Genomic DNA, 54213 nt, shown 5'->3' on the forward strand with positions numbered 1-54213 from the left:
AGCATATTGCCACCTTCCGCACGGGCGCTGCCGACTTTGTGCTGCATGAACCATTGGTGTTCAAACTGCATATCGTGTTGGGGCTTACCATCTTTGTATTGTTTCCATTCACGCGGCTGGTGCACGTCTTGTCGGCTCCGATCAAGTATCTGTTTCGGTCCGGCTACCAGATCGTACGCAGGAGGAGTTGATCATGCCAATCTATGTGAACAAAACGGAAATCAGCGACGATGCTGTATTTAAAGAAATGCAGTATCACCCGTCAGCCACCCGGGAAGCCGCTCGCGATGAAGCAGCCAAGGCACTATTGGTGAGGGAGCTGTTGCGTCAGGAAGCGGTCGAAAAAGGCTTGCTGAAGGATAATGCTGAGGCGGATCTGGTCGATGAGGCAGCGCTGGAGCTTATCGAGCAAGAGGTCTCAAGCCCAGAGGCGGACGAGGCTGCCTGCCGCCGCTATTATGACCACAATATAGAACGCTTCCGCGCGGCTGAAGGGGCAATGTTACCGCTGCCGTTCGAGCAGGTTGAGGGGCGTATCCGCGAATATCTGCATACAAGGAGTATCCGTCATGGAATTCAGTCTTACATTCTGGACCTCGCTCGAAAAGCAAAGATTGCGGGATTTGATCTTGCAGCTTCGCTATAGGCTGGTGCGATACGGCTTAGGGTCAGCAAGATGGACGCATATGAAAAACTGATCGACGGCTACCGCTCTTTTCGCGGCCAGTATCTCGACAAGCAGTATGAAGCTTATCGGGAATGGGCGGCTCAGGGCCAAAGCCCAAAAAGCTTGATCATTGGTTGCAGTGATAGCCGGGTGAACCCTGTTATCCTGACTCATGCTGGGCTAGGCGAGATTTTCGTCGTCAACAATGTTGCCAACATCGTACCACCCTATGAAAAAGGACGCTCGCACCATAAATCCTTGGGCGCCGCCATCCAGTTCGCCGTCAATCACCTTCGGGTAGAGCATATTATCGTTATGGGCCATAGCGGCTGTGGAGGTATCGCAGCGCTGATGGCTGACGATCCGATGGCACGTCATGATGCTGGCGAGGATGATTATATTGCCGACTGGGTTTCGATTCTCACGCCGGCGAAGGAGGCCGTGGTGGAGAACTGCGGCGGCTGCAAGGGCGAGGAGTGCTTTCGGCTTGCCGAAATGGAAGGCGTTCTTGTCTCGATCCGGCACTTAGCTGGGTATCCATGGGTGCGCAGTGCGGTGAGGGCCGGGCGTCTGACCTTGCATGCTTGGTATTTCCATATCGATAGCGGAGAATTGCTTTCTTATAGACCTGAGGAGGGGCGTTTTAGTCGGCTTGTTTCCTGAGAAAGGTGGAAAAATACATGTATTCTTCATATTTTTCATCGACTTGACTTGGATCAGTCCAGGGCTTGGGAGAAGGCCCTAAAACGAGGAAGTTCGGTGGTTTAAAGGAGACAAGCCATGAAAAAGACCTCCCTGTTAATGGCTGCGTTGGCCAGTTCCGCGCTGAATAGCAGCCTCCCCCTCCACGCTGAAGAACTTGAGGACCTTTTCACCAAAGGCGACGCGGGACTGGAGTTCCGTTACCGCCTTGAGCTGGTGGATCAGGATGGCCTCGCGAAAAACGCGACGGCATCCACGCTCCTGACCAAAATCTGGTACTCGACTGCCAATGTGCATGGCTTCAGCGGTTACCTTGAAGCCACCAATGTCACCTCGGTCGGCAAGCAGCACTATAACAGCGCGGTCAATGGCAACACCGCCTATCCCGTGGTGGCCGACCCTGAAGTGACCGAGCTCAACCAGGCATACGCGCAGTATAAAAACGACTTCGCGACGGTGAAAGTGGGCCGACAGGGTATGAACCTTGATGACCAGCGTTTCATTGGCACCGTTGGCTGGCGGCAGAATGACCAGACTTATGACGCAGCAACTGCGATCTTGACACCGGCCAAGGACCTCACGGCCATATACGGCTATGTTTGGAACGTGAACCGCATTTTCGGCAAGGGTCACCCCCTTGGTGACCTTGGTACCAATACGCATCTTTTTAATGTTACCTATTCCGGTTTTAGTTTCGGCAAACTGACGGCCTATTCCTACCTACTGAAGTTCAATGACATACCGGCGCTCGGGCTTTCAAGCGCTACCCATGGCGTGCGGTTTACCGGTCAGACGGACGTAGGTGGGGGCGTGAAGGTGGGGTACCAGGCCGAATATGCGCGTCAGACCGACCACAAGGACAACCCGGACGATTTCGCCGCCGACCTTTGGCATCTGGGTGCTGATGTTTCTATCTCCGGCGTGAAGTTTGGCCTTGATTATGAGGTTCTGGGATCGGATAGCGGCGTTGCATTCCAAACCCCACTTGCCACACTCCACAAGTTCAACGGCTGGGCAGATAAATTCCTCAGCACACCGCGGCAGGGCTTGCAGGATATCTATGCCTCGCTTGCCTATACCGTGCCGGGCGACGGTGCGCTCTCGGACCTCAAGCTACTGGCCGTCTACCATGACTTTCGGTCAGATGTTGGGCACGTGTCCTACGGCAACGAATGGAATTTTCAGGCCAGCAAGAAGTTGAACAAATACCTGAATCTGGTGGTTAAGGCCGCGCATTATAACGCCGACGCCTTTGCCACCGATACGACCAAGTTCTGGATCATGCTGGGCGCAAAATTCTAGCACAAGAGTTCCCTCAGGGGTCCGGGTGCGACCATGTTGCATCTGGGCTCCACCCTAGGGATTGTGATAGAACTTTATGAGTGTTTTTGAATGGCAGGGGATACGGTAGAAAGGCTTGAAAGTGGCAAGACAACAGTATCATGGTCCAGCGTTCCTGAGCCACGGCTTCAGGCTATTTTTCCTGATGGCAGGTCTAACCGGTTTCCTCTTGGTACCCGGCTGGCTCTATCTGTTTTTCCACGGCGGGACGTTGCCGTCCGGCATGGTTTCGCTCGATTGGCATATCCATGAGATGATTTTCGGTTATCTGGCCGCAGTCATCGCAGGTTTTCTGCTGACAGCCATTCCCAACTGGACCGGGCGGCTGCCGATCTCGGGTGCTCCGCTTGCATGCCTTGTGTTGCTCTGGTTTTTCGGTCGCGTACTCATGCTCGCCCCGGTGCCTGATCTCGTGCGTGCCGGTGGTGATAGCCTGTTTCTCATTATCATGACTTTTGTCGCTGCGCGGGAAGTGAAGGCGGGCAAGAACTGGCGTAATGCGCCTGTTTGCCTGCTTGTAGGCTTGTTTGCACTTGGGAACATTACCTTCCATGTTGAGCGTCTTGGCATGCTTGACAGTGACGTGGCGGTGCGGGCTGCGCTCTCGGTTATCTCCGTCCTGATCGCGCTTATAGGTGGGCGTATCGTGCCCAGTTTCACCACAAACTGGCTGATAAAGTCAGGAGCGGCAGCACGACCGGTCCCATTCAACAGTTTCGACAAGGCGGTGCTGGCGCTGACCGTGCTCGCGCTCGCCTTTTGGAGCATGGCGCCTGAAGGCACGCCCACAGGTGTGATGCTTATCCTCGCAGGTGCCTTGCAGTTTGTGCGCCTGGCACGCTGGCAAGGTTGGGTGCCTTGGCGCAACGCGCTCGTGCTTGTATTGCATGTGGCGTATCTGTGGCTACCTGTCGGGCTGGTGCTCCTGGGGTTTGCCGCAGCCTTACCAGAGGTCGTGCCGATGCCCTCTGCCGGTATCCATGCGTTGACAGCGGGGCTGATGGGCATGATGACCGTAGCGGTCATGAGTCGAGCCACTCTTGGGCATACCGGACGCGAGCTTGCCGCTGGTGCGGTCGGCTGCTGGCTGTATGTGATCTTGTTTACAGCCGCGTTGCTGCGTGTCGTGGCGTCCCTGATACCAGAATTTTATGCCAGTGGTGTCATGATGTCGGGTGTGCTGTGGTCGCTCGCCTTCCTCATTTTCGTGGTACATTATGGTGCTATGATGCTGACCCCGCGGTTGGTGATAAAAGGGACATGAAAATCACCATCAGTTGATCCAGATCAATCCTGCTTTTCCTTTGCCTCCTATGGTTTGCGACAATCATTCAGATACGCAGACGAGGGAGAAGGATGGAGGCTGTACCACAAGGAAGCAGCGTTGCAGTTACTGGCGCCGGGGGCTTTATCGGCAAACACGTGCTGCAGGCGCTTCTAGAGCGAGGCTACCGGCCGGTTGCCATCCTGCGTCCATCTGCAAGGCTGACACCAGAGCTTGACCGGGTCGTCGTGCGTCATGCCGACGTGACCAACCTGCGCGCGCTTGCTGAAGCGACTGAGGGCGCAGATGCTATTATTCATCTTGCGGGCCTTGTGTCCACGAGTGCCCGGGATAGGGGCGACCTTATTCGCGTGAATGTGGCGGGAGCGAAGAACGCGCTCCAAGTTACCCGGCGGGGCGGTGTGAAACGACTTGTTTTCATGTCTACTACCTCGGCGGTTGGGGCACTTCAGGAGAACACGCCCGAACTTGCGCTTAATGAAAATTCGCCCTTCAATATCCATGAGACGGGGGTGGATTATATCACCGCAAAACGGGTGGCGCACAAGTTAGCACTCAGCGACCGGGCTGCTGGGTTGCCGGTCACGGTCTTGAGCCCGTCCTTTGTGGTTGGCCCTGGCGATAGTTTGCGCAACAGCACACAGCTAATCGACCTTGTGGCGCGAGGACAACTGCCTGTTGTGCCCCATGGTGGCATCAACCCGATTGATGTGCGAGATGTGGCGAATGCGGTGGTTGCTACGCTCGGGCATCATGATCCGGCAGAGCATTATATCCTCGCAGGAAGGCAAAATATCAACCTTTCCAAGTTTGTGGAGCAAGTGGCCAGCGTGACAGGTGCCAGCGCCCCGCGCTGGCGTTTACCCTTTGCACTGACACTTGCTGCCGCTCGTGCTGCAGAAACCATCTTTCCTCACACTGGCGTGACGGCGTCGGCCGTTCGTCTCTCACGCTATTACTGGTATTTCGACAACTGCCGGGCTTGTCGTGATCTGGGACTAGCGCCCCGACCGTTTGGTCAAAGCATAGTCGACACGCTGAATTGGCTGGTTTCTGGCCGTCATGCCGGTTCATCTAGCCGCGCCGCGTAGGAGAGAGATGATGAAGATATTGCTCGTAAATCCGCCATGCGGCACTCGCACCATAGGGCTTAAGAATATTGCCAAAATCGAACCGCTGAACCTTGAGTTGCTCGGCGCTGTGGTCGGCACGCGGTACGAGGTGCGTCTTGTGGACATGGAGGTCGCGCCGAGTGATCTTATGCCCACCTTGCGGGAGTTTATCCCTGACGTTGTCGGCGTCACCTCGGAGGTGGTGCACGTAGACAGCGCTAAGCGGGTGTTGGCGCTTTGCCGTCTCGCGGCGCCACACTGTGTCACGGTAGTGGGTGGGCATCACCCCACCGTCTGGCCGCAGGATTTCCTTGATCCTGTTATTGACCTCGTGGTGCGTGGCGAGGGCACGGAAAGCTTTGCTGAGATATGTGATACGGTTGCAGAAGGTGGGCGCGATTTCAGGCATATTGCCGGTCTGATGATCCGTCAGGGTGAACAACTTGTGCCCACGCGCCCGCGTGGGCTGCCCCGCACGCTTGACCATCAGCCGATGCCGGACCGTAAGCTTACGAGCCGCTACAGGAATAAATATTATTACCTGTGGGAGCGCCGGGTGGCTGCCGTACGCAGTTCGGTGGGCTGCAGTTTCCCCTGTGTCTTCTGTTCGTGCCGGGTCTATTCCCACGGTGGTTTTATCCCGCGTTCGCCCGAACTACTGCTTGAAGAGATATTCGGGCTTGAAGAAGAATTTATCTATCTCTGCGACGATCATGCCTTCCATGACCCGGCGCGGATGTGGGAGCTTGGCGAAAAGCTGTTGAAGAGCGGCGTGAACAAACGCTATTTCACCTATGCGCGGGTCGACTCTATCGTCGAGAATCGTGATTTGTTTGAACTGTGGGCGAAGGTGGGCCTGCAACTTGTAATGTCAGGCCTTGAATCCCTTGACTATGAGGCGTTGAAGCGCACCGGTAAAAGGGTCGAAAAGGGACGGGATGAGGAAGCGCTTGCCATCCTTGCCGATCTTGGTATCGGCATGAGCGCAGGGTTCCTTGTTGAACCGCATTTCGAAGCCGCCGATTTCCAGGCCATTGATGACTATGTGCGCGACCACCCAGCCATAATACTGACCGAGTTCACGCCGCTGACGCCGCTCCCAGGCACTCCGCTATACCGCAAGGTGCAAAAGGACATCGTCTCGCCCGACAGGCAGCTCTATGACCTGCAACATTTCCTACTACCGACTGAAACGCCCCAAAAAAGACTCTATGCGCTTATGCGTAAAGCCTATTCAAGGGTAATTCGTCGCGCAGTTATGCGCATGGGACTGTGGAGGCCGAAAAACTGGTCGTGGCATTACATCCGCATGTTCCGGGGCCTGATACGCAACTACAAGGCGCTTGGAGAGGCGCATACCCATTGCCCGGCACCTGAGATCACGTCTGAACACAGGGATGCCGCATGACAAAGACGATTGGTAACCAAGAGCCTGACATCACCTATCTCGGCTGGTCCGGTTTCCGAATAACTGGGCCAGAGGACAGCGATATCTATATCGATCCACCGAAGGGGACCGTCTTCAAGGATGTGCCTGCGGTGATTTTCATCACCCATGGCCATCCAGAGCATTTGGGTGGCGTGTTGGACCTGCTGCGGCGCGAACGCGCGAGTAGCACGACCATTGTTGCTTCCAGCGTGATGTGCCGCTATCTACGGCGTCAGAATGTCGACCCCGGTGTCCGATTCGAACAGGTCACGGCCGGCAGTACTTTTGCCGACGAGACAGGCGTGTGGGCTGAGGTGTTCGCTTGGCGTCATATGCCACTGCTGCCACCGGGTATCATACCTGCCTGCCGCCATATCTGGCGTCTCCTGCGCGGTTGGCGCAAGACAACCAGTATCATTCGCATGATGCTAATGGGGCCGTGCCGTGCAGGCGAGATGTTGGGTTTTGTACTGACAGTCGGCGACGGTATGCCAGTGATTGCCTTTGGTGAGGGTCTGCACCGCCATACCAGGCCCGGCGAACTGGGCGGCGTTATTGGAGAGCGTATGGAAGCCGTTCTTCTAGTTGCAGTGGAGCCCGAAGATGTTGGCACACTACCGAGCCTTCTTGATGGAAGTGCGGTACGTTCTATCGCGCTCTATGAGCCGCACGGCCGCTGGCGTGACGACTTTGGCATGCCGCACGCCGACCTGCAGGCGCTTGCGAAGGAACTTAGGCAGGGGGGCAAGCAGGTTTGTTGCGTACCTTGATAGCTCGGTTATTCTATGGCACCACGCTGAGTGTGGCCGGGCTGACCGTGGAAAAAACCATTCGAGAACTGGACGTCGGGCAATAGTTCGTCGAGGAGAGCACAGGCTTTTTCCCCTGAAATCCATTCCGCTGCTCGGGCGCGAAAAATGTTGGCTACCTGAGCCATGTTGCCAGTGTGTGGGGACAAGCGGAAATCCCTGATACCCATTTGCATCAGCACCGGCAGTTCGTCCAGCAGGCTGATATATTTGTAGGACAGTGTCTGTAGCCCATTGATGGCGAGAAAGGCCTGACCGTCAAGTGTATCGAGTGTTAGCCCGTCCGGGTCGTTTTCGCAGACATATCGGCAGCCAGACTTCGTCAGGTGGTTCGCGCGTGCATGGAAGCAGCGCGCGGAGATGGCAAGTGGCGCGCGGCCAAAAACCTGCACTTCAAGATCGCCTTTGGCAGTGGTCGCCAGTGCCGCCAGCGTCGACTTTGGTAGCTCGGCATTGAGTGAGGTGCGGGTCGCTCCACCATGTTCGAAATGAGCCAGCGTTTCAGGGTTGTAGATGTTGATGGAGGGACCAAGTGCGTGAGGGCGGTCTTTGAGCAGGCTAATAGTCGACATGTCGTTGGCCTCGATCAGATATTCTTCGGCGAGCGTCAGGGTTTCCTCCACGCTCGCCATGTCTTTGCCGTCCATCACCAGTTGAAGGCCCGAGAGAATCACCTGTTTGCCCGCCGATCTCAGCCGGTGGATGATTTCTTCATAATGCACTAGGTGGAAAGGTCGGCGTTTTGCGCAGACAACTTCGCCGAGATAGACGATGTCGATATCAGCCTCATCGGCAATACGAAAATAAAAATCCCTGAATGTATCGACCGGCCAGTTGAAAAGCAGTGGCCCGAGGGACAGTCTGAAAGTTTCTACAGCCATTTTTTCCCGTAAGCTCCCGTAGTGGTGATGTTGCCCTCCGAGATGGTGGCAAGGTTGGCGCTCGGCGCACTTGTGCCGATGGTGTCGATGGCGCTGCGAAAGCCCGACACCACCTGCCGCACATAGGCCTTGCTACGTTGTCTTCCTTCGATCTTGAGGGCGCGGACACCCGCCTTCACAAGGCTTGGCAGGATAGAACGAATATCAAGGCTCGTGGGCTCTTCGAAGATGTAGCCGTGTGCACCCGATACCTGGAACCGTCCCTTGCAAAGAGTGGGGTAACCTGCCTGTTCGTTGTCATTGAAGCGGTTGATGGTAAAGCCGCCAAGTCGGCTGGTCAGACCGTCCTTTTCGCGTACATAGTCTACATGGCTCGCGGGCGAACAAACGCCATTCCGATTGGGAGACTGTCCGGTCGCGTAGGAAGAAAGTGTGCAACGTCCCTCAGCCATCGGGCACATGCCGCCAAAGGCGAAAACTTCCGTCTCGACATTGATCTGTTGATTGAGTTTGGCGATCTCTGGTACCGTCAGGACGCGCGGCAGCACCACCCGGCGCACGTCGAATGTTTCTGAGTAATAATTAATTGCCGCAGCGTTCGAGGCTGATGCCTGCACAGAAAGGTGTAGCCGTAGGTCCGGGTATTGCTCCCGTGCGTAGGCCAGAAGACCGATATCTGCGAGGATGATGGCGTCCACACCAAGTTCGCTGGCGTATGCTATGGCGCGATGCCAAGGGGTTGGGTCGATCGCGTCCGCATAGGTGTTTACCGCCAGTAGCACCTTCCGTCCCGCCTTGTGTGCATATGCTATAGCCCCTTCAAGCTCCGCGACCGAAAAGTTCAACCCTGGGAAGTTGCGGGCATTGGTCTCATCCCGGAAACCGAGGTAGACAGCATCTGCCCCGGCTTCGACTGCGGCGCGAAGCGCAGCCGGGGTGCCAGCGGGACACACAAGTTCAAGTGCTGTGGTCATAAAGGGGCTTTCTCTGTATGCGTAGCGTTGGTGACGGTCGATTTCTTATGGCGGGTCTGAGCTATTCTGACCTGCCTGCGCAGAGAGGCAAGGTCGTCGCTCAACTGGCGAACCTTCGTGTTCAATGCCGCCACTTGCATCATCGGGCGGGCCTGAAACCAGTTCTGTAGCTGTTGGCTATGACATAGCAAGGTACTATGTACCGAACTGCCGAGCTGTATCGTGCGCCGCACTATCGGTTCTGCGGGCCCTAGGAAAGAAAGTAGCTCGGCACGGAAGTCGATTTCCACGCTATCTATGGCGTTCCTGAGCATTAGCAGCGCTTCCGTATCCCCCGTAACCTGGATGTTGCGTGCAAAAAACAGCGCGTCGCCGTCGCTCTTTCCCTCAAGGAGCGCGATGAGCGCACTAATCGGTGCCTCAATCGATACGTGGGCACGTGCTAGGTGGGAGGCTGGCGCGGTTTTTACCCTGAAGCCTCCGGGATTGGCGATTACCATGAAGGCGATGCCGACATCCGTCGCGGCAATTCTGTATAGGGTACCTGGGGTGAGATGGAGGCGGGAAAAGGCGTCTGGATGGCTAGAGATGATGCGGTCAACCACAGCCTGTAGCGCAAGGTCTAGCGGTGTGGCAGGTAGGGCGGCCAGCACCCGCCCTGCAAACAGGCCGATATTTCTTGGCATCTCGCCTAGTATCGGGCTCTGAGATTTCCTCATAACATTTCCCCGTGTGGTTGCCTAACCGAGCTTACACAGGATCCATGACCGGCATTTGATACAAGTCAAATGGCTTTGGGATTAGAGGGAGAGGAGAGGTTATGAGTAGTAGTTGTGAGGATGCTTACACGTATATAGCAGGCTACGGGCAACTTAGTAGCTGCCTATCCAGAGCATCTATGTGTAACTGGAACTAGCTTCGTTTTCCACGTGCCTTAAGCCAGTCCTTCAAGGCTTCAGCGTCAGAAGTTTGGTGTGGTTCTTCACCATGCAAGCCGGGAGGGGCGACCCAGCCAGGGTGTACGCCTTCCATGTTCGGCAGTTCATGAGCGATGCCTTTGTGACAGTCGATGCAGGTCGCTTGCTTAGAGAGAAGGTAGCGGGTGTGAATTTCAGCAGCTCGCGCCGTTTGTCGCGATAGGTCCATTGCCACAGACGAGTGGCAGTTCCGGCACTCGAGGCTGTCATTCGCCTTTAAACGAGCCCACTCACGCTGGGCCAATTCAAGGCGCTTGTCTAAGAATTTTCGGCGGGTGCTGATGGTGCCAAAAATTTTGCCCCAAACCTCCTTTGAAGCCTGCATCTTGCGGGCAATTTTGTCGGTCCAGTTGTGGGGGACGTGGCAGTCCGGGCAGGATGCTCGTACACCGGACCGGTTGGAGAAATGCACGGTCCGGGTCAATTCTTCGTAGACGTTCGTTTCCATCTCGTGGCACGATATGCAGAACTCTTCGGTGTTAGTCACTTCAAGCGCAGTGTTGAATGCGCCCCAGAAAATAACCCCTCCAAGAAAGCCGCCGAGCGTGAGAAAGCCGAGGCTCAACGTTGCTGCCGGTGTGTTGACAAACCGCCAAGTCCGGCGAATGGCGGTTTTGATCGCGTCCAGCACCTAGTTTTCTCCCGAATGTTCGACGCCCATTTCACTCATGTCCTTGAATGTATTACCGATAAGTGGCGGGGTATCAGCCTGAGGGACATGGCAGGCGGTGCAAAAGTAGCGTCGCGGTGACACATCAGCCAGCATTTGGCCCTCTCGATTCATATAGTGAGTGACACTGATCATTGGTGCATTAGAGCCCTGTGTAAACTCCCGTTTGTGGCAGGACATGCAGCGATTGGCATTCACCGAAAGCTGATAGCCTTCGATTGAATGCGGAATAATTGGTGGCTGTTCTGGATAGGCGCGCATCTTGCGCACATCGTCGATCACCCAACGCGGGATGGGCTCGGCTGGCACATTCTCCATCAGGGACTTGGCGCCCGTCAGGTCTGGTACCGCTGTTATCTGGGCCATTGCGGCGGTGCCGAGGGCTACAAGTACGGCAAACACCGTGATGCCGCGTTTGCGCCAACGCATTAGATGACGGCTTCTATTCTGACTGCGCATTTCTTGAAATCCGTTTGTTTTGAGATGGGGTCGGTGGCGTCGAGGGTTACCTTATTGATAAGTTGGCTCGCGTCGAACCATGGAACAAAAATTACGCCGCGTGGCATGCGGTTGCGGCCCTTGGTTTCGATCCGACTCCGGATCTCGCCACGGCGGGAGATGACGCGGACCTCCATGCCTTGATTTAGGCCCCGTCGGCGGGCGTCGTCCGCATTCATGAAACACACTGCGCCGGGGAACGCCCGGTAGAGTTCGGGCACGCGCATGGTCATGGAGCCAGAGTGCCAATGTTCGAGCACGCGGCCTGTTACTAGCCACAAGTCGTATTCTTCATCCGGCGATTCGGCTGGGGGTTCGTATGGTACAGCCAGTATGACTGCCTTGCCGTCAGGGCGACCATAGAATTTCACACCTTCACCAGATTGTACGTAGGGATCATATCCCTCGCGGTAACGCCAGCGAGTTTCCTGTCCGTCTACTACTGGCCAACGAAGACCGCGCTCCTTATGGTAACGATCATAAGGAGCAAGGTCGTGTCCATGGCCGCGACCGAACTCGGCATATTCCTCAAAGAGGCCCTTCTGGATATAGAAGCCAAAATCCTGTGCCTCGTTATTTGCATAGTCTGGGTCGGTCTCGCTCAAAGGGAAACGATTAACCTTGCCATTCTGAAAAAGAACTTCAAACAGCGTACGTCCGCGATAGTCCGGATTAGACGTAAGGATTTCCTCGGGCCATACCTCGTCAGTCTTGAAGCGCTTTGAAAATTCGGCCAACTGCCACAAGTCGGAACGTGCTTCGCCTTTCGCCTGCACCAATTGGTGCCAGACATGGGTGCGACGTTCGGCATTGCCGTAAGCGCCTTCCTTCTCCACCCACATTGCAGCCGGTAAAATTACATCCGCCGCCATCGTTGTAACGGTGGGATAGGCGTCTGAAACGACGATGAAGTTATCGGGGTTGCGGTAGCCCGGGTAAGTCTCCTGGCTGTTATTGGGTGCAGCTTGTAGGTTATTGTTAACCTGAACCCAGTAGAAATTGAGCTTGCCATCCTTGAGCATGCGGTCCTGTTGCACGGCGTGATAGCCGGGCTTTTCAGGCAACAACCCTTCGGGCAGGCGCCATATTTCCTCAGCATGGTGACGATGCTTGGGGTTGGTCACTACCATATCAGCAGGCAGCCGGTGAGCGAAGGTGCCTACTTCACGCGCGGTTCCGCAGGCTGAGGGCTGGCCGGTCAAGGAAAAGGGGCTGTTGCCGGGCTCCGATATCTTACCGGTCAGTAGGTGGATATTATAAACCATATGATTGGCCCACACGCCACGTACATGCTGGTTGAACCCCATGGTCCAAAGCGACATCACTTTGGTATCAGGATTGGCGTAAAGCTCCGCCAGCTCTACGAGGAAATCAGGATCAGCCCCGGAAATTTCAGCTGCTTTTTCGAGTGTATAGTCCGCGACAAAAGTCTTGAACTCCTCGAAATCTATTGGCTCCATCCGTCCAGCATCTGCCGCGCCGCTAGCCTTCATTTGCAGTTCATGCTCGTCTCTCAAGCCATAGCCGATGTCGGTTATGCCGCGCATGAAGGTAGTGTGCGCGCTCACGAATTTCTCGTTCACCTTACCAGTTTGTATAATGTGGTTTGCGATATAGTTCAGGATGGCAAGGTCACTGCCGGGCTTGAAAATGATCGGGATATCAGCAAGGTCCATCGACCGATGGGTGTATGTAGATAGAACCGCGCAACGCACGTGTGGATGGCCAAGCCGGCGATCCGCAACCCTGGTCCAGAGAATAGGATGCATCTCCGCCATGTTTGAGCCCCACAGCACGAAAGCATCCGCGTGCTCGAAGTCATCGTAGCAACCCATCGGTTCGTCCATGCCGAAAGTGCGCATAAATGCGGTAGCAGCGGATGCCATACAATGGCGCGCGTTGGGGTCCAAGTTGTTGGAACGGAAACCAGCACGCATAAGTTTGGAGGCAGCGTAGCCCTCAAAAATAGTCCACTGACCGGAGCCGAACATACCGATGGCGGTCGGTCCCTTTTCACGCAGTGTCTGCTTGCATTTTTCGGCCATGACGTCGAAAGCCTCATCCCAAGTGACTGGCTCGAACTCGCCCTGTTTGTCGTAAACACCGCCGCGCTTCCGCATCAGCGGTGTGGTCAACCGGTCGCGGCCATACATGATCTTGGATAGGAAGTATCCCTTGATGCAATTCAGCCCCCGGTTCACCTCTGCTTGCATGTCACCGTGGGTGGCGACAACCTGCCCCTCTTTGACACCGACCATCACGCCACAGCCCGTACCGCAAAACCGACATGGCGCTTTTGACCATTTGATGCCGAGGGCACTAACACCACCTGGCACCGGTTGTGCGCTAACTGGTAGTGTTATGCCTGCGGCTGCGGCGGCCACGGCCGCCGCCTGTGCTTTGAGGACGTCACGCCGGGTCAGTTCGGCAGTCATAATTGGTTCTCCTCGAGTTGCTCGACGTGTTCAAAAACCATGTTTGCTGTGATGACGCCGGGAATTAGCGCGATCGAGGCAAGCCGATCCCCGAGATCGCGGGTGCTGCGGCCTTCCATCACAAGAACGATACGCCCTCCTTCGTGTGCATGAACCTCTGTCTCGGCAAAATCCGTGATCGCTTTGATTACGGGCTCCACGCGGTCTGGCCGCGCAAGTACGACAGCACTCGAGATGTGATGCAAGGCCTCAGGCATTGAAAGTCTCTTTCTGTGTCGGCGGAATGGTAATGGCGGCGACCGGACAAACTGGCACGCAGTCACCGCAGTGGGTGCAAAGGGTATTCGATAACTCGGGAATGCTCACGCCGCCGGGCCGCAAGCGGAACTTGATGGCATCCTCGGCACAGTGATCTCGACACGCCATACATGTAATACCTGTGCGAGCCAAGCAATTGTCCGCGATCTCGATTTGCCGCGAGTGTGTGTCAGCTTTCTGGCTTGATTCGCGCCAGCGGCCACGCAAAAAATGTCGGCGATCTAGAGCATCATCCTGCATGACCTAACCACCCGGTGGGCCCGGCGGGCCGAACACTATTTGCCACATCCACACAAGAAATCCGAAGCCTCCGACAACTGCGACCGATAGGACCGGCCAGATGCCGAATGCCAGCGCAAGGAATGCCAGCAATTCTATCCGTTTGCGGGTTCCAGCGGTTTGGGAGGTATCGATCTTTGTATCTGTATTTTTAGGCATGTGTCTCTCTTGAAAAGGAAGTACACACTCAGAACTTACGCGATACAGTAATATGCAGAAGCTAGCACACCGTTCGGCATGTCTCAACTTCTGGTAATCACGCTCTTACAAGAACCCCGGCCTTTGTTGTTCTGAAGGGAATCTCTTCACTAATATTGGCGGACGCACTGAATTGCGGGTTCTCGCACCTTGTGGGACTATGACGTTGATGCGGGTGCCACAACTTATTTCCCCATTCGGCGCTGGAACTCCGCCCTTGCTTTGGGTTCACAGTCTTTTCGCTGCTCGTCATTCGCAGCCCAACTGCAATAGCGGCGCACAAAATCATCCAGATTGTTGGCCTGATGCAGGTTGCTAGCAACAGCCACTCCCTGCTTGCCCATGGCCAGACATTCTGCGGCTTGCACCTGAGCACCCTGCGCGCGAAGGTCGTTACACATCTGCGCGAAGATATCGATCTGCTTGTCATTGAGCGTCACTCGTGACGCTGCCTTGTCAAGCCGCTCCTGATCAATGTCGTAGGACCGGTCAAAACCGCTGCTGCCGGTCTGCTGCCTGGACTGACCATACTGGTTGTACTGCTGGCGTTTGGCGTTGCCTTCGTCAAGGCTGTCAACCCAGTTCACCACGTTGCCGCTCCCGCGTGAGCGTTGCTGTTCGGCTTGCTGGGCCAGTTGCTGGTTGCTGATACCATAGGCGCCGATGCCGGACTGGTTCATTAGTTGCGCAGCTGTCGGGCGGTTCTTATATCGCTGGTTCATGTCGCTCACGAGATTGTCGAACTTCTGGTTGTTGGCGGCGATTTGCGCGTCAACCCGTGCATCATAGGCCTGCATCGACTGCATGGTGCTGGCGATGCCGCCCGCCAGAGCCTGCATGCTGGCCTGGAACTGGGCGCGCTCCTGTTCCTTGCGGCGCTCTTCCTCGGCGCGCGCCTGTGCGGCTTCAGCGAACTGTTGCTGCATCATACCTTCATTCTGGGCCTTCTCGTATTCCGCCATCTGCTTGAGCCGCTGGCGGATAGCATATTCCTCTTCTGGGCTGCGGTCGTTCTGAACCACCCGGATAGGCGCATCGGTCCCACCAGCATCAGCGTCGTAGGCCCATGGATCATCCGCAGGAACTGGTTTTTCCCTTTCATCCGGCTCATCCACTGCTTTCTCGGCTTCCGCCAGCAGCGCCCCGCCCGGGCGGAAAGCAATATCCTGAAACGGCGCGCGGCCTGCGTCCATATTGGACCGGACTTGCGCATAGACATCGCCGAATTTCGCCCCCTCCGGCAACTGAACCTTTCCTTGCTGCACATTGTCGATCAACACGCGCCTTATAGCGGCATCCCGCTCTTGCGCACCAGATGCAGCGTCCTGTCCGGCAAAGAAGGTGGTACGCATTTGCGCCTCAACCATGTCATTGATGGTGCGCCCATCCTTCGATACCGGCAATTTTCCCAGAAGCTCGCCAGTCATCCAGCCCATATCGAAAGCACCTGAAAGCTGGCCATATCCGGGTATCAGCTTCTCCATCACCTTGTCCTTGGCGTGATTATACAGCTCTTCCCCAACCATATCTTTGGTGTTTTCCCATGCCTTCGCATAGTTACCGTCATAAAGTTCCTTGCCGATCTTGTCGGTAACCTCACGGGCTTTTTGCAGCTTGTCCCAATAGTCCATGCCCTTCATGCCCGTACCAAACACCTTGTCCGCGCCGCGGTTCAGGCGCGTGCGAGCGGTCGTCCCCCCGTCCGTGCCAGAGAAGTCATGATCGCTGCTCATGGAGGCAGGGCCAACTGCCACATTGTCGTTCGCCGCCGACGGCTTCATGAAGTCGGGATCGAGCCCTTCTTTGCCCGGCACCTGCTCGTTCGCCAGTACCGCGCTATCGCTGACGGCAACGCCAAGCGCCGCGTTGGCGTCAATCGTTGCCTGATGCCGCATGAAGCTGTCCTGCACCTGCCGGGTCTTCTCCGCCGCGTCAGCTTCAAGTGCTTCCCTTCTGGCAGACAGTTCCTGTATCCGCGCCTCCCGGTCGACCGAAAGTTCGTCACCATCACCGGCTGCGCGGATAGCATCTATCTCGCTGGCCAGAGCGCGGCTGTCCGCCTTCGCTTTTTCGGCCTCCACGATCATAGCTGCGCGCTCCTGCACTGCCTCCGTGTCCATTTGCCGGACAATGGTATCCGTCACCTCATTTTGCACATTAATAAGAGCCTTGAGCTTCTCATCGCTGTTGATGCCAAGGCTCGACGGATCATGTCGGCGCTTCATGCGCCGCATCATGGCTTCATACTCCGCCCCCGACATGTCTTTGGTTTCCTCGTGCCTGTCGAGCGCTTGCCGGACCGGGTGGGCCGGATCATCCATATCAGGCGGCAATTTACCTTTCCATTTGTCGAGCAGCTTGCGGTTGGACTTCACGTAGCGCTGCCAGGCATCCGCGTTGGCGCCTTCGACCCCCGCGAGTGTCGGGTTCTCCAGAGCCCGCATCTCAGCCGCCTTATTGAGCTGGTCCTGTCCAAACACGGCATTCTTGCCTGGCTGTCCATCTGCCATACTCTGGCTGGTGAAGGTTTCCTTGTTGGTCGCCATAGCCCGCAGCTTGTCCTTGTAAAGCTGTGACCCCGGCGGCGCTTTCTCAAGCTCCATATCGCGGTTGAGCGTCATGTTGAGCGCTTCGATATCGACAGTGCTGCCCCCGTTCTTGTCAGCGGTTTCAAAACCTAGGGTGCGAGCGATCTCAGCAACCCTGTCCGCTTCCTGACTGGTCGCCGAATAGTCATGGTCTGATGCCCAGCCCGAGTTTTCACGGCTGTTTGCATCTGTACCGTCTGACGATGAGATACCGTCTTTGTTCAAGGGATCGGCTGCTGCCTTGACAATTTCTTCCACCAAGGGCCTTCGCTGCTTTTCCACAAGTTTTCTGCTTTCAAAGATATAGCTGACTTCAGCCCGGTAAAGCTGCTCCGCCCTGACATGGTCTGGCAAGCTCTTGTCTGCGCGAAGGTCCGCTTTACGCTGGTCGCGCACTTGTTTCAGTTCCTCGTTTTTACTGGCAGCTTCCCTATATTCCTTGTACCTGTCCCAAAGCCTTTCCTGCACCTCTGGCGGCAGTGAGGCAAATACCTCGCTTGTTATTGTTGTTGACGGCTCCGCCTGTTGGGCGGCGACCGAAAGCGGTAGCGCCGCCGCCCACAGGGTTAAGGCGAACAGCGATAAAAGTCGGGTAAGTTTTTTCATCTGTCTCTGCTCCTTCCCCTTATCGGGCCCATTGTCGGGTCAGCTATGCACACTCGACCTTCAACGCCGAGTGGGGCCTTAAGGGAGTGCATCTTCATCATCAACGGGACCAGCTTCTTGCCAGTGCGCCATCAGCTTGCGCACCGTGGTTTTCAGCTCATCATCCGCATCCGGGTGCAGCATCACACCCGCAAGACTGGCGATCGATGCATCATGGTCACCAATGCTGCGCTCCAACATCGCTTTCGCAACCGAAACTGCAGGAAGGTTTGGCGACAGGCTTTTTATCCGGGTAAAAAATTGAATGCCGCGATGGGGCAGCCCGGCACCGATATAGCTGTAGACCATACGGTCGAGCACCGTATCGACTGCAAAGGACATGTTGACGAGGAATAGAAGCTCTTCATTCTCGACCGCTTTTTCCCATTGCCCGTCATCAATAAAAAGATCAATCAGCGACAGGCGTGCGGCAATGTCTGTCGGCTCAAGTGCTAACAGACGCGTATATGATGCGATAGCCTCATCCTGAAACTCAGGCGTGTCCCGCATATCATAGGCCATGGCAGCGGAAAGCCGCCACACCTCAGGACTATCCGGCGCTATCTCGCGCGCACTAGCGAGATACCCAAGTGACTGCCGCAGGGCATCTGCGTCGCCCGCGTCCCGATATTGGTTATAGAACTGGAGCGCATATTTATGCTTCACCATCGCAAGCGCGATCCGGTTGAGATCGGACCCGTCCGCCGCGAAAGCTGCCGCAGCTGCTCTTTCATCCGGGAAACCATTACCCGACTGCGCATAAGATGGCTGCGCGCCAAGAAGCAGTATGCCCAGAAGCGCGCCACCAAGACTTCGTTTCAATTTTTCAATCATCCCCATGGCCTCCCCCATGTCGGCATCCGGGTTCAGTGGTCTATTTGCTCCTGAACGGAATGCGGTACTCCAGAAACGCGAAACGCTTGAGATTCTGTAGACGCACAAAAAGCTCCGCCTTCTTGTCCAGCTTACCTTCCCGCACAAACACAACGCCCTGTACTGTCGCGCCGGGCTCAACAATGATGTTCTGGAGTGACTTGGTGGCGAGCGCGGACCGCAGAATTGCCATACGCATATGGTCCTTGTTGCCACCCCCACCGGGGTCAATATCTCTTACCACCTCGTTGAGATCATCTTTTGCGAGCGGCTTTTTTTCGCCAGCATTAAAGACTTCAAAATCACTCAGATGCAGGCGGAATGGACTGTTGTTGGTGATTGCTACATCGAGTGTGGCATAGTCACCAATCTTGTCACCGAACAAACGGCGTTGTTCCTTTTTACCGAAAACCTCAACGCCCACCTCAATGCCTCGTTGATCTTCCTTGAAGGTGTATGAGAAAGCCTCCCGAAACCGGAGCTGTTGCGTCTCTGCGCTGAGGAAAGGATCATCGTCAGCGTGAAGTGTACCACAGAGCACAGCGGTTGAGAGGGCTGCGCCAATGATATGTCTTGCTGCAGTCATCGTGCTATCTCCAGTCCTGTCGCCATGATGAGCTGTTTCATGTCGGTAAAGCCTGCCTTAAGTGCTTCAATAGCATTGCCGGTATATTCATAGGGTGCTACCTCGCCAGAGCTATTGAGGCTACCGTGTTCGCGTCGGATTTGTTCCGCCCACAAAATGATGCCTGAACGAGGCTCGATTAGCTGACCGACGAAGCTGAAATGTACGTTCAGTTGGAAGTCTGGGCTCTTCTTGTCGTTCATCATTTTCTTGCGCAGCAGGTTAAAATGCACCAGATCAGCCGTCATCAGGAGGTCAACTCCATTGTCTGCCGCGATCTTCGCTAGCGCTTCGGGTGAACTGATGTCACCTGACGGCACAGAAAGGCGCCGCACATTGCGGAACAGGTTGCTGGCTTTCAGTTCATAGTAGAGTGTGTCGCCAATTGCGTCGGGCAGGGTTTCGATGAAAAAGGCGTCACTGCCACCATAGAATTTCATCACGCGTTTGTCGGTCATCGGCAACACGCCGAGGGTGACATTGTACTTGGGTTGATTGTAGGCTGCCTCGGGACGATAGGAAATGCTGAGGCGGTTTTTCTCCTTCGGAGGCTTGATCTTTTCTACATCATCGGCAAAAGCCGTATTTGAAAAGCGACCACCATCCATGGACCAGGCGCCAAGCGCGCACATAGTAACACCAACGGCGATTGCCGTTCGTAACAAAAGTCTCATGCGTACATCCCCCATACTTGATGCGACTTATATCGGAAAGTATGAAGGCTACCGCAGTAAACTGCAAGGTTTCTAGCTACGGAAGATGGTTTATTTCTCGGGGGATTTGATCCAGTTAATAGGTCTATCTCCCGTTATGTGGTGACCGGCATCAGCCCTAACGCGCGGAAATGAACTCAGCCCTACGACCAAGTGCATATGGGCTAATTACGAAGCCCACTTTGGATAGAAAGCGACCCGATAAAAGGGACCCCGTACCGAAAGGCGGCACCGTTGGTATATGAATACTGCCTCTTGATCACATTTGTTTCGTTTCTTGCGCCGGTGCTGCTTATGCTCTGATAACCGGACTGAGTCATGAGCCGGGCTTTGAAATCGTGAAATAAGCGGTCACGTATAAGCGCTCATCGTAATCAAGTTTTCAGAGGTTCAGGCTGCACGGATGTCAAGTTCACCTGAACCGAAAAGCCATGTGCCGTGTTGGCAAAGGCCAAATCGCCACCATGGGCCTTTACCACAACATCCACGAGACTAAGGCCAAGGCCCAGCCCGGGCACTTCCGGGTGCCCGACGCGGTAGAACCTCTCAAGAACCTTAGCGCGCTGATCAGCTGGAATACCGGCTCCTTCATTCTCGACTGTAAAACAGGCATGATCGCCTTCCAGCCGCAGTTGAACCATAATTACAGATTGGGGCGGCGCGAATTTAACCGCGTTATCCAGAAGGTTGGACATCATCTGGAACAGCAGATTGGGGTCGCCTCTTGTAAAAGCATCCCCTGCATTCTGACAATTGATGGTCAGCGCTTTTGCCTCTGCCTCTGGCGCGTAAAGTTCAACCACATCGGCCACAAGGCGGCCAAGATCAACATTTTCCCTGTTGATGTTATGGCGGCCGGTTTCAATGCGGGCGATGCGGAGAAGCGCTTCAAATACCGCTTTCAGCCTTTCCGACTCCGTTATGGCGCGAGCGGCATGCTCTGGCGTCAGTTCACCACTGTCCGCCTTCGCTGCCAGATCCTCAAGTTCAGCATGAAGGCGAGTGAGCGGCAGGCGCAACTCATGGGCAACACTATCGGAAACCCGGCTAATTGCCTCAACCGACCTTTCGATACGGTCAAGCATCTCATTAAGGGTTACAGAGAGTTTATCAAAATCATCGGCTGATCCTGTCGTGGGCACACGCCTCGACAGGTCACCCTTTATAACCTGCTGCGCAGCGGTATTAATGGCATCAATTCGCCTGCCAACGGCAAGGCTCATGAAAATGCCACCTGCACTTCCCAGCAGGACAGAGATAACCGCGGCAGCCACCAACACCTCAATAAGCCGCTCTTCCCTGTCTCCTATATCCTCAATATCCCGCCCCACGATCAGGCGCGAACTATCTGCAAATACCTGTTCGAGCGAGAGGGCCTGATAGTCCACTTCATCACCCTCAACGTAGCGGTCGGCCTCTATTTCAAAGAAACTGAAATGAGGTTGGCTGGGCCAACTTGGCAGGTTGCTGCTGACCACTTCACCATCTGGCGCGATAAAGACATGAAATGCTTTCCGGGGGGCTGGGTCCTGCGCCCGCACCTCCAGCGCCCGCACAAGTGCCTCCTGGCCTTCCAGTTTATAGATATCTGAGAGCTGGTCACGTTCGGCCCTTACTGTTACCGCAGTTTCTTCCCGCGGCTCAGCCACCAGCGCCCAATAGGTTATGCCGGTCAAAACACTGACCGACACCATAAACATGACGACATAAAGCATAACCAGCCGGAATGCGAAACTATAACGCAGATAGGTCAGGAAAGCGGGTTGCACGGGTCACTCCTCAAGCCGACGGCCTAATCATATAGCCGGTTCCCCGAACTGTGTGGATAAGTTGGGCGTTAAAACCCTTATCCACCTTCTGTCGCAATCGGCTGACATGCTGGTCAATAATATTGGTCTGAGGATCAAAATGATATTCCCATACTTTTTCAAGAAGCATGGAGCGGGTTACCACCCTGCCGAGGTTGCGCATGAGATACTCAAGAATACGAAACTCTCGCGCTGTCAGCTCAATACGCTGGCCAGCACGGCTGACCTCATGGGCCAGCAGGTCAAGCTCCAGATCCATAACGGAGAGTATGGTTTTCTCCGGTTTGGTTGGCCCTCTGCGCGCAAGAACTTCGACGCGCGCCAGCAATTCCGAAAAAGAAAAGGGTTTGGCAAGATAGTCATCTGCTCCCGCCCTCAAGCCTTTCACCTTTTCATCCACTTCGCCAAGGGCACTGAGAAGTAGAACCGGTGTATGATCTTCAGCTGCGCGCATGGTCTGTAAAATGGTCAGGCCATCTACTGTCGGCAGCATCCGGTCAAGGATGATCACATCAAAACTTTCTGCCGCCGATATATAGAGTGCCTGTTTTCCGTCGTTCACACACTCAACAGTATGGCCTGCCTGACGCAGGCCACCCGCTACATGCTCCGACACACGTTTATCGTCTTCCACCAGCAATATCTGCACAGGAAATCCCGCTCTCACTATTGTGGGTTATCTGGCTGCGCGAGCCCCGGTGACTGCATCAACCAAAAGTTCCGTTGGTCCGGCCTGGGTCATGATCTCAACCTCATACTGAGGCTGATCATCGGCAATGTCAAAACGCATATACTGGACGTCGCCGCCGGTTTCCTGCTGAAGTCGGCGCATGTGCGGTAACACTGATGGCACGTTGCGAGCCACCTTCAACCGCTTGCCCGCCGCCACATCGATCCACAGGTTGGAAAGGAAGGGCTTTTTTGCGCGCAAGATGCTGCCTGTATGCGCGTTAATCCACAGCTGGAAATGATCGCCCGCCTTGGCAACATCTATCTTGTAGCAAAGGATATCATCCTTGGTGTCCAATTCCGCCTCGATCAGCCGCGCGTTCAAATTCTGCTCCGCGATCTCGCCCGCCCTGATCAACCCGATGAGCTCTGGGTTATGTTCTTCCGCGTGCACGAGTGGTTGCACAGCAAAAACCAGAACCACAGCCATCATGAACGCTGAAACCTTGGCAAAAATCTTATTCATTAGGTTTTCCTCATAAAAATCACGAACCAGGCGCACGCTAAACGGGTTAGCTGACAGCAACATTTGGCAAAGATTTGTTTTTTGTCATGAAAGTCGGTTCTCTTTGCCCCGCGCTTGGCATCGGTGCTTGAAAATCTGTATGCATCAACAAGATACGGATGAACCGGTGACCGACAGTTCCCTTCTCACACAGCTCGCAGCCAGCACAGACAAGCCATATGCCCTGCAGCTTCCGACCGCGTTCCCAAAGCGGGCCAAGGTCATTCACATCGGGTTCCTGTTTAACCACGAGCAAGGACACCAGCTCGCGCATAGCGCGCCCATACTCGCTGCCCTCGCCGCAAAAGACAGTGGCAGGGTTCATCTGCATGCTTTTGTGTCAAATCGGGCGCGAGCGCAGGAGCTGAAAGCATTCATACCCGAAACCCTGTGGCACCGGATCACCGTGCATCATATACCGCCCCCCGCACTTGCCTGCTGGACGGAGACAATAACCGGAGGCGCTGTGCCTGTGCGGCGCATTGGCGCTCTCTTCAAGCATCGCGCGTTGCTTGGAAAAATGACCATACTGGTTGCCCCGGAAACCACCTGCATCATGCTCAAAACCCATATGGGCTGCCGGAACACTCGCTTCATATACACCCAGCATGGCGCAGGCGACCGCGCTGTTGGCTTCAAGAAGATCATTCGCGAGTTCGACCATGTGCTTGTACCTGGGCTTAAGATCCGGGATCGCATGCTGGACAAAAACATCATCCGGGAAGGTGACTTCAGCCTTGTGGGATATCCGAAGTTTGACGCTGTTGCCCGCCAAACCACCCGCCGTCTATTCCCCAACGAACGGCGCGTGGTTATCTATAACCCGCATTTTCACCCGGCTTTGTCCTCGTGGTACAAACATGGCCTACGCGTGCTGGAATTTTTCGCGGAAAACACCCAGTTCAACCTGATCTTCGCGCCCCATGTCATGTTGTTCTCACGTAAAATACATCTGTCCTTGTCGCCACTGCGGCTACAGCAGAGCGGGACAATACCGGCGCGCTTTTTCAACTGCCCCAACATCCTCATCGACCAAGGCAGCGCACGCAGCACCAACATGACCTATACCCGAGCGGCCGACATCTACCTCGGTGATGTATCCAGTCAGGTTTACGAAACCATTACCACCCCCAAACCCTGCATCTTCCTGAGGAATAGTCATGAAGAGTGGCTTGACGACCCCAATTTTGCCCACTGGCATTTGGGCAAGGTTGTTGATGACATAGACAGCCTTAGCCACGCGCTTGCGAACCAGTCATGGTTTGACGACATCTTGAGAGCCCGTCAGGAAGCCGCATTCGCCGCCACATTTGGCAGTGCACCCTTCGGCGCAGCCGAGCGTGCGGCCAACGCCATCATCAAGGTTTCGGGTGCCGAATTTCCAGCCAAGTCCGTTTTCCCACCATCACGCTTCAATGCGAACGATACACCTGCCCGGAGAGGAGAATTCCATGCATGACAGCATGACGCTAAGTAGCGACCTTGCGAGCGCTGACCTGAAGCTGGAGAGCATGGTCACCCAGGCGTGCGCCTTTGCGCCCCAAGCCTGTACTGCAATTATCCTGGCCGGACGAAGGCCGGAGCCAGACGCACTTCAGCAGTTAAAGACACGCCACGGAAAAGCGGCGGCCATGATCGCAGGCAAACCTATGCTCGCGCATGTCGTTCGGGCTCTTGTCCGATCTGGCTTAATCAATGAAATCGTGATCACGTCAGAGCATGACCTGACCGGCAACGCCGATATCATAGCCGCGGCGGAGGGCGTGCCGCTTTGTCATGTGTCTGCACAAACCAGTGTCTGCGGCAGCGCAAAAGCAGCTTTTTCAAGGGCTGATGGTGCAGCGTTGATGACCACGGCTGACAATCCACTGTTGAAGCCAGAGACAGTGCGCACTTTTATCGGAAGTGCCGCACAGCATGAAGGCTTCTCTGTAGGCCTGGTCAGCAAAACCACCATTGACGAAAAATACCCTGAAAGCAGACGTACCTATTACCGCTTCGGTGATGACGCTGTATCCGGGGCCAATCTCTTTTATCTGCGCGGAGAAAACGCAGGCGCTGCACTTGACTTCTGGCAGTCAGTTGAAGCCAACCGCAAGCGTCCCTGGCGCATTTTGCGGGCTTTCGGGTGGAGTACTGTGCTTGGGATGGCGCTCAGACGTTTTAGCCTGTCGCAAGGTTTCGCCCGAGCATCACATATCATCGGCTGTCCTATCAAACCACACCTGTTGCAGGACGCGGAAGCCGCAATGGATGTTGACAAGCCTGATGATTTCATCGCGGCAGAAACTATTCTAAAAGCGCGGCAGGGAACAACACAAAAGCCGAGAAAAGCAGCCGAGAAACCCCACGAAAGTTTCGCTATTTTCGACCTTGACCGCACCCTTACCCGGTACGGCACCTTCACGCCGTTTCTGCTATCCACCCGTAAGGGCGTGATCGCCCGCATGTTTTTGATGCTGCGACTGTTGCGGCATATGCTGCTCTATAAAGCGGGTGGTATTTCAAGGCTTGAACTAAAAAACCGAATGCTTGCGATAACCTTCCGGGGCATGACGCCTTCTGAAATTGAAACGGCAGCCCGGAGGTTCGCCAAAAGTATACTTGAGAACGGCTTGCGAGATGGCTGCATGCTAGCGCTCGCCATGCATAAGATGGAGGGAGATACCATGGTGCTTGCGACCGCCAGCATCGACCTCTACGCCAGGCATATGGCCGATGGGCTCGGGTTCGATCACCTTGTGTGTACAAAAACCACCTATACCGAAGGGGATACGACCCCCGTACGGATTGACGGCGACAATTGTTACGGTAGCGGCAAGTATCTGCGCCTCCGCGATGTGGTTCTGAAAAGTGACGCACGCACGCGTGAGCAGGTGTTTATCTCCTTCTATAGCGACCACTACGCCGATATGCCGGTCCTCGAATGGGCCGACGTGCCGGTGGTAGTTTCGCCCGGCATCCGTACGCACGCCATGGCAGTTAACCGCCAGATGAAGATTGTCGAATGGTAAAAGCCAACCTCGCCTGTGCCGACCCTCGAGCTTGAGCCAAAGTGATTACCCCAGCCTGTCAGTGGACCACTGGCGGGGAGAACGCCAACCATACGACATCACCGGCGGCAGTCGCAGGCGAACTCATAGAGGCGCTTCCCGCCCTACAGACCTGCTGAAGTTGAATTCGCCGTGCCTGTTATCTTCTGAGATATTGGCAACCAATTCTTCGAGTGAAACGGCCTCTGCCTCCACCGGCTCGATAATCAAGTGGCCTCCATCTTCACGTACGTATAGAATCTGTTCCAGCCCCAACTTGGCGGTGCCCATTGGCGTCGCTCCCGATCTATAGTGGTAATCCTAAGGCTGCGCTTTCCAGAATACGCTCCGCCGCCCTTGCTCCTGTCACTGAGGCTGACGCTTCAAACGGCGAAACGCCACCAAGCTCGATATGATTGCGAAAAAGGAACTCGTTGGCTCCCTGGGGGCTGCCGATTACATCTTCAGCAACGGCACGTAGATGCGCCGCCCGGAGAATTCGCTCGGCCAAGGCGCCCTTAAAAGTGGAGTTCTGGTTGAACGCAGCTTTCGAGACTAGGCCTTCTTGAATGAATATCGGCGTCGGACACATCTTATCAGCAGTCATGCTGCCAATGAAGGCCGCCAATGCGGGCTGTGGAATCCCATGCTCAACCAAGCGACCAAGGTCGGTGAAGCTCGTTACCTCGATGCCAAGCTTTGTGCTTCCGCCGAACTGCCTACAGATACCAGCAATATTGAGCATTCAGCCCTCCATATTTGGCTCGTTTTTGCATCAGACTGGTCTCAGTATCTCTGGGCAGGGCAATGATAACTCGCATTCAATTACACCCTAAACACCGCGGTGCCTCATTTTGGCTACACCTATGCTCAACCTCCTAAGCATAAACTCGCTTTAGTCGGCGGCAGGTGTGGAGTTTGTTGTTGACCTTTCTTGACCGGTGAGATCGTGAAACAGCATGGTTGCGACGGCTTGGCGGGTTTCAGCCGACATGTTGCTCGCGCGCACAAGATCTATTCCTGCACTAAAAACAGCGTTGATAGCCATCAGGCCTCTTGAATTGTCGCCCTCTACGAAATCGAAGGCCGCCCGGACAATTTGAGACCGTAAGGCGAGCCCAGTTGATGCAGGGATGGAAGCTTCAGACATTCGCGTTATCCTTTGAAGGCGGTTGCTCCATAAAAGTAGAAAAGTAGAAGTCCGACGCGTGCCGCTGAAGCGTATCCGTCTCTCTCTTCACGGCGGCGTCCTGGAGACGTTGAACGAGAAACAGGATGACCAGGAATGGCAGGATGATCAGAAATGCATAGAGCGATATCGCTAGCAGCGCCAAAGCCAACATGGCGACGATGAAGATGCCCAGCCCGCCGATGCCCAAAAACGAGCCGAAAATGCCATTCAGTATCCTGACAAACCAGCGGATAGTTGCGACTATGCCATTGGCACCGATCTGTAGAATGCGGAGAACTTTGGGGGGCTGGTACAATGAGGTCAGGAAATCGCTCAAAGGTGCGATTTCCGTCATAATCAGATTGTCGCCACGCCGGCACTTAAACACAGACGGGAGTGCCTGCCCACTTTCCAGAATGAGAGACATTTCCACGACATCTACTTGAGGAATTGCCCTCAATGTCCCGGGAAACCCGAAGATGGAAATAGCTCTGTCATGCATGACTGTGCGGCCCTCAATTCAATTGGTGGGGCAGTCCTTACCCCTGAGTACGTTCGAGATATCGATACTATAGTATCGAATCATTATTAAAATTTGATACTATAATCTCTGGCTCATGTCCACGGCGCCACGCATCTTGCCGTTATGGACAACCTCAAGAAAACAATAGGGCAGCGGATAAAGCTGCTCAGATCCGCGCGCGGTCTGAGCCAGGAACAACTGGCTGAAGAAATTGGCCGCGGGATCAGCAGTATCTCAAAGTTGGAACGTGGGATTATGATGCCCGGGATCGATACTCTGGTACTGCTTGCTGGGTCTTTGAACTGTTCCCTTGATGATTTGGTCCAGCCACTCGATGCCTCTGCCAAGAGGGGTAAGAACAGAAACGAGCGTATGTCTCTGGATCAGGAGGCTTGGGCTGTCCTCGCCAACTTGGACAATGCTGAGCTAGAAGTAGTCATCTCCACTGCCAAGGCAATAGCGACGCTTCAAAAAACCAGGCAATAGGGCTGCTTCATTTTATATGCTACGCTTGATCCTTAAACGGCGGTTGTCCGAATAACGGTCTGACATTCAGCAGCGCCCCACAGGCTTTATGCTATAAACAGATTCTGTGAGGAGCCTGCCGTCACGGGAAAAGGCAATATGACTATCTTTTTCGACTTATGCTCCAAAAAATGAAAGGTCGAAGTGATCCTACTTGATGTGAATCTTGAACTCATTGCCTTGATGAGCAGGTTTTCGCAGCCTTACGGCACTTACTCGTGTGTACAGGGCGGTTACCGAAATTGAAGGCGCCAAAGAAGGCGTGAAATGGCAGACCCTCGCCTCTCTATTGCTGCAGCCGGCGCTTAATAACTAGGCCTAATTGGCCCGCGAGTAATTTGGGAGCCGAAGTTTGAGGTCACTACCCACCGGGGTGGCTACTTACCTAGGCACTGCAAGATTGAGCAGCTGGCGGATACTTCTTATATTTTTGTTTGAAGAGAGGTATCCGATTCCTCTCTTCAAATGCTGCCTGAATTCTCGATACAGCGTCTCACTATCCGGGGTCAGGCCATCTTCAACACATCTGAGCTGCAGCAGATCATAGTACAGACCTGCGTGTTCGCCGCCAAAGGTCTTCCAAGTCATTTCCACATTGCTATCACTTGAGATTTTTGTCCTGGGAGGCCGCGTTTTTTCGCGTAGAGATATGTTGAATGCCCACCGACACAAAAAATTCCAGTGTTCAATGCCTGTATGACGCTTCAGACGAGCTAGTTGATCTTTTTCAAGTTGAGAAATTTTGATATGATCAAGCTACATTCTTCATATCCTTCGAAAATATATATCCTGGGACAATTGAAGTGCATTGATTTTCGTCATTATGAATGAGTGAAAATTCAGCAGCAATATATTGAGACAGGCGACCGTACTCATCTTTCCCAATCTCTTCGTCAGTTGATAACAAGAACATCTGATGGCTAGCTCTAGGAAAATAGCGGACCAAAAGATTGTCTCTGTGAAGGCCGTCTACACATAAGCATTGGTGAGCGTAGTGTGTGGATTGAGCTTGTCCCGTACCCTTTGTTTTTCTAAGCGTTGCATAACCCGAGCTCGGCTAGCGCTTTCGGCTTTGCGTGTTCCAAGGGCTACAATGGCTTCACCATTCGATTGGACCACTTCTGTATGCTTTGATGCCAAGCGATTGTAAATCATCTCTAGCCCACCAGCCGCATACTGTTCAAATATGGCAAGCGTCTCAATAATCCGGCTCTCTTTGGCTTTAGTAGCTGAACGACCACCATTGAATGGCTGAAAGCCTTGCCCAATAAGCGGGGCCCAGTGAGCGCAGTGAGGGATCAACCGCGGTAGTAGCATTTGTCTGCCAATATCTCTCCGGCTGGAGAGAGCGCCGGAAACGGCAACGCAGCGCCCTTGTGGTCACTCGTCAGGCCTTCGCTGAGAAGCATCATGATCCGGTCAAGCTCTCCGGTTTTACCAACCATCCCCGCAAAGATGCGGTTGAACACCTCGAGGCAGCTCCAGCGGATGAACCAGATTATAGACGCTTGCCAAGATTGTTCACCCTCACAAAGACGAACAAACCCGTCAGGCTCCGCCCGATTTCTCAACGAGTGATAGCCGCCAAAATAAAACACCTCCAGGCTGCAATCCTGGAGGTGTTCATATATCCGCCCCTCCTCGTATCGACGGACATGTACCACCTTCTCAAACAAGACAGCTACCTGACCTGAAAAGCCCCATGGAAATCGGAGAAAAGCCCCTGGGAAACAGGGATGAAAACCGAGTTTAATAACCAAGTTTTACAAAGGCAGTTTGTCTTCTTTTGAGGAAAGCCCGCTTGCCACTTAAATCGATGACTTTCTAAGGAGGGTAAAATGACGACAACACAGCTGAGCCATGTTCATGGCGCATCTCTTACTCCCCTTAAATACGAAACTATCGGTAATTGCCTCCACAAAACAGCAGAAAATTGGCCTAACAACGATGCCTTAGTTTCATGCCATCAAGGAATCCGGCTTAACTATTCCCAGCTAAGAGACCAATCTTTTAGCGTGGGTGCGGCTTTGCTTAAGCTAGGTCTGAAGCCGGGGGACAGAATTGGGATTTGGGCGACAAATTGCGCCCAATGGACTATCACACAATATGCTACGGCCTTCGCTGGATTGATACTCGTAAATATCAATCCTGCCTACCAAAAAGACGAGCTTGCTTATGCCCTAAACAAAGTCGAATGCAAGGCGATCATTATACAAGATCGCTTCAAATCTAATAACTATGTTCAAACGGTTAGAGGTCTTGTGCCTGAGATCGATAGTGCGGACGCTGGGCAACTGAAATGCGTAAATATACCATCTCTCGAAATAGCCATTGTTATCGGTGAGCAGACCCCTCCTGGATTTCTCAACTTTGATGATCTTTCAAAAATGGTCACAAAACCCGATCTGGAATATTTGAAGCAAGTTGAACAAGGCTTGGACCCTGACGACGCCATCAATATACAGTTTACAAGCGGTACAACAGGGGAGCCAAAAGGCGCAACCCTGACTCATCTCAATATTCTCAACAATGGCTTTTTTGTGGGTGAGAGATTGCGCTATTCATCGGAGGATCGGATTTGTATTCCTTTGCCTCTTTATCATTGTTTTGGGATGGTCTTGGGGAACTTATCAGCGCTCGTCTACGGTGCCTGTGCCGTTTATCCTGCACCAAGCTTTCAACCAGACGAAACGCTAAAGGCTATAGAGGCTGAAAGATGCACTTCATTATATGGGGTGCCAACAATGTTCATTGCCATGCTTGGTGCACCTGATTTTGAAAGCTTTAAACTGTCCTCTTTAAGGACGGGGGCCATAGGAGGATCCCAATGTCCTTCTGAAGTTATGAAACAGATCATGTCAAAGATGAATATGACCGATGCAACCATTGCATATGGAATGACGGAAACAAGCCCGGCCAGTATGCAGACATCAACCCAAGACAAGCTGGAGCATCGCGTTGAGACGATCGGGCAGGTTCTGCCACATATTGAAGTCCGGATAGCGGATACACAAAATCGAACAGTCGCTCGAGGAATCCCAGGAGAGATACAAACCAGGGGGTACTCAGTTATGTTAGGCTATTGGGGAGACCCTGATCAAACAAGCGAAGCCATCGACAAGAACGGCTGGATGCATACGGGTGATATCGGCGTAATAGATGAGGATGGCTATGCGAAAATTGTTGGCCGTATCAAAGACATGGTTATTCGAGGGGGAGAGAATATCTACCCTGCGGAAGTAGAAGGCCTCCTATATAAGAATCCCGCCATAGCAGAAGTTGCAGTCTTTGGTGTGCCGGATCATAAATATGGCGAAGAATTGTGTGCGTGGATTCAGTTAATGCCGGGAGCTGACGTTTCTGCTCAAGCTATTAAGGATTACTGCAAGGGTAAGATAGCACACTTCAAAATTCCCAAATATATTAAATTTGTTGACGACTTTCCGATGACCGTTACCGGAAAAATTCAAAAATTTGTTATGCGAGAGATAATGAACGACATTCTCGTGCATGGAGAACTTTAGGATAAATGGAATAAAGCTACTCCATAACAGATCCTCTTACGAATGCCCCATAGCTTGACTTTAAGCGCGATTAAAACTCCTAGGCGTCCGAAACTACCCGCTTTCATGCGGGCGATAGGACCCTAGAAAGGGCCCCCACAATACTGATGATGTTACAGTATCCAAACGAAAGAAAATCCACCATGTTGCGTAATCGTCAATCTCTCATATCGATTAGAAATTGCTATGGGTTCAAAGACTAAATTGTAGCTATGAACAGTAATGGAAACACAGGAGGCATAGGCATGGACTCGGATACATATGACCTCTTCCTTGAGCAGCTCAAAAGATATGTACGTGAGAAACTGGTTCCGGCGGAGGAGTTGCTCGAATCTACTGGAAAAATCCCAGAAGATATTCTTTCAGAAATGACAGAAATGGGACTGTTCGGAATCACGATACCGCTAGCCTATGGCGGCTCGGAAATGACTATTACGCAGTATATCAATACAATAATGGAACTGAGTTGGGCAGCTCCCGCTTTTCGTTCGATATTGACCATGAATACCGGAATGGTGGCATCCGCCCTCAAAAACTTTGGGACACCAGAACAAAAATCAAATTGGTTACCGCAATTAGCTGCGGGCGCTATCTGTTCTTTCGCGCTCACCGAACCTGGTAGCGGTTCAGATAGTGCTAATCTTAAAACACAGGCAAAGAGGATAAAGGACGGCTATGTCCTGACAGGTACAAAGCGGTATATTACTAACGCGCCTTTTGCTGAATTAGTGTTGGTTATGGCTCGAACGGCCGGTGAAAACCTGCCTGGAAATCAGCATGTATCTGCCTTTTTGGTCCCGACAGATTTACCGGGCGTTACAATTGGCAAGCCTGATAAAAAAATGGGGCAAGATGGATCACAAATAGCCGATGTGATTTTGGAGGGCGTCGTCGTTCCTCCCGAAGCATTGTTGGGGGAAGTCGAGGGAAATGGCTTCAAAATTGCAATGGCTTCGTTGAATACCGGCCGTCTATCTGTCGCGGCGGCTGCTGTGGGATATGCGAAACGAATATTAGACTGCGGTATTCAATACTCATTGGAACGAGAAGCCTTTGGAGAATCCATCTCAAACTTCCAACTCATTCAGGCCATGTTGGCAGAATCTGAGACGGAAATATATGCTTCTCAATGTATGATTGAAGATGCAAGCCGACGAGCGGATCGCGGAGAAGATGTGATTGTGAAAGCCGCCGCAGCCAAGATGTTCGCGTCAGAGATGTGTGTCCGTGTAGCCAATCGCGTTGTTCAAATCCATGGCGGAGCAGGATATCTCTGTGAATATAAGGCGGAACGATTTTTTCGCGACAGTCTCGTCTATAAAATATACGAAGGAACAACTCAGATACTACAACTTATGATAGCTAAGCGAATTCTGAAGCACTATGGTTCTTAGTCTTAAAGAGCACTATATTCGGTACTCACAGACTCAAATATATAGTGCGCACCTACAGATCGAATCAAAGCACCCCACCGATCATGGAAGATTAGGCCTTGGTTTTGAAGGCTCTTTAACATACGCACACAAAACCATACTAGAGTATCGGCTTTCTGAATTCTATCCGACTTTACGAACTAAGATGATTTTGGCAGTCCCAGCGATGATTTGTAAAAACAGAATTCATAAACTACTGGGCGCAGGAGTATCGAAATGCCGTAAAAAAGATCTCTGCATTGAAGAAAAAATAGTTTCAACTACTCAAGCTAATCAGTTTGTGAGCCCCTGAAGCGTTGAATCTTCTGATGACGACTGGGTTACTTAGTTCCGTGTAATACGGGGTCATTATCTCATGCACAGTGAGATGCTATACAGAATGTTGTTATAAAGTGCTCAATCCAAAGGAAAGAGATATGCCAAGAAAATTTACTGTCCAAATCCCCCAGTGTAAAATTGAAGATATCAAATCGCGCGTAAAATCTTATTCTTGGTTTGCGGCACCTCAAGATGAAGAAAAATCTTGGTCCCGGGGTGTCAACACTTCATATTTGAAAGAGCTCTGCGATTATTGGGTTTGTCAATATGATTGGCGCGCCAACGAGGCTCACTTAAACCAATTCCCGCAGTTTATAGAAACTATAGACGGCATCGATATACATTTTCTTCATGTACGTGGAGAAGGAAGTAAGTCTCGGCCAATCATCTTAACGCATGGTTGGCCTGGATCACATTACGAATTCTGGAGTGTGATTGAACAGCTTGCCTTTCCATCAAGAAATGGTGGAAATCCAGAAGATGCTTTTGATGTTATAGTACCGTCGCTTCCGGGGTTTGGGTTTTCTGGCAAACCTCCTAAACCGATAGGGCCGCGCGCTACGGCTCGTCTCTGGAACAAGCTCATGACTGAATGCTTGGGGTATTCACGTTATCTTGCGCAAGGTGGAGATCTCGGTTCCCTTGTTACGTCTTTTTTAGGATTGGATTTTGACGCATGCGTAGGTATTCATCTGAACATGATATCATTGCAGCCAGCAGATTCTATACCTGTCACAGATGAAGAAGCGGACTGGCTTCAAGTCTACGCCACTGTTCATCGGACAGAAGGTGCTTACTTGCATCAACACACAACAAAGCCACAAACTATCGCAATTGCTTTAGGGGACTCGCCAGTGGGTACGGCTGCTTGGATATTAGAAAAAGTACACGGGTGGACAGATTTACGTGCGGGCAGTCTAAAAGATATCTATTCGAATGATGAAATTTTGACCAACATAATGATCTATCTTGTGAATGATGCAATATCTTCAAGCATATGGTTTTATCGAGGCCTTATAGAAGAAGGCAATTTGAGTCTTAGTGCTGAAGAGCATTTGAGCAAACCAACAGGTATTGCCAATTTTCTCGGTGAACCGGTATTTAACAATCCACCACGCAGTTGGGCTGAACGAATGTTTAATATTGTTCATTGGACAGATATCGACCAAGGTGGCCATTTTGCTGCGATGGAAAACCCCAAATTATTTGCAAATGACGTACAAGATTTTGCCCGGTTGATTTCCTTCTGAAATGCTGATTATGCTTCCTTAGTGCTATAGTTTCTGCAGAGTTCACAGGTAATCAAGCGACTTCGAATAGGGCCGCCGCTCCCATGCCGCCGCCCGCACACATTGTGCAGACGACATACTTGACGCCTCGTCGTTTGCCTTCGATCAGAGCATGCCCAACCATCCTGGCGCCTGACATACCAAACGGATGTCCAATTGAAATACTACCGCCATTGACGTTTAAAAGCTCGTCAGGAATTCCCAATTGATCCCGACAATACAAAACCTGAACCGCAAAAGCTTCATTTAATTCCCAGAGGCCAATATCATCAACTTTCAGTTGATGTTGTTTCAGCAATTTAGGGACAGCAAAAACCGGGCCTATCCCCATCTCGTCGGGGCTGCACCCGGCGACGGCCAGTCCACGATAAATACCAAGCGGAGAAAGCCCACGTCTTGAGGCTGCTTTGGCTTCCATTAATACAGATGCAGAAGCCCCATCTGAAAGTTGCGAGGCGTTACCGGCAGTTATGCAGGCCCCTCTCTTTATTTGTTGTCCATTTTTAAAGACAGGTTTTAGAGCCTTTAGGCCTTCCAGCGTTGTCTCTGGCCGGTTGCCTTCATCCTGCTCAAGTAATATCTCTCTGTATGATGCCTCTCCAGTATCTTTGTTCACCGTCTTTATGGTTGATGCCATTGGAACGATTTCATCATCAAATCTACCGAGCTCTTTTGCTGCAGCTGTTCGCACTTGCGAGTTCAGTGCGTAAGCGTCTTGCGCTTCACGGGACACACCATACCTTTCAGCAACAATTTCTGCCGTTTCAATCATACTCATGTAGAGTGCAGGGTAATGCTTTGAGAGCCACGGATCTTGACTGCGATAGGTGTTGCGGTGTTCATTACGCACTAGGCTGATGGACTCTCCACCACCGCCAACGGCGATGTCAATACCATCAACTATGATCTGTCTTGCAGCCGTGGCAATCGCAACCATTCCTGACGCGCACTGACGGTCAACACTTTGGCCTCCAACGCTGACCGGCAATCCTGCTCGCAAGGCACACTGACGCGCCGTATTAAAGCCAGAGCTTCCCTGCTGACTTGCTGTGCCATAAATAACATCTTCGACCTCATGCAATTCAACGCCTGCGCGGTTAACCGCATGATGAATTGCATGTCCGCCAAGGGCCTGCGCCTGTGTTTCATTAAAAGCACCTCGGAAGGCTTTGCCAATAGGGGTGCGGGCGGTGGATACAATTACAGCTTCCCTCATATTACTACTCACTTCTTTGATGGACTATTAGAAAAATTCTGGCCATTTTTAGCCATGGTCGAGAGTAACGGGGCAGGCTCAATTCTGAATTCTCTCAACCCTTCGACGATATTTCGCAGGCCGACTCTATCCGCCCAATACATGGGACCGCCTGTCCAGTCCGGCCATCCATATCCGTTGAGCCAAACAGTATCGATGTCGGACGCGCGTTGGGCTATACCTTCTTCTAAGATCTTCGCACCCTCGTTGACCATTGGATAAAGTAACCGTTTGAGGATTTCTTTATCGGTTATAACGCGTTGAGTGTGGCCAGTTTTTTCAACGAACTGATCGATAATTGCCTCTGTTTCTGGCGAAGCTAAGGCTCGACGATTTTCATCATAATCGTAGTAACCTTTGCCGGTTTTTTGTCCGTATCGGCCGGCTTCACAAAGAATTTCGTGTACTGATGAGCTGTTCGATTTTTCGGCTTTCCAACCAATATCCAGGCCAGCAAGATCGGACATTTGGAACGGCCCCATGGGGAAACCAAACTCAGTCAAAACAGTATCAACGTCCCAAGGCCTCGGGCCTTGAAGAATAATATCGCGCGCCTGCTTTTGTCGTTGGGTGAGCATTCGGTTGCCGATGAAGCCATGGCAAACACCAGAGATAACCGCTGTTTTGCCGATCTTTCGAGCCAGGGATAGGGATGTTTTTAGCACATCAGGTCCGGTCTTAGCCCCGCGAATCACTTCAAGTAGTTTCATAACGTTGGCGGGTGAGAAGAAATGAAGGCCAACGACACTCTCTGGGCGTTTTGTTTCAGCGGCCATTTTATCAATATTCAGGTACGACGTATTTGTGGCCAGAATCGCTCCTTCCTTTGCTGTAGAGTCAAGTCGACGGAATATAGCACGTTTGAGTCCCATATCTTCAAAAGCCGCCTCAATAATGAGATCGCATTCAGCAAGCGCCTTAAAATCAACCGTCGGCGTCAGCAGGCTCATGGCTTTCTCGACCTGATCATCAGTCAGACGGCCTTTTCGGGCCGTAGCTTCATAATTCTTGCGAATGATTCCTACACCGCGCTCAAGTGAAGCCGTATCCCGGTCGACAATTGTCACTGGGATACCTGCGGAGAGAAAAGCCATTGAGATGCCACCGCCCATGGTGCCAGCACCAATGATGCCGACTTTTGCAATTGGACGTGCAGTGATTGAATCGTCTACGTTTGCTATACGGCCAGCAGCCCGTTCCGCAAAAAAAACGTACCTCAGCGCTTTTGATTGCTCGCCATTTTTTAATCTTAGGAAGAGCTCGCGTTCAGTTTTAATGCCATCTGAAAAATGCTGAGAAGCCGCAGCGCGGATAGCCTTAATTGCAACGGCCGGGGCTTCACGTCTCCCAAGCTTTCTGCTGAATTTCTCTGTGAAGCACTTGATTGCTAGCTCTGCATCATCAACTGATCCTATCTTACCCGTCAGTTTGCTAGTGATAGGAAAGGTCGGATTTGCGAGAGCGGTTTCCACAAGTGCGATAGCCTCTTCTTCAAGGTCATCTTTATCTACGAGGCAATCAAGTAAGCCAATTTCGAGGGCCTTACTTGCAGAAATTGTGTCACCCAATGCAATGATAGGCAGGCTCTCCTGAATGCCGATGATGCGCGGCAATCTCTGCGTGCCACCAGCACCGGGAATAAGACCAAGTTTGACTTCGGGAAGGCCTAGCTTGGCATCTTGTCCGGCGACGCGGAAATGGCAGGCCAACGCGATTTCGAGGCCGCCTCCCAACGCAGTTCCATGAATCGCAGCCACGATCGGCTTTGGGCATAGTTCAATTTTATCTATGACGTCCGGTAACATTGGTTGCAGGTCAGGTTTGGAAAATTCCTTTATATCGGCGCCAGCGAAAAACGTTCCCCCTTCACATTTTATTACGATAGACCTAACAGCCTCATTGCTTACAGCTTTATCTATGGCCTTCGAGAGCCCAATTCGCACAGCTTGGGACAGAGCGTTAACAGGTGGATTGTTAGCGCTAATAATGAGGGTGGGGCCTACTTTCTTTGTAAGAATAACTGACATGAATTCCTCCGTCGCAGCTGGTTTTGTTATGAATATTGATAGTAGACCGACTAAAAAATCGGCGCTTCCTCACCCCACAGAACAAGCGACCGCTTAGAATCAATAAACTGTTGCTCGTCAGCCTTCAGCTTTTTGATGGCGTCACGGGCGGCAGGTTCGCTATGGCTTATGGTGATGGTTTCCAGGTTATTAAACCAAACTTCCGCGATTCCATCCCAAGGCATCGGTTCTGAACTACCGAGACGCAAACCGATGGGAAACGAAGACAATTGCACGTATCGACGAATTCCAAGAACGTCTGAGACGCTCTGTACAAGAGGTGCATGCGTGTTGCGCCAATGATCGAGAAATTCGGCTCTACCTAAATGAGGCAATCGGGTAATTATGACCACTTGCTTAATCACCCGAATTTCTTTCTCGCGAGGTGTTCTGAAGACCGAGTGTCGTCGTAGACAAAGGGCGCTGCTTCGAGATTAATCTTCGGGTATTCGTCCCGATCCCACCAATAGTCTTGGCTATGCCCCCACTCGGGCTTGGAGCCGCGTTTTGGAAGATGCATTTGACTTCGCATCATGTATCCAGGATTAAAAAGCTCACTATCCATCCACGGAAGGCGTTCCATGTTGTCGCTCGGGTCCAATTGAACCATGACTTTTTTTACGCTACGCTCGTCCATGTGGTTAAGCAGGCGGCAAACAAAGTCACCAACCAAGTCAACACGCAATGTCCAGCTAGCTCCGCGGAAATAGCCCATAATCCATGCCATATTTGGGACTTCTGTAAACATCATGCCGCGATAGGTCATGACTTCCGAGAAATCAATTTTGCGGTTGTCGACCGTGAACGCTATGTTGCCAAAGACTTGTAGGCTGAAGCCTGTGGCGGATATAATGATGTCTGCATCCAGCGTTTTTCCGGACTGGAGGAGAATTCCCTCAGGGGTGAATCTCTCAATGTGATCCGTCACAATCGAGGCCGTCTCATCAGCTACGCACCTAAATAAGTCAGCATTGGGAACAACGGCAATACGTTGTTGCCAAGGTCGGTATTTCGGCGTGAAATGCTTATCTATAACGTCTTGCGGAAGGTATTTTTTGAGACCCCTTAATAATTCTTCTTTAGCTTTTTCCGGGTTGTCTATCGTGTGTTGCAAATACTTACGTCCATCAACAGCGATCCTTCTCCGAACAATCTCGTGGATCCATGTTGGATCAATATTTAACTCTCTTAAGGAATCCGCGAGGTCGTTCTTGTTTGGGCCCGGAGAAAAATAGGTGGGAGACCGTTGTAGCATGGTGACATGCTCGCAATTGCTAGCCAGTGCCGGGACCAGTGTCGCAGCTGTTGCACCTGAACCAATGACTACGATCTTCTTATCAGAGTAGTCCATATCTTCCGGCCAACTCTGTGGGTGCACTATGGTGCCCTTGAAGCTATCCATCTCGGGCCATTCTGGCATGTAGCCTTCGGAATGCTTATAATAACCTTGGCACATCCACAGAAAGCTGCATGTAACTTGCAAAGATTGCCCTGTTTTTTTATCAGTCGCGGTAACGGTCCAAACATTAGCATGACTGTCCCAGTCAGCGTTACTGATGTGGCAATTATAGTGGATTTGTTCCGTCAGATCGTTTTCGTCGATAACTTCCCCCAGATAATCCAGGATTTCCTGACCAGAGGCGATCGGATTACCGTGCCACGGTTTAAATCGATAGCCAAAGGTAAATAAGTCGCTGTCTGATCGAACACCTGGATATTTATGGCAACGCCATGTGCCGCCATATTTGTCCATGCTTTCGAGTATGAAGAAAGACTTCTGTGGAGATTGTTTTTTGAGTTCATATGCCGCGCCAAGGCCTGAAATGCCAGCACCAACTATAATAACGTCGACATGACTCCCATTAAGTTGGGACTTTTGTTTGGACTGACTATTTTTTTTTAACAAGGCCTGTATCCTGTTTTGGTAGCTGAAGGTCGCAATACAAAAAGCTTGCATTGGCCTTAATCGCGTGGCGGTGTGCACCCTTACTTGTTCCCAAACTCCCGTACAGAATGCATACCTGATGACGATATATTAGGCTTTCATCCACGCTTAACTAGGGCTTGTACCCCTGAGGTCGGCCGGACATTTTGGGACTGTCAGATGATGGATAGGTTGAACGGAAAAGCAGATTGATTTGATGGTTAATGTGGTGCTTCAGCGCCGACCATCTCGCGCAGCTTTTTTTTCACAAATTTGCCGCTGGCATTTCTAGGGATTGGCTGATCTAGGAACCATACCGCTTCCGGGATTTTATAGGCAGCGAGGTGTTCCTTGCAGTGCTGCCTAATTTTTTCCGGTGTGAGATCAGTATCTTTATGAGTTAGGATTGCAGCACCAACCGTTTCGCCAAGCCTTTGATCTAAAACGGAAAATACACAACATTCGATGATGGCCGGATGGCGGTACAAAACTGCCTCAACTTCGCTGCAGAACACATTTTCCCCGCCCCTTAGAACCATATCTTTCTTACGGTCAACGATATAGAGAAACTGGTCTTCATCTATTCGGGCGAGATCTCCGGTACGCAACCACCCATCAGTAATGCAGGCGCTAGTTGCGTCTTGATCTTCGAAATAACCCTTAACTACCGATGCACCCTTTATCCACAATTCACCTGTTTCTCCCTTGGGTAATTCATGCCCGTTATCGTCCATAAATTTTATTTCTAAGGCCGGAACAACAGGGCCACAACTGGTTGGCTTGTCGAATAAGAAATCTCCAGAGATTGACGCTATGACACCACTTGCCTCTGTCATCCCATAGCCGGAGGATATGCTTAGGTTAGGCGTCTTAACTGATACTTTCTCAACAAAATCTGGCTGCAGAGGCGCGCCTCCGCCACCAATGTTTTCGAGACACGATGTATCACTCGAAAAAAAATCTGGGTGATTTAATAATTCGCGGCCCATCACTGGAACACCGCTCATTGTCGTGATGCGCTCTTTTTCGATGATACTCAACGCATTACCAGCATCCCACCTATACATAAGGACAATCTTGCCACCGAGTGCCGTCGCAATCTGTGCAGCGCAATTATTGGCTGTAACATGGAATAAAGGTGTTGTGATTAATGCAGCCGGAGGCGAAGGCACTTCATTGTTTATTCCCTGCGCTGTCTGCTTGGCGAGGTTTTGTACATTTCCTGCGAACAACACATTGAATATATTGCACACTGCGCTTCTGTGCGTGATTTCAGCGCCTTTTGAAGCCCCTGTTGTACCCGAGGTATAAAAAAGGCACGCGTTCGAGTCCGGATCAATAATGACTTCGGGGAATGTGGGGTCATGTGAGATGACTTCGCTCCAGCTAATAACAGAACTCTTTGGAGCCGGTTTTTCGCGAACAATTACAAGTGACTTTGTTTCATTGGGCAAAGGAGCGTTAGTAAACTGCACCATACGCTCCTTGTCTGCGAAAATGACTTTGGGTTTTGTGTTTGCAACAGCGTGTTTAGCTTCTGCGGCAGACCACCAGGCATTCATACCCACAACAGTGGCGCCTATATTCATGCAACTCCAAAAAATTAACATCCACTCGGGATAGTTGCGCATGGCAATAGCGACCCGGTCTCCGGGTTCAACACCTTGTGCACATAGCCATCCGGAGACCCGCTCACACATTAGATGAGCGTCTAAATAGGTTATACGTTCATCTTGATAAATCAAATATTCATTATCGCTGTATTTCTTTGATGATTTCCATATGTCCCGAAGGTTTGCTGGAGCGTTTTTATACGACTTCAGTGAAACCCCGCGGACATCGATGGTCTCAATTTCAAATGGCCCACCAGTAGCGGTGAGATTGGCCCAAGCCTCTTTAAGTTCTTTGTATTGCATGGCTTACCTCCCACTCTTAGCTATTCTTGTTTTTGGCAAATGACGAGGGGGCGACTTGCCGGTTTCAGCCGGACTCTACGAGACGTGCGATAAAGATGAATGGGGCCCTGTATAGTAATCCAATAAAATATGGAGACTGTCTCACAGGGGATGGGTACACAAAGAAGAGCCGATTTGGCAGAAACATGGCTTTGGTCTAGGCTCCTTGCGGAGATGATCTCTAACGCCGCCCTTTTCTGAGGTTAGAGTTTCAGTTGGAGCTCACTTGAGGCAAAAAAAGAAAAGCATAACGCCTGCTTCCACCTGCGAGACCATATAGTAGCTGTTCCAAAAAGCCCGATGTATCGTGTCGCTGATGCCCCTTTTTTGGGTGGAAGAACCTAATCATGCTGCATGTTAGAAGGCGTATGGAGGTAATATAATGCAAGATATTCATGGAGGCCGACAATTGCCGTTAGCAGGCGTGCGAGTTCTTGACTTTGGTCGTTATATCGCAGGCCCCTATTGTGCAGCTTTGTTTGCGGACTTTGGCGCTGAGGTCATTCGCGTCGAAAAGCGATCTGGTAGCGAAGATCGTCATGTCACGCCAGTATCAGAGAAAGGGGCTGGCGCCCTGTTTTTGCAGATGAACCGTAATAAACGATCGATCGCCATTGATCCAAAATCCAAGGGAGGTCGCGACATTGTTCGCAAGCTTGTTGCGACGGCTGATATCGTCGTTGCAAATCTGCCAGGACCGACACTTAAAAAAATGGGTCTATCTTATGAACAACTTTGCGAGGTGAATGCTGGAATTATTTTGACGACGGTCTCGACATTTGGGGATCATGGCGAGTGGAGTGACCGCGTTGGTTTTGATAGCATTGCTCAGGCGATGAGCGGTGCAGCTTATCTAAGCGGTGATGAGACACCGTCGCGAAGCCAGGCTTCATGGGTCGATTTTGGTACGGCACTGCATTGTGCCTTTGGGACCGTTGTAGCGTTGATGGAGCGAAATCGTACAGGTAAAGGCCAGAAGGTTTCAGGCAATTTGTTGTCTACTGCAATGACGATGATGAATGCACAGCAAATAGAGCAGGACCTTATCGCGCCCAATCGCCCTCCTCTGGGTAATGCTGCGGCTGGAGCTGCGCCTATCGGAACCTTTAGGGCCCGCGATGGTTGGATTTCCTGTCACGTAGTCGGGCAGCCGATATTCGAACGTTTAGCACTGGCTCTTGGGCGCGAAGATTGGCTTAAGGATCCGCGTTTTGTGTCTGATCCCACACGAGGTGAAAACCGAGAGTCACTCCTCGCTTATATGGGCAATTGGTGCGCAGAGCGAACTCGTGATGAAATTTTGGATCTGTTCGCGGAAGCACGAATTCCCGCAGGCCCTGTATTGACCCCTCAAGAGGCACTTGATCATCCGCAGACAAGTGCACTTGGCTTGCTACAATCAGTGGAATATGGAGATTTGCACAAACCCGCTAAAATTGCACGGGCGCCCGTTTGGCTTTCGGCACATGAGGCTGAATTGCGGTCGCCCCCACAACTTGGCGAGGATACCGAAAATATCCTGAGTTCGCTGGGTTTCTCTTCAGCTGATATGGAAGAGTTACGTCGAGGTGGTGCGATTTAACTGAAATTCGATGCGTAAAGTATTATTTTTCGGTGTTTATGGCCTAGATACTTTGCGGCCAATCAGGAGTGCAAGAAAAAGTGCAGGGCCATCATGAGCAACCCACGCATGTGAGGTTCCTCTCTGAATGACAACTTGCCCTACAGATAGTTCAGTTTCGCAATCGTCTAGAATCAAGGATGCTTTTCCCGAAAGAAGGCACACGACGTCGAAAGATTCAGTTTGATGCATGGATGGATTGCGTTTTTGATCGGTGAGATTATTTTCTGCGCCGATCTCACGGAAAAAATTACGAAACGCACTTCGGGTGCGTCCCGGATCATCTGCCTCACGCAATGGGTTTACAACGAACCAGCGCACCTTGAGTACCCCCTCGGGGGGGGAAAGCGTTGGGGCATCTTCGAAATGGCGGTCTGTATCTTGATCTTGCGGCGTCAACATTTGAGTAAGATTCTCCGTCCATATTTCATGTATGCCGCTTCTGTTTGTACCGCCGAGTTCAAATCCTGAGGGGGCGTCCAGAATGATCGTTGAACGACCCGCGTTGGTTTCGCCTGTAACAATCCGGCGCATGGCAGTGTCAAAATCTAATGGAGTCATGTTGCACCTATATTCGCCTAACTTAGCTTTCGGACGTCCCGAGGGCGACCTGTCAAACCGTATGTGATGCCTGCGTAGTCAGGTTTAGTCTTGGCGCCAGGTAGAGGGTGCATCCGCAGTAATCCATTAGCGAGATACCCTCCGTCGACTGCAATCGACTCCCCTGTAACGAAGGAGCTTTCTTCGCTAGCCAAGAAAACGAGGGTATTCGCAACATGTTCAGGTTGGCCGCGTTCCGGCCAAGGCTGTACAATTCTCATTGTAGTTTCGGCCAGTTCGTCCCGGCCTTGGTGCATTAGCTTTGTAAAGATTATTCCTGGAGAAACGGCATTGACACGAATTTTATGCTCAGCGAGTTCAGCCGCCGCGTTTTTTGTGAAACTTAAAACGGCCGCTTTCGTTGCTGAATAGGCCGTCGGAGGGACGCCACTTGAGAGACCGGCAATTGAGGCTGTGTTAATTATTGATCCTCCACCTAATGTCATCATTATTTTAGCTGCATGCTTTACGCCAAGGAAAACGCCTCTCATCATGACCGCGAAGGTGGCATCCCAGTGATCCACTTCTGTTTCGACAATTGGGCCAATAGCACCGCCGATCCCAGCATTGTTGAAAACAACATCTAAGCTTCCGAACACGTCAAGCGCCCTTCCCATGAGGGCTTTGACATCCCCTTCTTGTGACACATCGGCTCGCATGACCTGAACGGCATCACCATGACCGTCGGAACGTAGTTTTTCGATTGTGCTTGCTGCTGCCTCTTCGTTGTAGTCGCCAATTAAAACATTTGCGCCTTCTGCGAGAAAGCGATGAGCCGTTGCCAAACCTATACCGCTAGACCCGCCGGTTATGACTGCTGTTCTTCCGCTAAGGCGACCACTGCCCATTTCTCTTCCCCTTTTTCACTCATGCCAAACGATCAAAGTTGGCGTTTAGACGTGGCTTGCCAAATGCAAACCTGTTCCAAATTAAAAATAGAAGAACATTTATTTGCGAAAAGGGCGGCTAGCACCTGCTTCTGGCGGTCTTTATAGGTCAAGACAAAGCGGAGTAGTCGATATATCCTTGCTCGGTCTGTCCATAAAATGTGGACCGATCATATGGGGTTAAGGGGCTGTCTTCTGACAATTTTTTGGGTAGGTCAGGGTTGGAAATAAAGTCTCGACCAAAAGAGATCGCGTCTGCAAGACCCGTGTTAAGGTGAGCTTGTGCCGAGGTCTTGTCTAGATCTGAATTTAGAACGAGCGGCGCTGTAAATTGTTCACGAATAAATGGGGTTATAGGTTCGTGATCAGCCTTCCAAAGTGAGCCATCTTTAGGTGACTCGCGGACCTCCAGAAAGGCAATGCCTAGTTTGTCAAGCATGGCACCTACAGCGGAAAACAAGGGTACCGGATTGCTGTCATTTACGCCAAGTGAGTCGCCGTTAGGGGAGAGGCGGACTGAAGTCCGTTCCGCTCCGGCTTCGTTAATTGCAATTTTTGTTATGTCGTGCAGAAGGCGGATACGGTTTTCAATAGAACCGCCATAATCGTCGGTTCTAAAATTTGCATTGTTACGCAAGAATTGGTCAATGAGATAACCATTCGCAGCGTGAATCTGAACACCATCAAAGCCTGCGAAGAGTGAATTTTGTACCGCGCGTCTATAATCATCCGAGAGCGGACCGATGATTTCTTCAAGCTCTAAGGGGCGAGCTGTTGCATATGCAGCCCGGCCTTCATATGTATGTGCCCGTCCCGGCGCGAGTGTGGCTGAGGATGATACAGGCCTGGCACCTTGGACATAGTGGGGGTGCACTACTCGACCCATGTGCCATAGTTGCGCTACTATACGCCCTCCTTTGTCATGGACGGCATCCGTGACTTTCCGCCACCCATCGATTTGCTCTCCGTTCCAAATGCCGGTTGCATATGGCCATCCAAGACCTTGTTGTGAGACACCAATAGCTTCCGAAATAATAAGGCCAGCGGTCGCTCTTTGAGCATAATAAGTAGCCATTATTTCCGTGGGTACATGTTCGCGTGTACCGCGAGTTCGCGTTAGTGGCGCCATAAGAATACGGTTCGGACATTGAAGAAGTCCTAATTGTATGGGATCAAACAAACTCGGCATATGCGTCTCTTAGTTAACCCTATTTTCTATGTTAAAATGGTAACTAAGTTTCTTTAACGATAGCCAAAAAGAAATACGAGGGCGGTAGAGCCCAATAAGGACCGGACAATACCGCCATCGCGCGACAACGATCTGAGGTTTCATCGTGCTATGAGATAAAGGGTGAATAACCCAAGCTAGCGCGTATGTCCGTCAGAAATCGACCAACCTCCATCGACGGGCATGGCAATGCCTGTGATAAAGGCGGCTTCATCACTTAACAAAAATGCGACCGTCGCGGCTTGTTCACTGGTCGTGCCAAATCGGTTTAGCAGCGTTCTTTGCATCAGGTTTTGAACCGCATCTTCATAAGCTTTCTGGCCTATTTGTTCACGCATCTGATCAAACATTGTTGTTTTTACAGGGCCAGGACAGAGCGAGTTAACTCGAATGTTGTTAGCGGCATAGTCCATCGCAGCATGTTGAGTGAGAGATATAATGGCGGCTTTCGTCATGCCATACAGGGCATGGTGACGATTGGGAACGATGCCAGCCATTGATGACACATTCAGGATCGCTCCGCCGCCGCGCTCACGCATTGTCGCATAAACCAACTGCATCCCGTACCAGACGGGCTTCAGATTGATGGCAATCATTTTATCAAAGTCATCAGAGTTTACTTTATCAAACCTTTGCATAGGCCCGCCCACGCCAGCATTATTTATCAGACCGTCTAGACCGCCAAAGGTATCAATGGCGCGATCAACTATGGCTTTTATATTTCCAAGCTCTGCAACGCTGCCGGTCACTGTTTCGCAACGCCGCCCTATATTCTTTATTTCCGAGCGAAGCGAAGAAAGACCTTCTTCTGAAAGATCCAGTGCAGCTATATCAGCGCCTTCGCTGGCGAGGCGCAGGGCACTCTCCCGCCCAATGCCACTGGCAGCCCCAGTAATGGCGATAACTTTACCTTTAAAACGCATAATACCTCCGGCAGTTTTATGTTTTTTGCATTTTGATCATAAGTGGTGAACCTTAGTAAGGCTTAAGGTAGTGTCCAGTATTGTCTTCGTCTATATCTTTATGTATATTGGTGGGAAATGAGATAAAGCTGATTTAAAATAATACTTTACAGATTTTATTTTTTTTTGAGGGGGAGGGAAAATGTCGAATTCAGACAATCCGGATTTACGGCCAACGGGCATGACGTTGCGCGATGTCCGTCTATATTTAAGCGCTGATGGTGGCTCCGAGCGCGATACGGATTTGTATCTGGAACATAACGGTATCGACCTTGCTAAATTATCAAATGAAGAGATTATTCCACTTGATGTGTGTTGGCGGATTTTTCAGGAACATGCTGCGATTATTGGTGACGAAATGCATGGAGTGGGACGCCGTCGTCAGAAACCTGGCGTTACCAGTCTGCTCATTGCCCGTATGCTCCTTTGTGACACATTGCAGGAAGCGCTCAAGGCTTATTGCGCAGCGGTTGAACTGATTGTCCCTGGATTGGAAGTGGCTCTTACAAAGAGGGGCGAAAGTATTTCATTGCGCTGGTGGTTCACGGAAGGTGAGGGCGAAGTTCAAAATATTGCCCTTGAAAGTACCGCAGTTGTCTACTTTGCAATATTTTCTTGGCTTGTTGATCATCAGGTGCCTGTATTGAGGGTTCGCGGCCCTGAGGCGCGAAATGAGTCTGGTTCTACGCAGCTTCGGGCCTTAAGGGCTCCGGTTGTGTATTCTGGAGATGATTTGGAAGTCTGGATATCACTTAAAGCTGCGCAAAGCCGAATTATCCAGGACGACCTGCGCCTTTGGCAAGATGGTGTGTATAAGTTACTTTGTTCTGCCGTTCTTCGCCCATATGAAGAAGACATGGTTGGACAGTTTACCAAACAGGTTCGGTCCGCGCTGCTACAAGGGTTGGGACAAAAGCAAATTGCTGCCCAGTGGGGGCTCTCGACAAAGACGATTGCCCGTCGTCTTTTGCAGGAAGGATATTCTTTTCGTCGTTTGCGGGACGAAATTCGTATGGAGAAGGCGGCCTCTCTAATCCATGCAGGGTTAAGTGTAGAGGAAATCGGATATCTCGTCGGATATGAGGATCCTAGAAGCTTTCGGAGGGCTTTTGTGAGGTGGTTTGGACTTAGTCCTTCCGTTTACCGCAGTCACAAAAAAAACTCCTAGGCGTCCGATATTACCCGCTTTGATGCGAGCGATAAGACCCTAGAAAATACGGTTCGTTGGCCACCTACTTATAACTTACAAGTTCGCTCGGAGGCCATTTGGTTTTCCGGTCGTGCATATAGCTAGCTGGGAGGTATGCCGTGGTTTCAACGATTAAAGCGAAGAGCGTGCAAAGCAAGACGCGATTAGGTTGGAAATATCGTAATTCTATTACGCGAGGAGTTTCCATTACAACGCTGATGGCGACATTAGCAGTAAACCCATCGATGGCTCAGGATGTAGACGGGGAGGCTAAGGCCAACGAACTGATTCTCGAGGAAATAGTAGTTACGGCCCGATTCCGTAAGGAAACTGTACAAAAGATCGGCGGCAGTATTTCCGCATATGATGGGAAGGCTCTCGCTAGAGCAGGTGCTTCGGATTTTGAAGATATCGCGGCGCTCACGGCTGGGCTAAATCTCAATGATAGAGGCCCTAACCAAAATGATGTAAGTATTCGAGGCATATCAAATGGCGCTCTTCAAGGTCTTGCTGATACCGGACTCTCAGGGCCATTGATCAGTCAGTTCCTCGACGACATACCTGTCTCATCGTCGACAGCGAGCCAAAAAGATTTTAATTATTTTGATTTTGAACGGGTAGAGGTCTTGCGTGGACCCCAGCCTACTTTCTTTGGGGAAGGATCTGTTGGTGGCACAATCCGATACGCAACTCGCGATCCGGATCTTCACGGTGACCCCATCTCGGACAGTATAGCTAAAATGGGCGTCTCATTTACCAAGGATGGGGGAACAAACTATTCAGCATCTGCGGCGACATCAGTAGTTTTGGTTCCAGAAAAGTTCGCAGTAAGAGGTGTGCTTAACTATCGCGATGACGATGGTTTTATTGATAACACGGCATTGGGAACCGATGACGTAAATGACTACGAATCTCTTAGTGGGCGCATAATAACCCTAGCTAAACCAACTGACACACTGTCCATTCGACTGATGGGTTTCTGGGGAAGTGATGATATTGGAGAGAACAATGCAGTAGCAGCGCCACCGGCATTGCCTGATGATCTATCATTCAATTTGCCAGTTGACGGGAAAAATAAAGATAAATTCCAATTATATTCTGGTAAGGTCGAACATGATGCAGGGCAGGTTTCAATAACTTCCATAACGGGTCTTTTTAAACGGCAATCAGATACCGAGTTTTTCTGTGGATCGTGTGTTGCATTTGGCCTTTTCTTGCCTAAACCAATTGTCCCAATATCTGCGCAGGGCAATAAAGACCGCAGTTTCACGCAAGAGTTTCGAGTTGTTTCGCAATTTGAAGGGCCGCTTAGCTTCATAGCCGGGCTATACTATCAAGATACGAAACTTACCTCCAAGGTTACGAGCACTGCGGACGGTTTTGGAGCTTTTGTTGCCTTACCTGCAGGTAGCGACATTCTATTCGAACAGTTCAATCTGATTGAGTCAGAACAGTATTCTGCATTTGGCGAAGTCACATATGAAATATCTGATCAGCTAAGTTTGACTGGTGGCGTCCGATACGTCAGCGAAAAGATTATCAATACTACAACACTTTCGACACTAGCGTTAGGCGGAGGTGTCATAGGGTTTGAACCGCCTTTCGTGTTGGCCAACCTCACTGATTTTGTGACGGGTGCAGGCTTGTCCAACACGGGCAAATTTAAATTAGATAAATTCCTGCCTAGGGCAGCTATTGAATACGAAGTCACAGATAATGCTATGATTTATGCCGTGGTATCGACGGGAGTTCGCAACGGCAACCTTAACCCATCTTCCTCCGCATTCTTTGCATCAGGTGGCGATCCCGTTGCTTTTGCTGATTTTCGAGAGTTTTCTGATGATGAAGTATTCAGCATTGAAGGTGGTGTCAAATCTAACTGGCTCGGTGGCGCCATGACAACCAATTTCGCTGTTTATCATACCTCATTCGAAAACATGCAGGTTGAGGTGTCGGTGCCATTCACCGCAATCGATAACGCTCCGGATATGGATGTCTTCGGCATTGAAGCAGAAACTGCATGGCGTGTTAATGAGTACATTGATGTTTATTTCAATGGTGCATATCAAAATGCAGAGTTTCAGGATAACAAATTACTTGCACCCGCCACGCTTAGCGTTGGTATTCCGTTTGATTTACGCAAAGGCAATCGACCCGCGAATTCTCCTGAATGGTCATTCTCGACTGGCGCTAACGGAGCATTCCCTTTGAAAGACTCCCTGTCGTTGATCGGGCACGTGGGCTATAGCCACACTGGTTCACGTTTCTCCACCGTAACAAATGTTCCATCAAGCAAGATGGAGCCCCTTGATATACTGAACTTGCGACTGGGCCTTGAAGGGGAGAGCTGGTCTTTGGTCTTTTTTGTGTCGAATCTGACTAACGATGTTGAATTCGTTTCAATCGCAGGCAGCCTTGGTTTGCCAGTTCTTACACCTAGTGGTGAGCTTGACTTTATCCCAACGGATGTTGCGGTAAATCGGCCACGTACGATTGGTTTAGAAACGACCTTCCGATTTTAGCAAGAAAGTGAGTGTAAATCCTATGCCAAATGAACGTCAAATCTCCGACACCCCTATACATGGGGACTGCCTAGAACAGTTTTCAGGAGTTTTAGAAGCGTTTACCGCGAACTTTAGAGAGTTTGATGAGATTGGTGCGTCGGTCTGTGTTTATCTAAATGGCAAGAAGGTTGTGGATCTTTGGGGCGGCTATGCTGATGCCAATCGGACTCGTCTCTGGGCCGAAGATACCCTTGTGAATGTCTGGTCAACTACGAAAGGTATTATGTCGCTTTGTATCGCGCGATTGAACGATCAGGGTTTGCTGAAAAATGATAGCCCGGTTGCAGATTACTGGCCTGAATTTGGTGCTCACGGGAAGGAAGCCGTAACAGTAGCTCAACTTTTTTCTCATCAGGCTGGCTTGTGTGGTCTATCACAACCAGTTTCCGAGGATACTCTCTTGAATACTGACGCTCTTGCGGATTTGTTGGCTGCTGAGCCGCCGCATTGGCCGATTGGAACACAGTCTGGATATCATGCTCTTTCGATTGGGCCATTGGCGGATGGACTGGTCAAACGTGTAACGGGCATGACGGTCGGAGAATATTTCCGTAAGGAAATTGCCGAGCCTGCTGGGGTAGATTTTCATATGGGGCTATCAAGCAAGGAGTGCGCGCGTGTTGCGGAGATTGTCCATGATGGTAAGCCTCTGAATGGAGGCCCTGAGACCTATAACGAATACCAGCATCTAGCACTTACCAATTTGCCGAGCCACCCTGAACTTGCAAACTTGAATACGTGGCGTGCACAAGGTATGCCGTCGGCAGGAGGGCAGGGGAATGCGCGCAGTATAGCAGCCATTTATGGTGCGCTTGCTGGCAGCCGAATACTAAATGGAGTCGAATTGGTCAGTGAAAAAGCACTTAATGCAGCGACCGCAATTCAGATAGAGGGTGAGGACTTAGTCCTGCGCTTTCCAGTGTGTTGGGGTGTTGGTTTCGCCATGAATAAAGGGATGTACGCCTACGGACCGCACGATACCACATTTGGGCATCATGGATGGGGCGGCTCGTTCGGATTTGCCGACCCTGAATATGGACTTGGAGTCGGCTATGCAATGAACTATATGCGCGAAGCGGATGGTGCGCCAGATCCGCGGGCTGTGGCTCTCCTTGAATCAATTTTTGCGTCGATATGATCAGAGGCTTTTATTCCACCGGCAATAATCTAGCCTCGTATGAGCCCACGTTGATAATACAGGACCAATTGGAAGCAGGATTTATCTCAAAAAGTGGACATGGGTTGACGCTCTCCCCCGGATTTGGGCCAGGTCCTTTGTTAGGAGCTTTCAAGAGTAACGGTACAGCTCACGACCTAACCGGCTAACAATGGTATGCGGGCCGAAAGGCAAGCTTCTAAAATAACCAAGAAAGCGGAAGACTAGATTGGTGCGATCTCTATTCCGCTTTCGAGGGCCCTGCTTCTTGACTGGCTCCCCTCCGTGTTCAGGAAGCAGGGCCCTCGAAACAGTGACAAGGCCCTCTCCTTGGAGCAATTACACCTGTGTTTTTCTACCACCTAACTAATTTCATCTTGCTTTGAACTGCCATTGAGTGTGTTTAAATGCCTGACGAATCCACGACCCTGTCCTGACACCAGCGCAGGATCGCATTCGAGGTCATCTCTGACTAGGGTCCGAGGCTTGTCACGCTCAGCAATCAGCATGTCCAGCTCCCATGCTAGACGGACGCCTGAGAGCGATGTATCCGCCACAAGCGCCAGGCATTCCCGGCTATGGTCGTCGACGATGCACAGAATGCGGAACCGACGCCCATCCTCAAAGCTGTCGCTGACAAAATCCAAAGACCAGCGTTCGTTGGGAACGGACGGTACCGCCAACGGTGCCCGAGTGCCAACTGTCGGCTTGCGACCGCCACGCTTCCTGACCTGCAGGCCTTCTTCCTAGTACAGGCGCCGAAGCCTCTTGTGGTTGAGGTGATAGCCCTCCCGCTCCAAAAGGATATGCAGCCGCCTGTAGCCAAATCGCCGTCGTTCACAGCTCAGTTCCTTCAGGCGTTCGCGGATGCCCCGGTCGTCTGGTCGACGGGACCGGTAACGAACCATACATCGGTCGGCACCGACAACTCTGCACGCCCGCCGCTCGCTCACCTGAAAATGATCCCGAAGGTGAACGACCGCTTCGCGCTTCACAGCGGGCGTCCCCATTTTTTTTGATGCCACATCCTTGAGCATGGCAATTGACCTGAGCCCTTTAAAACCAGCCAATTAAAAGTAGAGTCCGTCATATAGGAGACGGACGATGAAGAAGAGCAGGTTCAGCCCAACATGCCGCCTTTAGTATTTTGTCGCCAGTTTTTTCAATGCCTCTAGTTCCTTACGAGTGACCAGCGTTTTACCTGGAGGCGAAGCTTCTTTCACTCTACCATCGACATTGACCAATAAAAATCGCTGCAACTCTCTCTCATCCTCTAATCTCTTAACCAAGGACACAAGATCTTGTGCGTCTTGGCATGTTATGTGAGAACCGATATTAGCTGAGTTGTAAGGGCTGGAAGCTCCAGAAAGCTCGTCGAGGGTGAGTTTTAGGCTGGGATAGTTTTGCAGTTGCTGCTTGAGTAACCGCAGTTCCCTTCGAGCGGTATCCCCTTCGTGAATTGCAAATCTTAGCAATTGTTGATCTTCCATGGACTCGATACTGTTAAGGGCCCGATCAATAGCCTGCTTGGTTGGAGGGGAGCTAATAGGCGTTTGTGATGGTTCAGTTCTCTCTTTTTCCCTGAGTTCGATATATTTCATCAATTCGGGATTTCGGTTTAGCGTGGAGCGGCTTGGTCCGATGTGTCCCATCACGCTATTGATTTGAGACACTGTGTTTGAGTTTATTTTACCGGAAAAGTGTTTGTTCTTGCCGAAATATTGGACATAAATCTGGCGAGCGCGGCCGTCGGCAATTGCATCACAAATTTCCTTTAGCCCCTCAATGGCCGACCGCTTATGTTGGAAATGAGGGTGTTCCCCGTCAGGTCCTATGGCACAGAATTGATGTTGTGAATAAGTGAGTGTTTTGGTTTCATCGTAGTGACGTA

The 54213-nt window shown here is 51.6% G+C and carries 50 protein-coding genes and 1 pseudogene (1 of these 51 cut by a window edge); 18 read left to right on the forward strand and 33 right to left on the reverse strand.

Annotated elements, in window-relative coordinates:
- From narI to ACN0XZ_RS16975, 8 genes are all read left to right on the forward strand, one after another.
- Nucleotides 1–191 carry the 3' portion of a respiratory nitrate reductase subunit gamma gene (narI, locus tag ACN0XZ_RS16940; protein ID WP_417458984.1) on the forward strand. The gene continues 493 nt to the left of window position 1, outside the view, so the window shows 191 of its 684 coding nt (coding positions 494–684); its start codon lies beyond the left edge, outside the window; the stop codon is at nucleotides 189–191.
- Between the two features lie 2 nt (nucleotides 192–193).
- Complete coding sequence (locus tag ACN0XZ_RS16945) at nucleotides 194–646, forward strand: hypothetical protein (RefSeq protein ID WP_417458985.1); 453 nt, start codon at nucleotides 194–196, stop codon at nucleotides 644–646.
- Nucleotides 647–676: 30 nt separating this feature from the next.
- Nucleotides 677–1330, forward strand: a complete 654-nt coding sequence (locus ACN0XZ_RS16950; RefSeq protein ID WP_417458986.1) for a carbonic anhydrase — start codon at nucleotides 677–679, stop codon at nucleotides 1328–1330.
- Between the two features lie 117 nt (nucleotides 1331–1447).
- A complete protein-coding gene (locus ACN0XZ_RS16955) occupies nucleotides 1448–2671 on the forward strand; it encodes an alginate export family protein (protein WP_417458987.1) in 1224 nt (407 codons plus the stop codon).
- Between the two features lie 121 nt (nucleotides 2672–2792).
- The gene (locus ACN0XZ_RS16960; RefSeq protein ID WP_417458988.1) at nucleotides 2793–3974 is read left to right on the forward strand and encodes an NnrS family protein; all 1182 of its coding nucleotides are present in this window, start codon (nucleotides 2793–2795) and stop codon (nucleotides 3972–3974) included.
- Nucleotides 3975–4066: 92 nt separating this feature from the next.
- Entirely contained in the window at nucleotides 4067–5086 is a 1020-nt protein-coding gene (locus ACN0XZ_RS16965) for an NAD-dependent epimerase/dehydratase family protein (RefSeq protein ID WP_417458989.1), read from the forward strand.
- Nucleotides 5087–5096: 10 nt separating this feature from the next.
- The gene (locus ACN0XZ_RS16970) at nucleotides 5097–6515 is read left to right on the forward strand and encodes a B12-binding domain-containing radical SAM protein (RefSeq protein ID WP_417458990.1); all 1419 of its coding nucleotides are present in this window, start codon (nucleotides 5097–5099) and stop codon (nucleotides 6513–6515) included.
- Nucleotides 6512–7306, forward strand: a complete 795-nt coding sequence (locus ACN0XZ_RS16975) for an MBL fold metallo-hydrolase (protein WP_417458991.1) — start codon at nucleotides 6512–6514, stop codon at nucleotides 7304–7306. Before ACN0XZ_RS16970 ends, ACN0XZ_RS16975 begins: the two co-directional genes overlap by 4 nt.
- An 8-nt stretch (nucleotides 7307–7314) precedes the next feature.
- On the opposite strand, the gene ubiV is transcribed toward ACN0XZ_RS16975, so the two are convergent.
- The 16 genes from ubiV to ACN0XZ_RS17055 all read right to left on the reverse strand — a co-directional run bounded on the left by ubiV (nucleotide 7315) and on the right by ACN0XZ_RS17055 (nucleotide 23022).
- Nucleotides 7315–8226 (reverse strand): ubiquinone anaerobic biosynthesis protein UbiV, encoded by a 912-nt coding sequence (ubiV, locus tag ACN0XZ_RS16980; RefSeq protein WP_417458992.1) that lies wholly within the window; start codon nucleotides 8224–8226, stop codon nucleotides 7315–7317.
- Nucleotides 8217–9200: a ubiquinone anaerobic biosynthesis protein UbiU gene (gene ubiU / locus ACN0XZ_RS16985; protein ID WP_417458993.1), complete on the reverse strand. Its 984-nt coding sequence runs from the start codon at nucleotides 9198–9200 to the stop codon at nucleotides 8217–8219. The genes ubiV and ubiU overlap by 10 nt, the downstream gene beginning before the upstream one ends.
- The gene (gene ubiT / locus ACN0XZ_RS16990; RefSeq protein ID WP_417458995.1) at nucleotides 9197–9919 is read right to left on the reverse strand and encodes a ubiquinone anaerobic biosynthesis accessory factor UbiT; all 723 of its coding nucleotides are present in this window, start codon (nucleotides 9917–9919) and stop codon (nucleotides 9197–9199) included. Before ubiT ends, ubiU begins: the two co-directional genes overlap by 4 nt.
- A 193-nt stretch (nucleotides 9920–10112) precedes the next feature.
- Entirely contained in the window at nucleotides 10113–10805 is a 693-nt protein-coding gene (locus tag ACN0XZ_RS16995; protein ID WP_417459037.1) for a NapC/NirT family cytochrome c, read from the reverse strand.
- Between the two features lie 3 nt (nucleotides 10806–10808).
- Nucleotides 10809–11306, reverse strand: a complete 498-nt coding sequence (locus ACN0XZ_RS17000) for a nitrate reductase cytochrome c-type subunit (RefSeq protein ID WP_417458996.1) — start codon at nucleotides 11304–11306, stop codon at nucleotides 10809–10811.
- The gene (napA, locus tag ACN0XZ_RS17005) at nucleotides 11276–13780 is read right to left on the reverse strand and encodes a periplasmic nitrate reductase subunit alpha (RefSeq protein ID WP_417458997.1); all 2505 of its coding nucleotides are present in this window, start codon (nucleotides 13778–13780) and stop codon (nucleotides 11276–11278) included. Before napA ends, ACN0XZ_RS17000 begins: the two co-directional genes overlap by 31 nt.
- A complete protein-coding gene (locus ACN0XZ_RS17010) occupies nucleotides 13777–14037 on the reverse strand; it encodes a chaperone NapD (RefSeq protein ID WP_417458998.1) in 261 nt (86 codons plus the stop codon). Before ACN0XZ_RS17010 ends, napA begins: the two co-directional genes overlap by 4 nt.
- The gene (locus ACN0XZ_RS17015) at nucleotides 14030–14338 is read right to left on the reverse strand and encodes a 4Fe-4S dicluster domain-containing protein (protein ID WP_417458999.1); all 309 of its coding nucleotides are present in this window, start codon (nucleotides 14336–14338) and stop codon (nucleotides 14030–14032) included. The genes ACN0XZ_RS17010 and ACN0XZ_RS17015 overlap by 8 nt, the downstream gene beginning before the upstream one ends.
- Before the next feature lie 3 nt (nucleotides 14339–14341).
- The gene (napE, locus tag ACN0XZ_RS17020) at nucleotides 14342–14536 is read right to left on the reverse strand and encodes a periplasmic nitrate reductase, NapE protein (RefSeq protein ID WP_417459000.1); all 195 of its coding nucleotides are present in this window, start codon (nucleotides 14534–14536) and stop codon (nucleotides 14342–14344) included.
- A gap of 224 nt (nucleotides 14537–14760) precedes the next feature.
- Complete coding sequence (locus ACN0XZ_RS17025) at nucleotides 14761–17769, reverse strand: hypothetical protein (RefSeq protein ID WP_417459001.1); 3009 nt, start codon at nucleotides 17767–17769, stop codon at nucleotides 14761–14763.
- A 78-nt stretch (nucleotides 17770–17847) separates the two neighbouring features.
- Nucleotides 17848–18642: a tetratricopeptide repeat protein gene (locus tag ACN0XZ_RS17030; RefSeq protein WP_417459002.1), complete on the reverse strand. Its 795-nt coding sequence runs from the start codon at nucleotides 18640–18642 to the stop codon at nucleotides 17848–17850.
- Between the two features lie 40 nt (nucleotides 18643–18682).
- Nucleotides 18683–19267 (reverse strand): hypothetical protein, encoded by a 585-nt coding sequence (locus ACN0XZ_RS17035; RefSeq protein WP_417459003.1) that lies wholly within the window; start codon nucleotides 19265–19267, stop codon nucleotides 18683–18685.
- On the reverse strand, nucleotides 19264–19980 hold the full coding sequence (locus ACN0XZ_RS17040) for a hypothetical protein (protein ID WP_417459004.1): 717 nt from the start codon (nucleotides 19978–19980) through the stop codon (nucleotides 19264–19266). Before ACN0XZ_RS17040 ends, ACN0XZ_RS17035 begins: the two co-directional genes overlap by 4 nt.
- A gap of 413 nt (nucleotides 19981–20393) precedes the next feature.
- The gene (locus ACN0XZ_RS17045; protein ID WP_417459005.1) at nucleotides 20394–21788 is read right to left on the reverse strand and encodes a sensor histidine kinase; all 1395 of its coding nucleotides are present in this window, start codon (nucleotides 21786–21788) and stop codon (nucleotides 20394–20396) included.
- 10 nt (nucleotides 21789–21798) lie between these two features.
- A complete protein-coding gene (locus ACN0XZ_RS17050) occupies nucleotides 21799–22476 on the reverse strand; it encodes a response regulator transcription factor (RefSeq protein ID WP_417459006.1) in 678 nt (225 codons plus the stop codon).
- A gap of 27 nt (nucleotides 22477–22503) precedes the next feature.
- On the reverse strand, nucleotides 22504–23022 hold the full coding sequence (locus tag ACN0XZ_RS17055; protein WP_417459007.1) for a PepSY domain-containing protein: 519 nt from the start codon (nucleotides 23020–23022) through the stop codon (nucleotides 22504–22506).
- Between the two features lie 139 nt (nucleotides 23023–23161).
- On the opposite strand from ACN0XZ_RS17055, the gene ACN0XZ_RS17060 reads away from it, so the two are divergent.
- Together ACN0XZ_RS17060 and ACN0XZ_RS17065 are read left to right on the forward strand one after the other, a co-directional pair.
- Complete coding sequence (locus ACN0XZ_RS17060) at nucleotides 23162–24520, forward strand: hypothetical protein (protein ID WP_417459008.1); 1359 nt, start codon at nucleotides 23162–23164, stop codon at nucleotides 24518–24520.
- A complete protein-coding gene (locus tag ACN0XZ_RS17065) occupies nucleotides 24513–26075 on the forward strand; it encodes an HAD-IB family hydrolase (protein ID WP_417459009.1) in 1563 nt (520 codons plus the stop codon). Before ACN0XZ_RS17060 ends, ACN0XZ_RS17065 begins: the two co-directional genes overlap by 8 nt.
- Nucleotides 26076–26198: 123 nt before the next feature.
- Here ACN0XZ_RS17065 and ACN0XZ_RS17070 read toward each other — a convergent pair whose 3' ends face one another.
- The 4 genes from ACN0XZ_RS17070 to ACN0XZ_RS17085 form a co-directional block, all read right to left on the reverse strand.
- Complete coding sequence (locus tag ACN0XZ_RS17070; protein ID WP_417459010.1) at nucleotides 26199–26384, reverse strand: PbsX family transcriptional regulator; 186 nt, start codon at nucleotides 26382–26384, stop codon at nucleotides 26199–26201.
- 16 nt (nucleotides 26385–26400) lie between these two features.
- A complete protein-coding gene (locus ACN0XZ_RS17075) occupies nucleotides 26401–26838 on the reverse strand; it encodes a hypothetical protein (protein WP_417459011.1) in 438 nt (145 codons plus the stop codon).
- Between the two features lie 150 nt (nucleotides 26839–26988).
- Nucleotides 26989–27243: a hypothetical protein gene (locus ACN0XZ_RS17080; protein WP_417459012.1), complete on the reverse strand. Its 255-nt coding sequence runs from the start codon at nucleotides 27241–27243 to the stop codon at nucleotides 26989–26991.
- On the reverse strand, nucleotides 27236–27766 hold the full coding sequence (locus ACN0XZ_RS17085) for a hypothetical protein (protein WP_417459013.1): 531 nt from the start codon (nucleotides 27764–27766) through the stop codon (nucleotides 27236–27238). The genes ACN0XZ_RS17080 and ACN0XZ_RS17085 overlap by 8 nt, the downstream gene beginning before the upstream one ends.
- Before the next feature lie 144 nt (nucleotides 27767–27910).
- On the opposite strand from ACN0XZ_RS17085, the gene ACN0XZ_RS17090 reads away from it, so the two are divergent.
- Nucleotides 27911–28273 (forward strand): helix-turn-helix domain-containing protein, encoded by a 363-nt coding sequence (locus tag ACN0XZ_RS17090; protein ID WP_417459014.1) that lies wholly within the window; start codon nucleotides 27911–27913, stop codon nucleotides 28271–28273.
- 420 nt (nucleotides 28274–28693) lie between these two features.
- Here ACN0XZ_RS17090 and dndE read toward each other — a convergent pair whose 3' ends face one another.
- Together dndE and ACN0XZ_RS17100 are read right to left on the reverse strand one after the other, a co-directional pair.
- Complete coding sequence (dndE, locus tag ACN0XZ_RS17095) at nucleotides 28694–29059, reverse strand: DNA sulfur modification protein DndE (RefSeq protein WP_417459038.1); 366 nt, start codon at nucleotides 29057–29059, stop codon at nucleotides 28694–28696.
- 551 nt (nucleotides 29060–29610) lie between these two features.
- Complete coding sequence (locus ACN0XZ_RS17100; protein ID WP_417459015.1) at nucleotides 29611–29781, reverse strand: hypothetical protein; 171 nt, start codon at nucleotides 29779–29781, stop codon at nucleotides 29611–29613.
- A 369-nt stretch (nucleotides 29782–30150) separates the two neighbouring features.
- On the opposite strand from ACN0XZ_RS17100, the gene ACN0XZ_RS17105 reads away from it, so the two are divergent.
- The 3 genes from ACN0XZ_RS17105 (at nucleotide 30151) to ACN0XZ_RS17115 (ending at nucleotide 34876) form a co-directional block, all read left to right on the forward strand.
- The gene (locus tag ACN0XZ_RS17105) at nucleotides 30151–31836 is read left to right on the forward strand and encodes an AMP-binding protein (protein WP_417459016.1); all 1686 of its coding nucleotides are present in this window, start codon (nucleotides 30151–30153) and stop codon (nucleotides 31834–31836) included.
- Nucleotides 31837–32120: 284 nt separating this feature from the next.
- The gene (locus ACN0XZ_RS17110) at nucleotides 32121–33269 is read left to right on the forward strand and encodes an acyl-CoA dehydrogenase family protein (protein WP_417459017.1); all 1149 of its coding nucleotides are present in this window, start codon (nucleotides 32121–32123) and stop codon (nucleotides 33267–33269) included.
- A 455-nt stretch (nucleotides 33270–33724) separates the two neighbouring features.
- A complete protein-coding gene (locus ACN0XZ_RS17115) occupies nucleotides 33725–34876 on the forward strand; it encodes an epoxide hydrolase family protein (protein ID WP_417459018.1) in 1152 nt (383 codons plus the stop codon).
- Nucleotides 34877–34928: 52 nt separating this feature from the next.
- Here the strand turns inward: ACN0XZ_RS17115 and ACN0XZ_RS17120 are convergent, their stop codons facing one another.
- From ACN0XZ_RS17120 to ACN0XZ_RS17140, 5 genes are all read right to left on the reverse strand, one after another.
- Nucleotides 34929–36131 (reverse strand): acetyl-CoA C-acyltransferase, encoded by a 1203-nt coding sequence (locus tag ACN0XZ_RS17120; RefSeq protein ID WP_417459019.1) that lies wholly within the window; start codon nucleotides 36129–36131, stop codon nucleotides 34929–34931.
- 8 nt (nucleotides 36132–36139) lie between these two features.
- Nucleotides 36140–38197 carry a 3-hydroxyacyl-CoA dehydrogenase NAD-binding domain-containing protein gene (locus ACN0XZ_RS17125; RefSeq protein ID WP_417459020.1) on the reverse strand — a complete coding sequence of 686 codons (2058 nt, stop codon included), beginning with the start codon at nucleotides 38195–38197 and terminating at the stop codon, nucleotides 36140–36142.
- Between the two features lie 50 nt (nucleotides 38198–38247).
- On the reverse strand, nucleotides 38248–38601 hold the full coding sequence (locus ACN0XZ_RS17130; protein WP_417459021.1) for an EthD domain-containing protein: 354 nt from the start codon (nucleotides 38599–38601) through the stop codon (nucleotides 38248–38250).
- Nucleotides 38598–40142 carry a flavin-containing monooxygenase gene (locus tag ACN0XZ_RS17135; protein WP_417459022.1) on the reverse strand — a complete coding sequence of 515 codons (1545 nt, stop codon included), beginning with the start codon at nucleotides 40140–40142 and terminating at the stop codon, nucleotides 38598–38600. Before ACN0XZ_RS17135 ends, ACN0XZ_RS17130 begins: the two co-directional genes overlap by 4 nt.
- A gap of 239 nt (nucleotides 40143–40381) precedes the next feature.
- On the reverse strand, nucleotides 40382–42076 hold the full coding sequence (locus ACN0XZ_RS17140) for a class I adenylate-forming enzyme family protein (RefSeq protein ID WP_417459023.1): 1695 nt from the start codon (nucleotides 42074–42076) through the stop codon (nucleotides 40382–40384).
- A gap of 421 nt (nucleotides 42077–42497) precedes the next feature.
- Here ACN0XZ_RS17140 and ACN0XZ_RS17145 point away from each other — a divergent pair, with 421 nt between their 5' ends.
- A complete protein-coding gene (locus tag ACN0XZ_RS17145) occupies nucleotides 42498–43697 on the forward strand; it encodes a CaiB/BaiF CoA transferase family protein (protein WP_417459024.1) in 1200 nt (399 codons plus the stop codon).
- Nucleotides 43698–43733: 36 nt separating this feature from the next.
- Here the strand turns inward: ACN0XZ_RS17145 and ACN0XZ_RS17150 are convergent, their stop codons facing one another.
- The 4 genes from ACN0XZ_RS17150 to ACN0XZ_RS17165 form a co-directional block, all read right to left on the reverse strand.
- Nucleotides 43734–44270 carry a cupin domain-containing protein gene (locus tag ACN0XZ_RS17150; RefSeq protein ID WP_417459025.1) on the reverse strand — a complete coding sequence of 179 codons (537 nt, stop codon included), beginning with the start codon at nucleotides 44268–44270 and terminating at the stop codon, nucleotides 43734–43736.
- Nucleotides 44271–44314: 44 nt separating this feature from the next.
- Nucleotides 44315–45184, reverse strand: coding sequence for an SDR family NAD(P)-dependent oxidoreductase (locus tag ACN0XZ_RS17155; protein WP_417459026.1), 870 nt, complete (start codon nucleotides 45182–45184; stop codon nucleotides 44315–44317).
- A gap of 148 nt (nucleotides 45185–45332) precedes the next feature.
- The gene (locus ACN0XZ_RS17160; protein WP_417459027.1) at nucleotides 45333–46412 is read right to left on the reverse strand and encodes an alkene reductase; all 1080 of its coding nucleotides are present in this window, start codon (nucleotides 46410–46412) and stop codon (nucleotides 45333–45335) included.
- A gap of 176 nt (nucleotides 46413–46588) precedes the next feature.
- Entirely contained in the window at nucleotides 46589–47374 is a 786-nt protein-coding gene (locus tag ACN0XZ_RS17165) for an SDR family NAD(P)-dependent oxidoreductase (RefSeq protein WP_417459028.1), read from the reverse strand.
- A gap of 181 nt (nucleotides 47375–47555) precedes the next feature.
- Here ACN0XZ_RS17165 and ACN0XZ_RS17170 point away from each other — a divergent pair, with 181 nt between their 5' ends.
- The 3 genes from ACN0XZ_RS17170 to ACN0XZ_RS17180 all read left to right on the forward strand — a co-directional run bounded on the left by ACN0XZ_RS17170 (nucleotide 47556) and on the right by ACN0XZ_RS17180 (nucleotide 52304).
- Nucleotides 47556–48581 (forward strand): helix-turn-helix domain-containing protein, encoded by a 1026-nt coding sequence (locus ACN0XZ_RS17170; RefSeq protein WP_417459029.1) that lies wholly within the window; start codon nucleotides 47556–47558, stop codon nucleotides 48579–48581.
- A 140-nt stretch (nucleotides 48582–48721) separates the two neighbouring features.
- Entirely contained in the window at nucleotides 48722–51124 is a 2403-nt protein-coding gene (locus ACN0XZ_RS17175; protein ID WP_417459030.1) for a TonB-dependent receptor, read from the forward strand.
- A 22-nt stretch (nucleotides 51125–51146) separates the two neighbouring features.
- Nucleotides 51147–52304: a serine hydrolase domain-containing protein gene (locus ACN0XZ_RS17180; protein ID WP_417459031.1), complete on the forward strand. Its 1158-nt coding sequence runs from the start codon at nucleotides 51147–51149 to the stop codon at nucleotides 52302–52304.
- A gap of 436 nt (nucleotides 52305–52740) precedes the next feature.
- Here the strand turns inward: ACN0XZ_RS17180 and ACN0XZ_RS17185 are convergent.
- Together ACN0XZ_RS17185 and ACN0XZ_RS17190 are read right to left on the reverse strand one after the other, a co-directional pair.
- Nucleotides 52741–53362: pseudogene (locus ACN0XZ_RS17185) on the reverse strand (IS3 family transposase); the annotation flags it as partial.
- Nucleotides 53363–53461: 99 nt separating this feature from the next.
- Nucleotides 53462–54213 (reverse strand): hypothetical protein (locus ACN0XZ_RS17190; RefSeq protein WP_417459032.1); only part of this gene is annotated, 752 nt, incomplete at its 5' end.

Origin of the sequence: Kordiimonas sp. (assembly GCF_048264555.1) — a bacterium.
Lineage (GTDB): Bacteria > Pseudomonadota > Alphaproteobacteria > Sphingomonadales > Kordiimonadaceae > Kordiimonas.

What these genes read in the sequence shown, in the direction of transcription:
- ACN0XZ_RS16945 (WP_417458985.1), top strand. Translation starts at nt 194, where the DNA reads ATGCCAATCTATGTGAACAAAACGGAAATCAGCGACGATGCTGTATTT.
- ACN0XZ_RS16950 (WP_417458986.1), top strand. Translation starts at nt 677, where the DNA reads ATGGACGCATATGAAAAACTGATCGACGGCTACCGCTCTTTTCGCGGC.
- ACN0XZ_RS16955 (WP_417458987.1), top strand. Translation starts at nt 1,448, where the DNA reads ATGAAAAAGACCTCCCTGTTAATGGCTGCGTTGGCCAGTTCCGCGCTG.
- ACN0XZ_RS16965 (WP_417458989.1), top strand. Translation starts at nt 4,067, where the DNA reads ATGGAGGCTGTACCACAAGGAAGCAGCGTTGCAGTTACTGGCGCCGGG.
- ACN0XZ_RS16970 (WP_417458990.1), top strand. Translation starts at nt 5,097, where the DNA reads ATGAAGATATTGCTCGTAAATCCGCCATGCGGCACTCGCACCATAGGG.
- ACN0XZ_RS16975 (WP_417458991.1), top strand. Translation starts at nt 6,512, where the DNA reads ATGACAAAGACGATTGGTAACCAAGAGCCTGACATCACCTATCTCGGC.
- ubiV (WP_417458992.1), bottom strand. Translation starts at nt 8,226, where the DNA reads ATGGCTGTAGAAACTTTCAGACTGTCCCTCGGGCCACTGCTTTTCAAC.
- ubiU (WP_417458993.1), bottom strand. Translation starts at nt 9,200, where the DNA reads ATGACCACAGCACTTGAACTTGTGTGTCCCGCTGGCACCCCGGCTGCG.
- ubiT (WP_417458995.1), bottom strand. Translation starts at nt 9,919, where the DNA reads ATGAGGAAATCTCAGAGCCCGATACTAGGCGAGATGCCAAGAAATATC.
- ACN0XZ_RS17000 (WP_417458996.1), bottom strand. Translation starts at nt 11,306, where the DNA reads ATGCGCAGTCAGAATAGAAGCCGTCATCTAATGCGTTGGCGCAAACGC.
- napA (WP_417458997.1), bottom strand. Translation starts at nt 13,780, where the DNA reads ATGACTGCCGAACTGACCCGGCGTGACGTCCTCAAAGCACAGGCGGCG.
- ACN0XZ_RS17010 (WP_417458998.1), bottom strand. Translation starts at nt 14,037, where the DNA reads ATGCCTGAGGCCTTGCATCACATCTCGAGTGCTGTCGTACTTGCGCGG.
- ACN0XZ_RS17015 (WP_417458999.1), bottom strand. Translation starts at nt 14,338, where the DNA reads ATGCAGGATGATGCTCTAGATCGCCGACATTTTTTGCGTGGCCGCTGG.
- napE (WP_417459000.1), bottom strand. Translation starts at nt 14,536, where the DNA reads ATGCCTAAAAATACAGATACAAAGATCGATACCTCCCAAACCGCTGGA.
- ACN0XZ_RS17025 (WP_417459001.1), bottom strand. Translation starts at nt 17,769, where the DNA reads ATGAAAAAACTTACCCGACTTTTATCGCTGTTCGCCTTAACCCTGTGG.
- ACN0XZ_RS17030 (WP_417459002.1), bottom strand. Translation starts at nt 18,642, where the DNA reads ATGATTGAAAAATTGAAACGAAGTCTTGGTGGCGCGCTTCTGGGCATA.
- ACN0XZ_RS17035 (WP_417459003.1), bottom strand. Translation starts at nt 19,267, where the DNA reads ATGACTGCAGCAAGACATATCATTGGCGCAGCCCTCTCAACCGCTGTG.
- ACN0XZ_RS17040 (WP_417459004.1), bottom strand. Translation starts at nt 19,980, where the DNA reads ATGAGACTTTTGTTACGAACGGCAATCGCCGTTGGTGTTACTATGTGC.
- ACN0XZ_RS17055 (WP_417459007.1), bottom strand. Translation starts at nt 23,022, where the DNA reads ATGAATAAGATTTTTGCCAAGGTTTCAGCGTTCATGATGGCTGTGGTT.
- ACN0XZ_RS17060 (WP_417459008.1), top strand. Translation starts at nt 23,162, where the DNA reads ATGCATCAACAAGATACGGATGAACCGGTGACCGACAGTTCCCTTCTC.
- ACN0XZ_RS17065 (WP_417459009.1), top strand. Translation starts at nt 24,513, where the DNA reads ATGCATGACAGCATGACGCTAAGTAGCGACCTTGCGAGCGCTGACCTG.
- ACN0XZ_RS17070 (WP_417459010.1), bottom strand. Translation starts at nt 26,384, where the DNA reads ATGGGCACCGCCAAGTTGGGGCTGGAACAGATTCTATACGTACGTGAA.
- ACN0XZ_RS17075 (WP_417459011.1), bottom strand. Translation starts at nt 26,838, where the DNA reads ATGCTCAATATTGCTGGTATCTGTAGGCAGTTCGGCGGAAGCACAAAG.
- ACN0XZ_RS17080 (WP_417459012.1), bottom strand. Translation starts at nt 27,243, where the DNA reads ATGTCTGAAGCTTCCATCCCTGCATCAACTGGGCTCGCCTTACGGTCT.
- ACN0XZ_RS17085 (WP_417459013.1), bottom strand. Translation starts at nt 27,766, where the DNA reads ATGCATGACAGAGCTATTTCCATCTTCGGGTTTCCCGGGACATTGAGG.
- ACN0XZ_RS17090 (WP_417459014.1), top strand. Translation starts at nt 27,911, where the DNA reads ATGGACAACCTCAAGAAAACAATAGGGCAGCGGATAAAGCTGCTCAGA.
- ACN0XZ_RS17105 (WP_417459016.1), top strand. Translation starts at nt 30,151, where the DNA reads ATGACGACAACACAGCTGAGCCATGTTCATGGCGCATCTCTTACTCCC.
- ACN0XZ_RS17110 (WP_417459017.1), top strand. Translation starts at nt 32,121, where the DNA reads ATGGACTCGGATACATATGACCTCTTCCTTGAGCAGCTCAAAAGATAT.
- ACN0XZ_RS17115 (WP_417459018.1), top strand. Translation starts at nt 33,725, where the DNA reads ATGCCAAGAAAATTTACTGTCCAAATCCCCCAGTGTAAAATTGAAGAT.
- ACN0XZ_RS17120 (WP_417459019.1), bottom strand. Translation starts at nt 36,131, where the DNA reads ATGAGGGAAGCTGTAATTGTATCCACCGCCCGCACCCCTATTGGCAAA.
- ACN0XZ_RS17125 (WP_417459020.1), bottom strand. Translation starts at nt 38,197, where the DNA reads ATGTCAGTTATTCTTACAAAGAAAGTAGGCCCCACCCTCATTATTAGC.
- ACN0XZ_RS17140 (WP_417459023.1), bottom strand. Translation starts at nt 42,076, where the DNA reads ATGCAATACAAAGAACTTAAAGAGGCTTGGGCCAATCTCACCGCTACT.
- ACN0XZ_RS17145 (WP_417459024.1), top strand. Translation starts at nt 42,498, where the DNA reads ATGCAAGATATTCATGGAGGCCGACAATTGCCGTTAGCAGGCGTGCGA.
- ACN0XZ_RS17150 (WP_417459025.1), bottom strand. Translation starts at nt 44,270, where the DNA reads ATGCGCCGGATTGTTACAGGCGAAACCAACGCGGGTCGTTCAACGATC.
- ACN0XZ_RS17155 (WP_417459026.1), bottom strand. Translation starts at nt 45,184, where the DNA reads ATGGGCAGTGGTCGCCTTAGCGGAAGAACAGCAGTCATAACCGGCGGG.
- ACN0XZ_RS17160 (WP_417459027.1), bottom strand. Translation starts at nt 46,412, where the DNA reads ATGCCGAGTTTGTTTGATCCCATACAATTAGGACTTCTTCAATGTCCG.
- ACN0XZ_RS17165 (WP_417459028.1), bottom strand. Translation starts at nt 47,374, where the DNA reads ATGCGTTTTAAAGGTAAAGTTATCGCCATTACTGGGGCTGCCAGTGGC.
- ACN0XZ_RS17170 (WP_417459029.1), top strand. Translation starts at nt 47,556, where the DNA reads ATGTCGAATTCAGACAATCCGGATTTACGGCCAACGGGCATGACGTTG.
- ACN0XZ_RS17180 (WP_417459031.1), top strand. Translation starts at nt 51,147, where the DNA reads ATGCCAAATGAACGTCAAATCTCCGACACCCCTATACATGGGGACTGC.